We start from the raw sequence: 43,745 nt of genomic DNA, 5'->3' as shown, positions 1-43,745 counted from the left end.
ACAAGAGGCCTCAGGATAAAACAATCTGATGGAAAATACGTCAGATTCCTTTATTCCAAGACCTCTTTTATTATGCCTTAAAGATGAAAAATAAGTTTGTTATAGTGTGCTTGATAATACTCTGGGCTATCGTGTAAAATCCAAAATTGCAACTAATTTCCGGCGTTGGGCGACAGAACGACTGAAGGAGTATATGATTAAAGGTTTTACCATGGATGATGAGCGTTTGAAAGAAAACGGTGGTGGGAATTACTGGAAGGAATTGCTCGATCGTATTCGTGATATTCGTTCATCTGAAAAGGTCATGTATCGACAGAAATTATCTTAATGATGAAGAGTTAAAGATACTAAATAATATTGTATCGGGATATTTTGATTTCGCGGAGATTCAAGCTATGCGCCACAATCCCATGTATATGTCAGATTATGTGGAACACTTTGATAATGTTTTAAAAACAACAGGTGAAAAAGTGTTGCAAGGAGCGGGAACGATTAGTCATGCACAGGCAATTGAAAAAGCAACAGAAGAATATCGGAAATATCAGGTACAGAACTTGTCGCCAGTTGAAGAAGAATATTTGGAAAACATTAAAAATATTCACAGTACAGTGAAGAAAAAAGGTAAGAATTGAACTTAAAAGTATATTTATATAAATGATGGATAAAAAAGAGATTTTTAAGATATTGGTGGAAATATGAGTTTGGACAATGATGAACAAGTTGAAATAGTCGCTCTGCTTATGAGAAAAGCCCAATAAATCAAAGGTTTCTACAATTTTGGAAATAAAATAGATGTGTGTTTCTGTTTACACAGAGTGGATATGGGGGAATTGATATACTCAGGGGGCAGGCAGTTAGCAGTGAAGAAGTATCTTTTGGCGTAAGTCTATTATTTGGCGAAAGAGCAACAAAATTTAGGAGACAGGAAATTGTATGGAAGATAAAACAAAAATCTTAATAAGAGTATATGACTTGATGAGTGCATATAATCAAGGATTGCTTGGGGGTGAGAAAATGCCTGAACATGAAAATCCGGCATTAGATAGAGGTTCTAAAGAAAATTATTTGTACTTTACGCTCCCTATGGCTCTGAATTATCAGCGAAATTCTTATATTTTGTGGGAATGTGCGAATAAAATGTATAAGGATGCTCCTGAGGTATATGATTGCCAAAAAGTTATGGAAATGTCGGATGTTACACTGAAAGAATTGCTTACTGCATATAAAGTTGCATCGCAGCCAAATAAACAGCCTGTCATATGGAGAACACTTTGCAAAACATTTTATGAAGAGTTTGAGGGGGATATCAGAAATTTTTTCAAGAGGATGGATGACAGCGTAGCTGAAATTAAAGCATATATTCAGCAGCATAAGAAAATGTTTCCATACCTTGGTGGAAATAAAATTAATAATTATTGGCTTTATGTTATGGAACAGTATACGGACACAAAATTCCATGACCGGGAAAATATTACCGTAGCTCCGGATACTCATGTAATACAGGCGAGTACAAAAATTGGGTATCATTACATTGGAAGAGGCGGCACTGCCAAATGTACAGATGCTTGTTGCAGATAGATGGAAGGCAATACTTAAAGATACGGAATATGTACCAATCGATATACATACGCCTATGTGGTTGTGGAGCAGAGGAAAATTTAAGATTGAACTATAATTTAGAATAGAGTGTATTGGGGATTTCATGAGCAAATTAATTGCAAAAGAATATAAGCGATTTGAAGATATTAAGAATATGCGTGAAAATGGATTGGAATTTTGGAGTGCAAGAGAATTAACACTGGCGCTTGATTAGACACGATGGAGACCCCGGTACCCCAGACAGGTTTGAAACTATGAATTTAGATGGAATCAGAGTAATTCAGGGCGATGCCATGAATTACTCTGATGTAGGAAATTCACAAATCCGATACCTTTTACACACACATCTTCGCCAATTCCACAATCACATCCACGCACTTCTCCATGGCCTGCACACACACAAACTCAAAGTGCCCATGGCAGTTATGGTCGCCGGTGCCCAGGTTCGGGCAGGGAAGTCCCTTAAAGGAAAGCTGTGCGCCGTCTGTACCGCCCCGGATAGGAAGTACCTGGGGCCGGATATCCAGCTTCTCATAAACAGTCAGCACATTCTCAATGAGATTCATATGCGGCTCAATCTGCTGCTTCATATTAAAGTAAGAATCCTCAAGCTTCAGTTCCACAGTACCTTTTCCGTACTTCTCATTCATATAAGCTGCCGTCCGTTCCATAAATTGCTTTTTCTCCCGGAACAATTCCATATCGTGGTCACGGATAATGTATTCGGAAACAGTTTTTTCCACAGAACCTTCAATGCCGTCCAGGTGAATGAAACCTTCTCTGTCCTGGGTATACTCAGGCTTCTGGTTTTCAGGCATCATACGCTGAAATTCCATGGCCAGAAGAACGGCATTTATCATTTTGTTCTTGGCAGAGCCGGGATGAATACTGACGCCATGAAATGTAACAAAAGCGCTGGCTGCGTTGAAGTTTTCGTATTCCAGTTCGCCGCATTCGCCGCCGTCCATCGTATACGCAAAATCCGCACCGAATCTTTCTACATCAAAGTGGTCTGTTCCCTGGCCTATTTCCTCGTCCGGCGTGAAACCGATACGAATGGGACCGTGGGGAATTTCCGGGTGAGCCAGCAGGTATTCAGCGGCTGTGAGAATTTCGGCGATTCCCGCTTTATCGTCCCCGCCTAAGAGGGTCAGACCGTCCGTCACAATTAAATCCTGTCCCTGATACTGACTGAGATTGGAAAAATCCTTTGTACGCATAATAATATTTTTCTCAGTGTGAAGCACAATGTCCTTTCCGTCATAATTTTCAATAAGACGCGGAGAAATATTGGCGCCGGAGGCTGCGCTGGAGGTATCCATGTGGGCGATAAAGCCCAGAATTTTTCCCTGATAGTCGGGAATGGTGGAGGGAATGGTGCCGAAAACATAACCGTACTGGTCCAGGGACACCTCTGCAAGTCCCATTTCTTTCATTTCTGCTTCTAAATCTGCTGCAAAGGCCAGCTGGCTTTTGGTGCTTGGAAAAGTTTCTGAGGATGGGTCAGAAGTCGTGTCCACAGAAATGTATTTCAGAAAACGTTCTTTTACATTCATAGTGAAATCTCCTTAAAAAAATTCTTTCTGTAAATTATGCTAACACAAGGAAGGAAGGTTGTCCAGACGGAGAAATTCCGAAATAACAGTCTTTCTTATGCTATCTCTTGACTTTAGCAAAGGACATGCCTATAATAGACTGGTACTACCAGTGAAAAGAGGAAAGAAAGATGAAGTTTTTGAAACAATTCAGTGTTATTTTGCTGCTCTCCTTTTTAGGAGAGCTTTTGCGCAGGCTGATTCCCCTGCCGATACCTGCCAGCGTATACGGACTTGTGCTTATGCTGACAGCCCTGGGAACCGGAATTTTGAAGATTCACCAGGTGAAGGAAGCAGCGGGTTTTCTTATAGAAATTATGCCTGTCATGTTTATTCCGGCAGGCGTAGGTCTGTTGGAGGCCCAAGACGCTCTTTTGCCGGTGTGGATTCCGGTAGTGGTGATTACGGTTGTGACTACCGTGTTTGTTATGGCGGTTACAGGACAGGTGACTCAGGTTATGATTCGGAAAGGGAAGAAGTAAGATGAAAGAATTTTTGAGTAATTCCGTTTTTTTCGGTGCTGTGTTAAGTCTGGTGGCCTACGAAGCAGGGCTGCTCTTAAGAAGAAAATTTAAACTGGCTATTTTAAATCCTCTGCTGATTGCAACCATCTGTGTCATGGCAGTTCTGGTACTTTTTAAAGTAGATTATGACCAGTATAATGAGAGCGCCAAATATATCAGTTATCTTCTGACTCCGGCTACGGTGTGTTTGGCCGTTCCCCTTTACGAACAGATGTCACTTTTAAAGAAAAATTTTAAAGCGGTGGCAGCAGGCATTGTTTCCGGTGTTCTTGCCAGTCTGGTAAGTGTGCTGGTGCTGGCGAAGCTTTTCGGACTGAGCCATGAGCAGTATGTAACCCTGCTTCCCAAATCCATTACAACAGCCATTGGGATGGGAATTTCAGAGGAACTGGGAGGCATTGTAACCATTACCGTGGCAGTTATTATTATCACCGGCATTCTGGGAAATGTGATAGCTGAACTTGTGTGTAAAGTGTTTCACATTCAGGAACCCATAGCCAAGGGACTGGCTCTTGGAACTGCATCCCATGCCATAGGCACTGCGAAAGCTATGGAAATGGGTCCTGTGGAGGGAGCTATGAGCAGTCTTGCTATTGCAGTAGCGGGACTTTTGACAGTAATTGGTGCATCTGTATTTGCAGGATTTATGTAAGGAGGCAGTTTCATGGAAAAATTAGTGATTACCATTGCCAGACAGTATGGCAGTGGAGGCAAGAAAATCGGACAGGAACTGGCAAAGCGGCTGGGCATTCCTTTTTATGGTAAGGATGAATTAATGGAAATTGCCAAAGGAAAAGAAGATTACGAGGAAGTGCGTTCTTTCTATGAGGAACAGCCGGTCAACAGCCTGCTGTATGCCATTGCCATGAACCAGGGAGAAAGCCGGGCGGGAAGAATCCCTTTTCGCAGGATTCGGGAACTTTGCGGTCAGGAATCCTGTGTGTTGATTGGAAGATGTGGAAATTATATTTTTCAGGAAGAAGAAAATTGTGTCAGGCTGTTTATTTATGCGGATATGGAAGCAAAGCTGGAATGGGTCACCAGCCATGAAGGGATTTCCGTTCACAAGGCAAAAGCTAAAATACAAAAGGCAGAAGAGGAAAGAGCAGAGTTTCACAAATATTATACAGGTCAGGTCTGGGGCTGCATGAATCATTATGATTTGTGCATCAATGCAGGCGTACTGGGAACAGAGAGAACGGTGGAGCTGATATACAGTTATTTGAAAAGCAGAGGTTTGACAGATGAAAAATAAAGGAGATGAAAAAAAAACAGAAAAGACACAGGACACAGAAAAGGTATACCATCTGGTTATTGAACATATTAAAAACCTGGCAGAAAGCGGAGAGGTAGAGTTTGGAAGCAAAATTCCGTCAGAAAGGGAACTGATGTCCACTCTCGGACTAAGCAGAAATTCCGTCAGAGAAGCTTTGCGTTGTCTGGAAAATATGGGAATTATCGAAAGCAGGCACGGACAGGGAAACTTCCTGGTAAATCATGTGGGAAACAGCCTTGGCAGTGTGTTCTCCATTCTGTTGGTAACGCAGCAGAGCAATTATATAGAAATCAGCCAGCTTCGCCGTTTCGTTGAAATTGGAGCATATCTGCTGGCGTCCAGGCAGGCGAAAGAGGAGGAATTGGAACGTTTGGCCTATTTTTTGGAGGAACTGGAGTGTTGTTCCCCTGAGGAACGGCCCAAAAAGGATAAGAATTTTCACGATGAACTGATAAAAATTTCCGGAAATAATCTGTTGGGCATTTTAAATGACGCGCTGTCCGATATGTTTGAGCGGGTTATCAGTAAAGCTTCTGCCCGGGCTGGACAGGCAGAGTGGGAAAAGCTGAGAGATTGCCACAGACGGGTTTATGAAAACCTGCGGAAAAAAGACGTGCAGGAAGGCATTAAGGCTATTCGGGAGCATTATAATGTGCTGGATGAGGAAATCAAAAAGATGGAAGAAAAGCTGCTATGAAAAAACAATCACAACCCCCACACCTTTTGCAGAAGCCTTTTATTGTGTGTTTTCTTGCCATTCTCTGCAACGCCCTCTGGGGCAGCGCTTTTCCGGCGGTAAAGTCAGGATACCGTCTTTTTGCCATTACGGGAGATGACCCGGCTTCACAGATTCTGTTTGCAGGAATCCGGTTTTTCCTGGCGGGATTTCTGGCCCTGCTTTTCGGCAGTTTATTACAGAAGAAAGTGCTGCTTCCAAAGAAGGCCTCTATTCCGCTGGTGTTAAAACTGTCTGTTTTCCAGACGGTTTTGCAGTATATCTTTTTCTATCTGGGCCTGGCTCATACTTCCGGAGTAAAAGGTTCGATTATCATTGCGTCAAACACCTTTGTCGCTATTTTAGTTGCCAGCCTGTTGTTTCATCAGGAGAAGCTGACCGGGAGAAAAATTACGGCCTGTATCATAGGATTTGCAGGTGTAGTGTTGGTGAATTTAAACGGAGAAGACATTGGCATGAGTTTCCGGCTGGACGGAGAAGGATTTCTGCTGATTTCTGTGGTGGCCTACGCTTTTTCCTCCAGCTTGCTGAAAATTTATTCCAAAGAGGAAGACCCTGTGACTTTAAGCGGCTGGCAGTTCATGGCAGGAGGTCTGGTGATGGTGACAGGCGGTTTTTTTCTGGGCGGCCAAATTGCAAACGTGACGTTGCCGGGAATTGCCGTGCTGGTTTATCTGGCTTTGGTTTCTTCGGTTGCGTTTTCCCTCTGGGGAATTCTTCTGAAGTATCATCCAGTGTCTAAAATTGCTATTTTTGGTTTCACCAATCCGGTGTTTGGCGTGCTTTTATCCACTCTGATTCTTCGGGAAGAAAGCCAGACCAAAGGGTGGCAGATTCTCACTGCCCTGGTACTGGTCTGTGCGGGAATCTATCTGGTGAATCAGCCACCGAAAGAGTACACGCAGGAGAATCCGTAGAACATACAAGTGACAAGAAAACACAACAGAAATCCCATGCAGGTGGGCAGCAAAAAGGCCAGCGCTGTCCATTTCCAGCTGTGGGTTTCTTTTTTTATGGTAAGAAGTGTGGTTGCACAGGGCCAGTGAAGAACCGAAAAAATCAGCATGGATACGGCTGTAGAAAGCGTCCATCCCTGTTCCAGAAGAAGAGTGTGCAAAGTGGAAAGATTTTTAAAATCCACCAGGGAGGACTGGGAGGTGTAGGCCATAATGATAATGGGAATCACGATTTCATTTGCAGGTATTCCCAGAATAAAAGCCAGTAAAATGGTGCCGTCCAGACCCAAAAGCCGGGCAAAAGGGTCTAAACATGCAGATATTCGGGTCAGAAGCGTTTGGCCTCCTGCCATGGTATTTGCCATAAGCCAGATAAGTAGTCCGGCAGGAATGGCAGCGGTAACTGCTCTTGTGAGTACCAGCAGTGTCCGATGGACAACGGAGTGCAGCAGCACGGAACAAATCTGCGGTTTGCGGTAGGGCGGCAGTTCCAAAACGAAAGAAGAAGGAACTCCCTTTAAAACGGTTTTGGAAAGAAGCCAGGAAGAGAAAAAAGTCATCAGTACACCAAAGAGAATGACACAGGTCAGCAGCAGGGCAAGCCAGAGGGTATGAAGCAGCGGACATGTCGCTTTTTTGGTGGTAAAGAAAAGAACCAGAACCACCAAAATGGTGGGAAAGCGTCCATTGCAGGGAACAAAGCTGTTTGTCAAAATGGCAATGAGACGTTCTCTGGGAGAATCCACGATTCTGCAGCCGGTTACGCCTACAGCGTTGCAGCCAAAGCCCATAAGCATGGTAAGAGCCTGTTTGCCGCAGGCCTTGCAGCGGGAAAAACAGCAGTCCATATTAAAAGCAGCCCGGGGCAGGTAGCCGAAATCTTCCAAAAGCGTAAACAGAGGAAAAAACAAAGCCATTGGGGGCAGCATGACACTGACAACCCAGGCAGTTACCCGGTAGCAGCCCTGAATGAGCAGTTGACATAATTTTTCCGGGAGAAGGAGAGAAAACTGCTCATACAGCCAAGGCTCCAGACGGAACAGCAGATTGTGAAGCCGGGAAGAAATGTAATTGGCGCCCAGAAGCGTTATCCAGAAAATACACAGAAGAAGCAGCAGCATACAGAAAATGCCGGTGTATTTTCCCGTAAAGAGGTAATCTAAAGTACCATCAAAAGAGCGGGTATCCGGTTTTTCCAGTCGGACGGCTTTCTGGTACAGTTCTGAGGCCATCTCGGCCCGGGGTATGGGATCCTCGGAAAGCTTCTTAAGCATGGGAGGAACGATTGCTTTTTGAAACATACAGGCATCCAGAAATTGTTTTAAACGCCGAATCTCCCGTTTTCGGCGGGCCGTAATACCGATGACAGGAATGTGCAGTTCTTTTTCCAGTGTGCTGCAGGAAATATGTATGCCTTTTTTGGCTGCCTGATCCATGAGATTAATACATAAAATAACATTGGCAGTCACAGAAAGAATTTGCAGCACAAGGTTTAGATTGCGTTCCAGACATACGGCATCACAAATAACAAGCACCCCATCCGGTGCAGTTTCTCTGAGACAGGCACCAGCCAGGCGTTCTTCCTCAGAGCAGGCATGAAGAGAATAACAGCCGGGAAGGTCTGTGAAAGTATAGAGATGTTTTCCCACAGCACAGTGTCCGGTTGCCAGAGAAACGGTTTTTCCGGACCAGTTTCCAGTATGCTGGTGCATACCGGTAAGGCCATTGAAAATCGTACTTTTTCCCACATTGGGATTTCCTGCCAGAGCAATGGTACAAGAAGAGACTGGTTCTGAATGAAGATACAAAATAACCACCTCCATTTACATAGTTTGGGAAGGGTCAGCAGCATGAACCAAAATCATCTGGGCATCTTCGTTGCGTATGGCAATCACACTTCCCCGTATCTGATAAGCATGAGGATTGTTGAAAATACCTGTGTTGATACACTTTACAGGTGTACCCTGGCAGAAACCCAAATCCAGAAAGCGCCGGATGATTTCTGACTTTTCCATCTGATGTTCCGAAGGACAGGAAATTCCTTCTACTATGGCACACTGGTCTTTTTTTAGTTTACATAAAGGTATGGACAGCATGGAAAAACTCCTTTTCCGCAGAAGAATATAGTGTATTATATGAGAGAAAAAAGACAGCGTGACAAAAAATACGGAAACAAAAAAGAAAAAGCCCTTGACTTTCCTGGTCAATGGCTTTTTCTTCAATAGCGGGAACAGGATTTGAACCTGTGACCTTCGGGTTATGAGCCCGACGAGCTTCCAGACTGCTCCATCCCGCGTTAGTTGCTTTTGTATGAATCTAGTATAGACCCTATATTTCTCTTTGTCAAGCATTTGCCTTGTCCCTTTTTGTTTTCTGTGCTATCCTTTTAAAGACAAAACAGCAATTACAGAAACAAAGGAGGCTTTTTCCATGAAACAAACGAAACAAATGTCCGAAACGCACCTGCTGGGAATCTTGCTGGCTGTAGTAGGTGGATTTCTGGATGCCTATACCTATATCTGCCGCGGTCACGTTTTTGCCAATGCCCAGACGGGAAATATTGTGCTTCTGGGTGTTCATCTAACCAATCAGAACTGGGGCAAAGCTTTTTATTATGTGCTTCCCATACTGGCCTTTGTCCTGGGAATTTTCGTCTGTGAAATGATTCAATCCCTGTTTAAATGGAAAGAAAGCATACACTGGAGACAGCTGGTAGTCCTGGTAGAATTGTTCTGCCTGATTCTTGCAGGTTTTCTGCCGCTGGGGAAAACGGATACCCTGGTTAATGTTATGGTTTCCTTTGTCTGTGCTCTGCAGGTGGAAGCATTCCGCAAAATGAACGGCAATTCTTATGCCACCACCATGTGTACCGGAAATTTGCGAAGCGCTACGGAAAATCTCTACCGCTATTTAAAAAACAGAGACGCTCAATGTCTGAAAAACAGTCTGCAGTATTATAATGTGATTGTTTTCTTTATTATAGGCGCTGCCGTGGGAAGCTATCTCACACTGCATATGGGGGCAAATGCTGTATGGGTAAGCTGTATCGGACTTTTGGCAGTTTTTCTTGCCATGTTCCATCACAAGCAGGAGAAAACCATATGATGGCAGATACTTCCAGGTTGAAAGAGCAGAAAGACCATGGAACAGCCGTCTTTCCCTGCGGGCTTTACGAGGTGGAGGAAACCTGTTCCTGGAAGGGGGTAAAACACCATTGGCATGATGAAATCGAAATTCTTTATTTTGGAAAGGGAGAGTTTCTGCTTCGTATTAATATGGAGACTTTTCGGATTCAGGAAGAATGCTTTTACTTTATCAATCCCGGCGAACTGCATTCCATTGAGCCTTTGACACAGGGGCTGGAGTCTGCGGTCCTTTTTCATCCCAGGATTCTCAGCTTCGAACATTATGATATGGCACAGACCCGGCTGCTGCAGCCTTTGTCCAAAGGAGGTATCCGCCTTCCAAGATATCTGGCTGGGGCGTCGCCTGCTTTTGCCAGAGTGCGGCAGGAGTACATGGAGATTCTGCGCATTTTTCATGAGACTGGTTCTTTCCTTTCGGAAGAGGGGCAGACCGTTACGGATAATTTGTCCTCTCAGCTTTTTATTCGTGCCGGACTGCTGAATATGCTGGCTGTGTTTTCGTCGTATTCCCTGTTGACGGAACCGGAAAAGGAGGACGATTACCGGGTGGAAATTATTAAGTCCGCTTTGGATTTTATCCGTTCCCATTATCAGGAGAAAATCTATATCCGGGATTTGGCGCAGCAGGCCAACATGAACGAACAGTATTTTTGCCGCTTTTTCAAAAAAGCGCTGGGAAAGTCCCCGATATCTTACCTGAATGCATATCGGATTAAGCAGGCCATTATTCTTTTGCAGACCACGGACATGGCAGTTATGGAGATTTGTCTGGACTGCGGCTTTTACAATCTGGGGAATTTTCTTCGGGAATTCAAGAAGGACACCGGACTTACACCTCTTCAGTATCGAAAGCATTATGTGGATAAAAAGTCATAATATCGTAGTTTTGAATCAAATATTCGTAAGATTTTTGTGTCTCTGCACATTATAATAGAACTCATAAAGAACATACGCAAACGACGGAGGTATTGATTATGACAAAGAAATGGTGGCATGATAAAGTAGCGTATCAGATTTATCCAAAGAGCTTTTATGATTCCAATGGAGACGGAGTCGGAGACATTCCCGGAATCATCAGCAAGCTGGATTACTTAAAAGATTTAGGAGTGGATATTATATGGATTTCTCCCATGTATCCTTCTCCATTTGCAGACCAGGGATATGATATTTCGGATTATTATAATATCGACCCGGCTTTTGGCACACTGGAAGATATGGAATGCCTGATTGCAGAAGCAAAAAAACGAGATATGTATATTTTAATGGACCTTGTGGTAAATCACTGTTCCGATGAACACGAGTGGTTTGAAAAAGCCTGCGAAGACCCGGAAGGCAAGTACGGAAACTTTTTCTACATAGAAGACCGCAAAGAGGGAGAACGTCCCTGCAACTGGAGAAGCTATTTCGGCGGTTCCGTGTGGGAACCCCTGCCGGGACATGAGGATAAGCAGTATCTGCATGCATTCCACAAAAAACAGCCGGATTTGAATTGGGAGAATCCGGAGGTTCGGGAAGAAGTCTACAAAAATATTAACTGGTGGCTGGATAAGGGACTGGGGGGATTCCGCATTGACGCCATTATCAATATTAAGAAAAAACTGCCCTATCAGGACTATCCTTCTGACCGTGCTGATGGTTTAAGCGATATGTCCCTCATGTTGGCAGATGCAAAAGGGGTGGGGGAATTTCTGGGAGAAATGAACAGACGTACCTTTCAACCCCACGATTCTTTTGCCGTAGGAGAGGTATTTAACGAAAAAGAAGAAGAACTTCCTGATTTTATCGGAGACAATGGATATTTTTCCTCTATTTTTGATTTTGCCACAACTTCCTGGGGCAAGAATGATAAAGGCTGGTATGCCAATGAGCGTATTACTCCGGACGCGTACAAACAGTGTTATTTTCATTCCCAGAAAAAAATAGGAGACGTGGGCTTTTATTCTAATATTATTGAGAATCATGATGAACCCCGTGGGGTAAGCTATTATATTCCGGAAGGCGATTTGTGCGACGAAAGCAAGAAGATGCTGGCTGCGCTGTATTTCTTTATGAGAGGATTGCCTTTTATTTATCAGGGACAGGAAATCGGTATGGAGAACCTGGGTGTGATTCCCATTGAAAAAATAGACGACATCAGTGCCCTTGATCAGTATCAGGTATGTCTGGATGCAGGATATACCAAAGAGGAGGCCTTGAAAATCGTTTCCCTTTACAACCGGGACAATGCCAGAACTCCGGTGCAGTGGAACGATGAAAAAAATGCAGGATTTACCACAGGTATACCGTGGCTTATGGTCAATCCCAACTATACCAAAATTAACGTAGCTGCCCAGGAAACAGACGAAAACTCCGTGCTTGCCTTTTATAAAAAGATGACTGCTTTAAGAAAAACTCCGGAATATAAGGAAACTTTTGTGTACGGAGACGTGATTCCCTTTGAAGAGGAACGGCATAATCTTATGGCTTACCACAGAAAGGCAGACAAAGACGTGCTGGTTATTGGAAACTTTCAGAGAGAGAGACAGAGCGTGACCCTGCCTGAAGAAGTGGAGAACATACTGCTCAATAACTATCCGGACATAAAACTGGAGGGGAAAGAGCTGATTCTGGAAGGGTATCAGGCTGTCGTGTTGGAAATGAAACAGAATTAAGCGTGAAAATGTGGAAAAGTGTCCTGGAGAAATGATACTCCCGGGCACTTTTATGATATACTGATGGCAATGAACCCAAAAGGAGTCCTCTCATGTACGAAAAGAATACCATAAAACTCCTGTTCCGCCTCAGCAGAATCCCGGTGGCTGTGTACAACCAGACCTGGGATTTGCAGGAAAGTTTCCCTGCCGTTTTGGAGCAGCCGGAGTCTTTTGAACAGGAAAAATTTGATGAATTGAAAGAATGTCTGCACCAGGAATCCGTGTATTTTCTGCCCTATGATACCCATGTCCCCATTGCCCTGTGCGGCTGCAAAGGAGAGGAGGAATATTTTATCCTGGGGCCTTTTTCCTATGGGAAGACGGACAACTTTCAAGGCAGAAATTTTATCCGGAGCCGCAGGGTACGGGAATGTCCTCCCTGCCAGTTAGAGGATTTGTGTGCAATACTGGGATTTTTCATGGGAAAGGCCTTATCGGAAGAGGAGAGTATGCAGCTTCTGGACGGGAAAATGTTTCAGACCAAAGACAAAGAAAACCGCAATCTGATTGTCAACGAAGAACTGCGCCAACTGGATGCCTTTCAGAAAAACCACACTTATATAGAAGAGCAGGTTTTATATGACCACATCAAAGCCGGGGATGTGGAGTATCTGAAAAACAGGGAATTGTATCATACTCCATCCCATCCCGTACTCATAGAGGATTTGAAGAAAAATGAGGAGTATATGGCTGTTATCAGTATTTCTCTGGCAGCCAGAGCCGCCATTGAAGGAGGACTAAGCTCTGCGGAAGGCTTTATCAACAATGACATTTATCTGAAAAAACTGTCTGAATGTAAAACCATATTTGAAATGAATCGTCTGCGCCGGGAAAGTCAGCTTTATTTTGCACGTCTGGTAGCTGCTCACAAGAAGGAGAGCGCTGTCAATTTTCATGTGGAGGAGGCGAAAAAGAATATTCTCACAAAGCGGTTTGGCAGAATTTCCATTCAGGAACTGGCAGAAGCGTCTGGAATTTCCAAAGAATATTTGCAAAAGCTGTTTAAAAAACACGAAGGGATTTCCATTACCGAATACATTGCCAATGTAAAGACAGAGGCTGCCTGCAACCTGTTAAAATATTCTGACCGTCAAATTCAGGAGATTGCCGAGTATCTCCACTATGGAAGCGTCAGTCATTTCAGTGGGGCTTTTCGTAAAAGAATGCACCAGTCTCCCAAAGAATACAGAGAAAAAAACAGGCAGACTGATTTTTAAAAATATATCCGGTTCTGTGAAAGAAATATCCTGGTTTTTATAAACTTTTTTCCGGAAAAAGCCATACAATGTTCCTATAAGAATTGCGAAAGCAGGAGGGAAAATCATGAAGATTTATGTAAATCAAAAAGCTTCCCGCCAGGGAAACGGAAGTAAGGAAATGCCTTTTAAACACATCAACGATGCTGCAAAGGTGGCAGAAGCAGGAGACGAAGTGCTGGTGGCTCCGGGCATTTACCGGGAATACGTTAATCCTGTAAATGCAGGGCGGGAGGACGCCAGAATCGTGTACCGTTCTACAGAACCGCTGGGCGCGGTTATCACCGGTGCAGAGGAGGCAAAGGGCTGGAAACACTATGGAGGAAACACTTGGGTGCTTCGCATAGAGAACGGTGTGTTCGGAGCTTATAATCCCTACACAGAAATTGTGGAGGGGGACTGGTATTTCTCACCCAAAGACCCGCAGACCGGAAAATTTACGGATATGCACAGAGGCGCAGTATATTTAGATGACCGTATGCTGTACGAGACCGCAACTTTGGAAGACTGTCTAAAAGGAGAAGTGTTTCCGGCTTCCTGGGAACCGGAATATTCCATATACAAATGGTACACAGAGCAGGACGGCAGGGAAACCGTGATTTATGCCAACTTCCAGGGTAAAAATCCCAATGAGGAAAATGTGGAAATTAATGTGCGCCGCAACTGTTTCATGCCGGACAAAAAGGGCGTGGGATACATTACTTTAAGCGGATTTCAGGTTAGCAAGGCAGCGACGAACTGGGCGCCTCCGGCTGCCTATCAGGACGGTATGATTGGCGCGCACTGGAGCAAGGGCTGGATTATTGAGGACTGTGACATTTCCAACAGCAAGTGCTGCGGGATTTCTCTGGGAAATTATCATCAGACAGAGAAGGAGAATGACAATTATTTTACCCGCAAACATGTGAAAAGCCCTACCCAGATGGAACGGGATGCGGTATGTATTGCCCAGTATGACGGCTGGACCAAAGAAACTGTGGGTTCTCATATTGTGCGCCGCTGCCATATCCACGACTGCGGACAGGCGGGAATTGTAGGGCGTATGGGCTGTGTCTTTTCTATTATTGAAGACAACCACATTCATCATATTAACAACATGCAGCAGCTGACCGGGGCTGAAGTGGCAGGAATTAAATTCCATGCGGCAATTGATGTGATTTTCAGAAGAAATCACATTCACCACTGCACCATGGGGATTTGGACAGACTGGCAGGCCCAGGGAACCAGAATCACCCAGAATCTGCTTCATGACAACTTCCTGCCGGAATTTCTTCCTATGAAAGACAATGGCATGGGATTTGGCATGGATTTGTTTATCGAAGTGGGACATGGACCTATTTTGGTGGACAATAATTTCCTTTTGTCCAGAACAGCGCTGCGCTGGGCTACCCAGGGTGTGGCTTTGGTACACAATCTGATTTGCGGCTCCTTTTCAGCAGTGGGCGTTGGCACAGATATGACAGCCAACGGTAAGAATCAGCCCCGTTACACCCCTTATCACATCAAACACCGCACAGAGGTGGCAGGCTTTATGACCATTCTTCATGGGGACAACCGGATTTACAACAACATTTTTATACAAAACTGGACGCCCCAAGAGAGAATTCCGGCAGACATGGTACTTCCGGATACGGAAAAGCTGGATGTGGGAAGCTTTGTTTTTAATGGGTATCCCACATATGAGGAATGGATTGCCAAATTTAAGCTGGGTGAAAGAGCGGATATGGATACCATGCATGAACTGATGCACGCCCATTTTGACCACCTGCCTGTCTGGATTGATGGTAATGCATATTTTAATGGCGCAAAACCGTGGAACCGGGAGGAAAACAAGCTGGTGGATACCGAGCATGAGGTCTTTGTGAAGCTGACGGAAGAAAAGGGAAACTGTAAAGTGAAAACCAATGTTTATGAATTTCTGGAGGGGATGCAAGACGGTATTATCAACAGCGATATTCTGGGTGAGGCGTTTGAGCCGGAAGAACGATATGAAAATCCGGACGGAACCGACCTTATTCTGAATGAGGACTATTTCGGAAATCACAGAGGCTTATCTGCGCTTCCGGGACCGGCAGTCAGTGGAGAAAATCTGGAAGCATTTGTCTGGGAAAACAATCGAAGCAAAATCAAATAAAGAGAGACAAGAAAGGGTTTCTTCTCCGCAAGGAGGGAAGCCCTTTAAAAATTTGCAGAAACAGAAAGAAAAAGAATGACGGAACTGCAATCGGAATGTTATAATAAGATAAAGTGTTACAAAAACTGAATTCTATATGGGGAAGGAGTTGGCCTATGGGGAATCGAAAAAATGAATGCAGCCTCTGCGGCGGAAAGTTAAGAAACGGAATCTGTATGGAATGTGGTATGGATAACCGTAAGTGTGATGATATGTATACCGGTGTTCTGAATCGAGGGCAATATCAGACACGGGAATCTGCGGCAAAGGAACCTCAGGCACAGGGGCAGAGGGAGGAAAGACAAGAAGTTTTGCAGCAGCCCGAAACCTCTCCAGGAGAGAAACAGCCGTTAAAGCAGCAGGTTTACCCGCCTTCCGGAACGCGTACAGCAGCCGGACCGTATGCTTCTGCCGGGCCTTATGCGTCACTAAGGAGTAATAGTGCAGCCCGGAGAGGGAACAAGGGAAGAAGTGGTCTCATGGTGTTCTTTTTGGGAATGTTTATTCTTATCGTGATACTGTGTATAGTGGGAGTTTCTCAATCCCATGAGTCGGATTCCTATTTGGAAACAGATACACAGGGGGAGAACTACGATGATTTTATGGAGGAGTATGACCCTTACCAGTATATAGAAGACCAGATTTCGCCTATAGGAGATACCTGGGAGCAGGCGCTCCCGGCAGGGCTGTATGTGGTTGGCACAGACATTCCGGAAGGAGAGTATGTGATTACAGGGGAAGAGGGCAGTTCCTGTGCAATTCGTGATGTAAATCATGCAGTATATGCTTCGTATTCTTTCGGAACGGAGGAATATGATACAGACGCCGCCCAAGGACAAAAGCTGTTTGCCGGTACGCTTGTCAGCGTTACGGGAATGAATCCGGTGGCTTTTTCTACACAGAATGCCCAGACAGAGGACATGACAGAAAAAATGGCGAACCCTCTTACAGAGAGTGTGGAAATTGAGACAGGGACGGAGGTTGTTGTGGGACAGGATTTTCCGGCCGGTGTATATGATATAGAAAGCACAGGGGCGGAATTTGGACTTTTAGAGATGAAGCTGGATGAAGAAAAAGAGGGACTGTTCCTGGACAGTGTCCTTTTACTGGAAACAAACCCTACACAGGAAAATCCCAATTATTTTTCCTCCTATAAAAGCATGATATTGCCTGAAGGAACGAAGATTACCACAGATATCAGTGTAAGACTGGTTCCCAGTCCGGAAATTTCGGGGGAAGATTATATGGGAATTTACGAAAATACTACAGGATATGAGGGACAGGAATAAACATGAGCAAAAAAGAAAAGAAAAAACGGACAGCAGGGGACATAATACGCAATCTCATCTTAGTGATTGCCATAGGTGTGTTTGCGTTTTCCGCTTTCCAGCTTGGAAAAATCTTCCTGGAATACAAGGCAGGAACAGATGAATATAATAGAGTGCGGGAATATGTTACCGTAACAGAGCCGGAACCGGAGCAAGAGCAGGAGGAAACCCAGACCGAGCCGGAAGCAGAGGAAGCGAAGCCTGTGCCGCCCCAGGTGGATTTTGACAGCCTAAAAGCCATTAACCCGGATGTTATCGGCTGGATTCAGATAGAAGGCACTTCTATCAGTTACCCTATTATGAAGGGGACGGACAATGAGTATTATCTGAAACATACCTTTGAAGGGAATTATAATGCCGCCGGTTCCATTTTCATTGACTATACCAATAATAGCAATTTTGAAGACTGCAATACCATTATTTACGGACATAATATGAAAAACGGTTCCATGTTCGGACTTTTAAGAAAACATTTTAAAGACCAGGAATCCGTTCCGGGACGTTACATATGGATTTGCACACCGGATAAAAATTACAGATACGAAATTTTCAGCAGCCATGTGGTAGACGCGGCAGGAGAAGTATACACCCTGTTTTCCGCTCCGGATGAGCAGTTTGCGTCCTATCTGGAAAAGATGAAAAGCCAGTCCCTGGTGGATTTCCAGACAGAGGTGACGGCTGAGGATAAGGTGATTACTCTTTCCACCTGTACGGGAAATGACGCTACCCGCTTTGTGGTGCAGGCCAAGAGAGAGGGAACGTATTAAGCAGGAATGGTAAGGAGGCAGGCATATGGAAACAGTAGAAAAACTGAGAGAAATCATTGCACATACAGAGAATCTGGTGTTTTTCGGAGGGGCAGGCGTGTCCACGGAAAGCGGGATTCCCGACTTCAGAAGTGTAGACGGTCTGTATCACCAGCAGTGGGATTACCCGCCGGAAACCATTTTAAGTCATACTTTTTTTCAAAGGAATCCCGAAGAATTTTACCGCTTTTATCGGGCTAAAATGTTGTGTGATACCGCAAAGCCAAACGCGGCCCACAAGTATTTGGCACATTTGGAGAAGGAAGGCAAATTGAAAGCTGTGATTACCCAGAATATCGACAATCTGCACCAGATGGCAGGAAGCCGTAAAGTTCTGGAACTGCACGGCAGTGTTTACCGGAATCACTGCACGAAATGCGGCGCTTTTTATGATTTTTCATATGTGAAGCAGAGCAGCGGCATGCCCAGATGTGAAACCTGCGGCGGCATGATTAAGCCGGATGTGGTTTTATACGAAGAGGCACTGGACCCAAAGGTGCTGTCAGAAGCGGTTCATGCTATTTCCGAAGCAGATGTACTGATTATCGGCGGCACGTCTCTGTCTGTGTATCCGGCAGCTTCGCTGATAGATGATTTCCGGGGACGTTATCTGGTGGTTATCAATAAGGACAGAACCCCCAGAGACCGTATTGCGGATTTGGTTATCAATGCCCCTATTGGTGAAGTTTGCAGGTATCTGGAAGAGAAGAGGACAGAATAGAAAGTGAAACCAAAGGAGAAACAAAATCTTGAAAGACAGAAATTTTGATTATGAAGTGGGAGACATTGTAAAACTGAAAAAGCAGCATCCCTGCGGCAGTCAGGAGTGGGAAATTCTGAGAGTAGGAGCAGATTTCCGTCTGAAATGCATGGGCTGCGAACATCAGGTCATGCTGTCCCGCAGACTGGTGGAAAAAAACACCAGAGAATTGAAAAAAAAGGCTTGAAATCCCAGTCCTCTTATGGTAAAATCGGGAATTGTGATATATTATTATCCTTGTTCCCTGCTCATCAGGGAGCCAAAAGACCAAAAGGAGGTACAACAAGCATGAACAAATACGAATTAGCATTAGTCGTAAATGCAAAGATTGAAGATGACGCTCGTGCAGCAGTAGTGGAAAAAGCAAAAGGCTACATTGCCCGTTACAACGGAAACGTAACAGAAGTTGAAGAATGGGGCAAGAAAAGATTAGCTTACGAAATCCAGAAAATGCGCGAAGGATACTACTACTTCATCCAGTTCGAAGCTGATGCAGCATGCCCTGCAGAAATAGAACGTCATATCCGCATTATGGACAATGTGTTAAGATATTTAGTTGTTAAGAAAGAGGCTTAATTCTTTTGACGGCACGAATCGGCTCATTGAAAAACAGCCTTTTCTTTCCAGATTTATGAGGTGATAAGATGAATAAAGTAATTTTAATGGGTCGTTTGACAAGAGACCCTGAGGTAAGATATTCCGCAGGGGAAAATTCTATGGCGATTGCCAGATATACGCTGGCTGTTGACCGCCGTTTCAGGAGAGACGGAGAGGCAACCGCTGATTTTATCGGCTGTGTGGCTTTCGGAAGACAGGCAGAATTTGCAGAGAGATATTTCCGTCAGGGAATCCGTATTGTAGTGGCCGGACGTATTCAGACCGGCAGCTACACAAACAGAGACGGCAACAAGGTTTATACCACAGATGTAGTTGTGGAAGAGCAGGAGTTTGCTGAGAGCAAATCTGTAAGCGACAGTCATGTAGGACAGGCTTCTATGGGAGCACCTGCACAGGCTGCACCGTCTCCAAGCGCTGCATCAGCAGACGGATTTATGAACATTCCCGATGGAATTGACGAGGAACTGCCATTTAGCTAAGGCTGGCAGTAATATGGATAGGAGGTAAACAATCATGGCTTACGAAAAAGGTAATAGACCGGATTCTCCAATGAAGAGAAGAGGCGGACGCAGAAGAAAAAAAGTTTGCGTATTCTGCGGACAGGAAAATAACGAAATCAGCTACAAGGATGCAAACAAGCTGAAAAGATACGTATCTGAAAGAGGTAAAATTCTTCCTAGAAGAATCACAGGAAACTGTGCTAAACATCAGAGAGCGTTAACAGTAGAAATCAAGAGAGCAAGACATCTGGCAATTATGCCTTATGTTCAGGACTAATTGAGATGACAGGCGCACTGCTTCGGCGGTGCGCTTTTTTCTTGTGTAAAATCTTAAAAGATGATATAATACTGTTACCTATTAATCAAAAGATGGAATTCTTTTGGGATTTATCGGCAGGTGAAGAGATGAATGGAAAATTAAAAATTAAAGGCCAGCTGAAATTTTATATGCAGTGGCCCTTCATTCTGACCATAGTGCTGCTGGTCATGGATATACTGGTATTTACCGTGAATGTAAAAGCCGGGGCACTGGTGACAGGATTCCTTGCAGTCTATATGCTCATTGCGGTTTTCATGTATTTCCACAGCAGAGCTACGATTATGAGTGAGTTGATTTCCTTTGCGACTCAGTACGGGCAGGTACAGAAAACTTTGTTGAATGAATTTATTGTACCCTATGCCCTTTTGGATTATAAGGGAAAAATTTTATGGCTGAATGAAGAATTTGCAAAACTGACAGGGAAGAACAGGAGATACCGTAAGGCTATCAGCAGTCTGTTTCCGGAAATCACGCAGGAAAAACTTCCGAAAGAAGAGGATGCAGAAATTGCTTTTCAGTTTGAGAAAAGAGATTATAAGGCGGTTATGCGCCGGATTTCCATGAAAAAGCTGCTGGAGGAGTCTGGTCTGCTGGAAATTGAGGAAGGCAGTGATTTGATTGCCTGCTATTTCTTTGATGAGACAGAACTGAATCAGTACATTCGCCAGAAGGAAGACGAAAAGCTGGTAACAGGGCTTTTGTATCTGGATAATTATGAAGAAGCGCTGAACAGTGTAGAGGAAGTCAGACGTTCTCTTCTGGTAGCGCTTATTGAGCGAAAGCTGAACAAATATTTCAGCGATGTGGATGGACTCATTAAGAAGCTGGAGAAGGATAAATTCATTCTGGTTATGCGTCAGCGTTCTCTGGAAGAGTTAAAGCAAAAACGTTTTAACATTCTGGAAGAGGTGAAAACGGTTAATATCGGAAATGATATGGCCGTTACTATTAGTATCGGAATCGGTATCAATGCACCTACTTATGCCCAGAATTATGAATATTCCCGTATCGCTATTGATTTGGCATTGGGCCGCGGCGGTGACCAGGTGGTTATCAAAGATAGGGACCAGATGACATATTACGGCGGCAAATCCCAGCAAATGGGTAAAAATACCAGGGTAAAAGCCCGGGTGAAAGCCCATGCTCTCCGGGAATTTATGGTCAGCAAGGATAAGGTTGTAGTCATGGGACACAAGATTTCCGATGTGGACTCTATCGGTGCAGGTATCGGTATCTACAGGGCGGCAAAATCTCTGAACAAAAAAGCTCACATTGTGGTAAATCATCCCACCATGTCAGTGCGTCCGATTATGGAAAATTTCCTGAAAAATCCGGATTATGATGAGCATATGTTTATAGACAGCGATGAAGCAAAAGAAATTGTGGATAACAATACAGTCGTTGTGGTGGTAGATACCAATAAGCCGAGTTATACAGAATGCGAAGAACTTCTGCATAAGACCAAGACCATTGTGGTGCTTGACCACCACCGTCAGGGCAGCGAAGTGATTCAGAATGCAGTGCTGTCCTATATTGAGCCTTACGCGTCTTCGGCCTGTGAAATGGTAGCAGAGATTCTGCAGTATTTTTCTGATGATATCAGGATTTACAATATTGAAGCAGACGCGTTGTATTCAGGCATTATTATTGACACCAATAACTTTACGGCAAAGACCGGTGTGCGTACCTTTGAGGCTGCAGCGTTCCTGCGAAGATGCGGGGCTGATGTAACCAGAGTGCGCAAAATGTTCCGCGATGATGTGAAATCTTACAGGGCTAAGGCAGAAGCCATTCGCCATGTAGAGACGTATAAAACCTGTTTTGCCATTGCCGTATGCCCCAGTGAGGGTATTGATAGTCCCACCGTAGTGGCTTCCCAGGCGGCCAATGAACTGCTGAATGTGGACAGCATTAAGGCAACCTTCGTGCTGACGGATTATCAGGGCAAAATTTTTATCAGTGCCAGGGCTATTGATGAAGTCAATGTGCAGCTGATTATGGAGAAAATGGGTGGCGGCGGCCATATTAATATGGCAGGTGCCCAGCTTCCGGGTGTAACTGTGGAAGAAGCAATCCGGCAGTTAAAAGCAACACTTGACCAGATGATGAAAGAAGGAGACATAGAAGTATGAAAGTAATACTGATTGAAGACGTAAAATCTTTGGGCAAAAAAGGACAGATGGTAAATGTAAGCGACGGATACGCAAGAAACATGCTGTTTCCCAAAAAGTTAGGCGTAGAGGCAACCCCGAAGAATATCAATGATTTGAAGCTTCAGAAAGCACACGAAGACAAAGTGGCAAAAGAAAATCTGGAAGCGGCAAAACAGTTTAAGACAGAACTGGAAACCAAACAGGTGATGGTAAGCATTAAGGTGGGAGAAAACGGCAGAACCTTCGGTTCTGTTTCTACAAAGGAAATTTCCGAAGCAGCCAAAGCGCAGCTTGGTTATGACATTGACAAGAAGAAAATGCAGCTTGCAAATCCAATCCGGGAATTAGGCACCACACTGGTTCCGGTAAAACTGCATCCACAGGTGACTGCAGACTTGAAAGTTGTAGTAAAAGAAGCGTAAGAAGGGAGTTCCCGCCGAAATGGAAGAAGCACTGATTAAGAGAATCCTGCCCCACAGTATGGAGGCAGAACAGTCGGTCATCGGCTCTATGATTATGAGCAGAGACGCTATTGTAGAGGCGTCGGAGATGATTACAGGGGCGGATTTTTACCAGCAGCAGTATGGTATCGTGTTTGAGGCCATGGTGGAGCTTCATGACGAGGGAAAAGCAGTTGACCTTGTAACATTGCAGGAGAGACTGAAAGAAAAGGATTTGCCGCCGGAAATTTCCAGCATGGAATTTGTCCGGGATTTGCTGGCAGCAGTTCCCACCTCAGCCAATGTAAAATACTATGCCGAAATCGTAGCAGAGAAATCCATGCTACGGAAACTGATTAAGACCACAGAGGAAATCAGCAATGCCTGCTATCTGGGCAAAGAGAAGACTCAGGACATTCTGGAAGTGACGGAGAAAAAAATCTTTGACTTGGTGCAGAATAGGGGAAGTGAAGAGTTTGTGCCTATCCGCCAGGTGGTGTTAAACGCCATTGAAAAAATCGAGAAGGCTTCCAGAACCCAGGGCAGCGTTACCGGTATTCCCACAGGTTTTATCGATTTGGATTATAAGATGTCGGGATTTCAGCCTTCGGATTTGATTCTGGTGGCGGCCAGACCTTCTATGGGAAAAACGGCTTTTGTATTGAATATTGCCCAGTATATGGCCTTTCACAGCGATGTGACAACGGCTATATTCAGTCTGGAAATGTCAAAGGAGCAGTTGGTAAACCGTCTCCTGGCTCTGGAATCCAAGGTGGATTCCCAGAATATTCGAACCGGTAATCTGGAAGACGAGGAATGGGCGAAGCTGATTGAAGGCGCCAATATTATCGGAAAATCAAACCTGATTATTGATGATAAACCTGGTATTTCTATCTCGGAACTGCGTTCCAAGTGCAGAAAATATAAGATGGAACACAATCTGGGCATTATCTTTATCGACTACCTGCAGCTGATGACGGGGAGCGGAAGAAGCGAGTCCAGACAGCAGGAAATTTCAGAGATTTCCCGTTCTCTAAAGGCACTGGCAAGAGAACTGCATGTACCGGTGGTGGCTCTTTCCCAGTTGAGCCGTGCAGTAGAGCAGCGTCCCGACCACAGACCCATGCTTTCAGACTTGCGAGAGTCAGGGGCCATTGAGCAGGATGCGGACGTGGTTATGTTTATTTATCGTGATGATTATTATAATAAAGATTCCGAGAACAAAAACATTGCGGAAATCATCATTGCAAAACAGAGAAATGGTCCTATTGGTACCGTAAATCTGGTTTGGATGCCGAATTATACGAAATTTGTGAATATGAAAAAATAAGAGGCAGCCGCTTTCATGCGGCTGCCTCTTGGAATATCCGGTATCACTCGTCATAGATGCTGACAATTTCCCCTTCCAGAATCCGGTTCATATTTTTTACAGCGCAGAAGTTTCCGCACATACTGCAGGTATCTTCTTTTTCCGGTTTGGCCTCTGCCCGGTAGCGTCTGGCTTTTTCCGGGTCCATACTGAGCCGGAACATTTCTTCCCAGTCCAGCCTTTTTCGAGCCGTGCTCATGGCATAATCCCAGTCAGAAGCCCCATGGATTCCTTTGGCAATGTCCGCAGCATGGGCCGCTATTTTAGAAGCGATAATCCCTTCTTTTACGTCCTGTTCGTCCGGCAGACGCAGATGTTCTGCGGGAGTGACATAGCACAGGAAAGATGCACCGTGGGAAGCTGCTACAGCGCCGCCTATGGCAGCTGTAATGTGGTCATATCCCGGTGCAATGTCTGTCACCAGAGGACCCAGTACATAAAAAGGTGCACCCTGACATACGGTCTGCTGGATTTTCATATTGGCTTCAATCTGATTTAAAGGCATGTGCCCCGGCCCCTCGATAATGACCTGTACATTCTTTTCCCAGGCCCGTCGGGTTAACTCGCCCAGTGTCACCAGTTCTTCTATCTGGGAAATGTCCCCGGCATCTGCGATACAGCCGGGACGGCAGGCATCTCCCAAGCTTAAAGTCACATCGTATTTTTGACAGATATCCAGAATCCAGTCATAGTGTTCATAAAACGGATTTTCCAGTCCGGTCATTTCCATCCAGGCAAAGATAATAGAGCCCCCTCTGGAAACAATGTTGGTAAGCCGCTTGTTTTCTTTGAAACGGCAGGCAGTGCTTTTATTGATACCCACATGAATAGTCATAAAGTCCACGCCGTCTTTGGCATGCATTTCTACAATATCCAGCCATTCCTGTGTGGTGATGTCTTTTAATGGTTTATGGTAGTAAACCACAGCGTCATAAATCGGTACAGTTCCAATAATGGCAGGGCACTCCTGAGTCAGCTTCCGGCGGAACTTTCTGGTATCCCCGTAAGAACTTAAATCCATAATGGATTCTGCACCCATTTCCACGGCGCTTTGTACCTTCTGCAATTCCATATCAACGTCTTTCCAGTCCCTTGAAGTTCCCAGATTCACATTGATTTTCGTTTTCAGCATAGAGCCCACGCCGTTGGGATTTAGACATTTGTGCAGTTTGTTGGCCGGAATGACGGCTTTTCCCTCTGCCATGTACTGACGCAGTTCTTCGGGAGAGATACCTTCCTTTTCGGCAACAAGTTCCATTTCCTTTGTGATGATACCCTGCCTTGCGGCATGCATTTGTGTAGTGTAAGTCATAGGTTTTCTCCAATCTTTTATTTTTTAAACCAGAGAATCCGAACCTGCGGCACAGCCATTTTCCACAAAAAAGAAAAAGTCTGTGCCGAAAGGATGCACAGACATATAAAATCAGTATGTGTAAACTCCCTACGTTGGCATAATCCAAATCAGGTAATACAGGTCGAAGCCAAACTTCCTCTCAGCCCATGGGGCTCCCTGGTTATTTTTTATCAGTTTAGCACCGCTTTAAGTAGTTGTCAACAGTTTTTGTCGAACGTATTTTCTTGCAATTTAACAGGGGTTTGTTATAATAATTAGGAGAAACAAAGAAAGGGGTCAGTATATGCAGAAGGCCATTTATTCGGTTTCGGAGGCAGTTCACTTTCTGGGAATTCAATCCCATGTGCTCAGGTACTGGGAAGAAGAACTGTGCCTTCCGATTGGAAGAAACGAAATGGGACACAGATACTACACCCGATGGGATATTCAGGTTTTTCTGAGTATTAGAGAACTAAAGAAAAAAGGGTATGCACTGAAAGAAATAGGAGAACTGACAACCCTTTTTTATAAAAATCAGGCAGAGAAAAAACAACCTGAACATAGAACGGCGACCCTTTCCGTATCAAGGGAATTTATGGAAATTATCAGTAAACTTGTAACGGACAGGCTTCAGGAAAAAAATTCCGGGGAAGAGAGGTATAAAAGACTGGATGAGCGAATCCGCAGCTGCCAGCAGTACAGGCGGGAAGCGGCAGCGGCTGTGGAGAAGGAAGGGCAGAAAAAGAAACGGTTTTTTCAGAAAAAATAAAACGAAGAGGCAGGAATCACGAAAATTCCTGCCTCTTCGTATACGCTTCATGATACAAAACATCATAGATGTTTCTGTATTATGTAAATCTTAGCCTTCTACGATAGCTTCTGTAGGACAAACACCAGCGCATGTTCCGCAGTCAACGCATGTATCAGCGTCGATAACGTATTTGTCATCACCTTCGGAAATAGCTTCCACTGGACATTCACCAGCGCATGTTCCGCAGCTTACACATTCATCTGTAATAACGTATGCCATGATTGTACCCTCCTTATATATTCTGAACCTTGCGATTCAGTTCTTAGGGTTATTCTAATATATTTATTTCTATAATACAAGTCTTAATTTAGAAACATAGCAGGATTTTTTTGTGCATACAGGGGAAAAAAGGGAAGCGTAAAATGGAGAAAAACAGTTGAATATAATGAGAAAAGAGATTATAATAAGATAATAGAAAATTTTAAGGAGGAATTACCCATGAAAGTAACACCAGATATGACAATTGGTGAACTGCTTCGTTTAGATGAAAATATTGTGCCGATTCTTATGAGAGCAGGCATGCACTGCATCGGCTGTCCTTCCGCACAGGGAGAATCACTGGCAGAAGCAGCTATGGTTCACGGAATTGACGGAAATATGTTAGTTGCTCAGATTAACGATTTTCTGGAAAATAAATAAAAATGTGAAAAACCTCCGGGCAGAGATTCTGCTGCGGAGGTTTTTTGCTTGCATCTTAGATTTTTGTCAGCTGTGTCAGTGCATTTTGCGGAATCATGCAACCGCCGTGCTCCTCCAGATAAGCCTGCTTGGCCGGGGAGAAAGAGGTACCGCTTCCATATTCGGAAAGTATGTTGCATACTTTGTTGAAATCTTCCGGCAGGGTTTTCTCCTGACGCAGTATCAGTGAATAGGTACCGTCCTTTTCGTTTTTATACAAAGCGCTGAAACCTTGGAAAAAATTATTCAGTCCGTGAGCGGCTTCAATGACAGTATCCAGATTCCGGAATGTGTACTCGCGCATTAAATTTACGGAAACCGGAGTTTCCTCAGAAATCTCAGTCTTTTTTGTCTCTTTTGTAGTTTCTTCAGAATTTCTTTCTTTCTTTTTGCGTTCCATGGCTCTGGATTTTGCCTCATAAATTTTCTGGAAAATACCCAGAATATCGTCTGCACCTTCTACTTCCACCGGAGGGGCTTCCTCAGACGATGTTCCGGAATTGCCCAGAGGAGTAAATTTGGAAAAACGTGTATCCAGTTCTTCTGGGTCGTCTACCTTGGAAATAATTAAAATAATGCTGTCTGCAGATACGGGAATGGCCTCAATCATCAGAGGGGTATTGTCTGCTTCAAAGCCAAATTCCAGGTTAGCCTGCTGCATCATATCGCGAAAGAGACTTTTGGCATTTTCACTTCCGTAAGCCAGTTCGCTTAAACGAATATGCCGCTCTTCCAAATCAGCTCTGGTAAGTGTGCAGCGTATTTGATTTTCATTTATTTTTTCTATTTTCATAACATCACATCCTGTCTGGTTATTTATCTAAAGATGCTATTTTTCCTTTTATATTATATACTATGCACCGTCGGATTGTAAAGAAGAAATACTTGCTAATTTACCGTACAGATGCTATAATAGGGAACAGATAGAGAAGACTGCCCTGTAAATTTTACAGGAAGGAGTGAAACTCAGGTAGTCTTTTCATGTTCGGCAGATTTTATGATTCAAGAAATGCAGCATTCTGCTGCAGCAGGCGGATACATTCTGTATCACTGCAAATTTCCACTTATACCAGAACATACGGGGAGTCTTTCTTTATCTGTTTGTAACTGAATGAGGCGTTTTGTGCGGAAAAAAAGAAGAAGCAGGATAATAATATATCACAAACATTTGCATTCTGCGGGAGGAAAGTATGGATAAAAACGAAAGGAAGATTCTGCACCGGGAACTGGAGACTTATGAGGATATGGGGGTGACGTTGTATCTGAACGGAAGGTCTACCACACCGAAACGTATTGAGAAAGCATATAAGATGGCAGAAGAAGGCGGTTATATGCGGGATTACATTCAAGATGAAGATGGAAAGCTTCAGGCCGTTTCCTTTGATTTGGTAAAGGGCTGAATCACCATAATTGTGTATAAAAAAGAAAAAAATCTGAAAAAAACATGAAATCCTGGAAGAAATAGATGACGAAAGAAAAAAATATGCTATAATACACATAAAAAGAGAGTTTAAAAGGAGCTGGAAAATGGCAAAACGAAGGAAAAGAAGAAGACGCAGGAGAGGGATTCCTCCCGTGTTTATAGCATTATTTCTTATCGTAATTGTTGGTGCAGCAGGTATTATTACAAGTTATGTAAAGAAATATACACCGTCAGATACCAGAATGGATTTGGAACAGTACTATAAGCTGGAAGGTCAGGAGGAAGCTGCTTTGATTCTGCAGGATACGGTCAGTGACAGCAAAGGCCGGGTGGCAGACGGAAAAATCTATATCCCCTACAGCGTGGTAACGGATACGCTGGACGGAAGATTTTACTGGGATGAAGAGACACAGAAAATGCTGTATACCACACCCGATGCGGTGATGGAGATTCAGCCGGAAACTACGTTCAGTACAACCGCCGGGACAGAGCAGGAGGAAGGTTATGTTCTTGTAAAGGAATTTGACGGCAGTTATTACATTGCTCTGAACTTTCTGGAGAAATACATGCAGATAACAAGTCAGGTATATGAAAGTCCGGCAAGGGCTGTGATTTCTTATAAATGGCAGAGCATGCAGACTGTGGAAGCAAAAAAGGATACCGTGGTGCGTTATCAGGGGGGGATTAAAAGTCCGATTCTTTCAGAAGTGAAAGAGGGTGATTCCCTGCAGCTTCTGGAGGAAATGGAAAACTGGTCCAGAGTTATGACTGCGGACGGTTTGGATGGCTATGTGCAGAAAGAAGATTTAAAAGCAGCAGAAGAAACGGAACTGGTATATGAGGGCAGCTATGAAGAGAATTATACCAGTCTTACCAGAGATTATAAGATTAACCTGGCCTGGCATCAGGTAACATCCGAGGCAGCCAATTCTGCATTTGACCAGACGATGGAGGAGGTAAAGGGGGTGAATGTCGTTTCTCCCACCTGGTTTTCCGTTACGGGAGGCGAGGGTACCATTTCTTCCCTGGCCAGCGCTGAGTATGTGGACAAGGCTCATGCAAAAGGCATGGAGGTATGGGGACTGATTGATAATTTTGATGAAAATGTAAGCACACTGGAAACTCTGTCAAAGAGAAGCGCTCGGACTCATATTATCGAAATGCTTCTAAGTGAGGCAAAAAGAGTGGGAATGGATGGCATTAATGTGGATTTTGAAGCCCTGACAGAGGAAGAGGCACCGCATTTTATCCAGTTTATCCGGGAGCTGTCTGTCACCTGCAGGGCAAACAATCTGGTTTTGTCTATTGATGACCCGGTGCCGCAGTATACGGCTTTCTATAACCGAAAGGAACAGGGAATTGTGGCGGATTATGTGATTATCATGGGATATGATGAGCATACCACAGGTTCCGAAAGTGCCGGCTCAGTGGCTTCTCTGCCGTTTGTGGAGGAAGGAATTGTGCAGACGCTCAAAGAAGTTCCCAGGGAAAAGGTGATTAACGCTGTACCATTCTATACCAGATTATGGACAGAGAATAACAACGGTATGGTATCCAGTGAGGTCTTTGGCATGGACCAGGCGGACAAGTATGTCCAGGAAAAGGGGATGGAGGTCTACTGGAACAAAGACGTCTCCCAGAATTACGGAGAACTTGTTACAGCTGAGGGAACACAGAAAATCTGGCTGGAAGATGAAAAATCCCTGGAGGAGAAAATGAAGCTGGTTCAGCAGTATGAGCTGGCTGGTGTAGCTGCATGGAAACTGGGATTTGAACGGGCAGATGTCTGGGAAATCATCAGTAAATATTTACAGTAAGAAAAGAAAATACGAGGTGGAGTATCATGGCAGAATACGAAATGTTTAAGACAACCCTTATGGGCGGATATGACAAGGAAGAAGTGCAGGAACTGATTCAGAAGCTGAAAGACGAAATGGCAGAGATTCAGGTCAACTATAAGAAGCAGATTGCAGACCGGGATACAAAGATTGCAGAGCTTCAGAAACGAATTGAATTAAAAGAAGCTTATCAGGCCCGCATGGAGGAAGATATCAAGGAAAAATACCAGAAGTATATTGACAATTACGAAAGTATCGGAAAGCTGGTATTTGAAGCCCAGATAAAGGCGGAGGGCATGGAAAATGAAGCACGGGAAAAGTGTGAAAAAATGATAGCGGAAGCAGAAGAAGAAGCCAAACGCCGGGTGGAAGCTGTACAGTCAGAGATTGATGATAAACTTCTGGAAGGTAAGAAGAAATATGTGGCTGTACAGGAAGAAATGAACGGTATCGTAGAGCTGATTAATCAGGCTCAGAGAAGATTTATGTCTTCTTATAAGGAGGTACATCAGATTATCAGCAGTATGCCTACATCTCTGAGCGATATCGGGGAGGATACGGAACTGGAAATCCATAAAATCGAAATCCCGGAGGAAGAACATCCGGAAGCAGAAGTGGACGACGAACTGCATCTGGGAGATACCCAGGAACTGGACATCATGGATGCCATGGAGGATATTGCGGAACTGGAAGAGTTTGACGAAGAGGACGAGGAAGACGAAGACAGTAAGCTGGCGCTCCAGATTTCAAAACTGCTCAGCGAAGAGGATGAGGCCATGCTGGAAGAAGAACTGGATGGTCTTCTCAAAGAATAAAAGGTGGATAAAAGCGAGAATAGCAGAAAGGCTGCAGGATGCTCTTTTTAATAAAAAATGGAGCAGGCTGCAGCCTTTTGTTGTCTGTCAGTCTTCTTCAATAATCTGTAGTTCCAGATAGTCAAAGTCCAGGATTTCAATAAAATTATCCTGCGAAAACCGTACTTTTGAAAATTTCTGAAAGTCTTTGATGTTGGCATCCAGCCATATGGGGGATGGAAGATCAAACTCATGGCAGATGCAGTCCAGACAGTGAAATACCTTTTTTGTCCGGCTGTTTTTGGTATCATCACAGATCACCGTGCTTTTCTGAATGCGTGTGTCTTTATAAATATTTCCCATTAATCGGAACATGAAAAACGTCCTTTCTGTATTGTAATCGCTTCTATTTCGCATTGTGATATTTATTATAAGGAAGATGAGAAGGGCTGTAAAGCCTGTTTTCAAATCTTTTATGGACAGGTTGTATAGATTGTATATGGAATTTCTGAAAATCAGTCAAAATGACGGGATTGGTTAGGGGATTGTCCATGCTTACAAAGACTTAAAGTAATATTTGGGCATTTGACCTATGGAAAAAAAGCAGGGATAGAGGTATACTAAACACAGTTCAAACGAGAGCAATCGCATATGTTTAGGAGGATAATTAAAATGGCAAGTTTATCATTACAGCATATTAACAAGACTTACCCAAATGGCTTTGAAGCAGTAAAAGATTTCAATCTTGAAATTGCAGATAAAGAATTCATCATCTTCGTAGGACCTTCAGGTTGTGGTAAATCTACAACACTTCGTATGATTGCAGGTCTGGAAGAAATCACAGGCGGTACATTAAAGATTGGCGACAAAGTAGTAAACGATGTAGAACCAAAAGACAGAGATATTGCAATGGTATTCCAGAACTATGCTCTGTATCCACATATGACAGTTTATGACAACATGGCATTTGGTCTGAAACTGAGAAAAGTTCCAAAAGACCAGATTGACAAAATGGTAAAAGAAGCAGCTAAGATTCTTGACCTGGAAAAATTATTAGACCGTAAACCGAAAGCTCTTTCCGGTGGTCAGAGACAGCGTGTTGCTATGGGACGTGCTATCGTGCGTGAGCCTAAAGTATTCTTAATGGACGAACCTCTGTCAAACCTGGATGCAAAACTTCGTGTTCAGATGCGTACTGAGATTTCCAAATTACATGAAAGATTAGGTGCTACCATCATCTACGTTACACATGACCAGACAGAGGCTATGACACTGGGTACAAGAATCGTTGTTATGAAAGACGGTGTTGTACAGCAGGTAGATACACCGCAGACATTATACAATGCTCCATGTAACTTATTCGTTGCTGGATTCATCGGTTCTCCTCAGATGAACTTCTTAGATGCAGTTGTACATGTAAAAGGAAACGATGTTGAATTACAGATTGGCAGCACTACACTTCAGGTACCTGCTTCCAAGAAAAAAGCCCTTATCGAAGGCGGATATGATGGAAAAACTGTTGTTATGGGTATTCGTCCAGAGCATGTATATGACGATGAAGCTCGTATCCAGGCATTCCCGAACAGCACAATCGAAGGAAAAATTACTGTTTACGAATTACTTGGTGCTGAAGTTTATCTGTACTTTGATACAGAAGGATTCTCTATGACAGCAAGGGTAAATCCTCGTACAACAGCAAGAACAGGCGATACTGTTAAATTTGCATTAGACATGGAAAAAGTTCATGTATTTGACAAAGAAACAGAGCAGGTTATTACAAACTAAAAAATGTGAATGAGAATAGAATCCCGTCTGGAGTTTCCAGGCGGGATTTTTGAAAATCGGTGATATTTATTTTAGTCCAACAGCCGTGACCCGGAAAGCGTGGGATTAAAGTTTCCTTTCATACTCTTGATAGAGCGTGAAGTCAGCACATAATCTTCAGGAAGTTCACGAGGAGAAAATCCGGTCATTTCTTTGAAAGTTCTGTTAAAGTGTCGTATGGTATCAAACCCGCACAGAGTAGCGATTTCCGTAATGGACAGGTGTTTTGTGTTGTGCCGAAGCATGTCAATAGCTTTTTCAAGCCGTATGATATTCAGATATCTGGAAAAAGTCATTCCGGAAATGTTTTTAAAAAATTTAGAAAAATAAGGTTGAGACAGTCCCATAAAGCTGCTGGCGTCCGCAAAGGTGAGATAGCTGTATTTTTCTTCAATTTCACTGAGCAGGTTTTTATAATTTTCCATGGAAGTATGGAAGCGGTTTGCTTTTGGTTCCACAAGATTATGTGTCGACAGCGCTTCACAGCGGTAAATGTCCACTAAAAGACTGCGGATAAGGCTGGTGATTTTCAGTTCATAAAAGGGCTGTTTTTCCTTTAATTCATTTTTTACAGTCTGACAGAGCCCCGGAATCAAGGCAGCCATCCAGGAGTCCAGAAGAGGAGAGGCGAATTGTGCCCGTCGGGTAATCTCCTGAATGATAGAGCCGTCAAACATGAGAATGGACGTAATGCTTCCCGGTTCCCCTTTAATATAGTGGATTTCCCCGCTTTCAATGAGAGCCGCTTCTCTGCTGTGAAGGTCATAGGCAGTATGGTTGAGGGAAACCGTTACGCTTCCTTTTTCAATATAAATCAGTTCAAATTCCAGGTGCCAGTGAGGCAAATTGTGCAGGTTTTCATAGCGTCCTGTCCAGGCTCGTTCTTTTCCTTCCCGTTTTTCAAAATTAGCCAGCATATGCAGCCCTCCTTTTGGTATACTGAAACTTTTCTTATACTGTAACAAAAAAGATAATAAATGTCCATATTGCGGCAACAAAGTTCTTTCTTTTTTTGCGCTGGAGAGTATACTGAAACGTAGAAAAAGGAACGAAAAATTGCCGGATGGCAGAGTATAATAGGAGGAAAATTAATATGTTGGAAATGAAAAATTATCAGTTCTGGTTTTGTACAGGTTCACAGGATTTATATGGACAGGAATGTCTGGAGCACGTGGCAGAGCACTCCAAAATTATGGTAGACAGATTAAATGAATCAGGGGTACTTCCCTATGAAGTGGTATGGAAACCAACTCTTTTGACAAATGCTATGATTCGTCAGACCTTTAATGAGGCCAATGCAGAGGAGACCTGTGCAGGTGTGATTACCTGGATGCACACCTTTTCGCCTGCAAAATCCTGGATTTTGGGACTGCAGGAATACAGAAAACCGCTGCTGCATTTGCACACACAGTTTAACAGAGAAATTCCATATGATTCCATTGATATGGATTTCATGAACGAAAACCAGTCTGCTCACGGAGACAGAGAATACGGTCACATTGTTAGCCGCATGAGAATGGAGCGCAAGGTGATTGTAGGCTTCTGGGACGACAAAGAAGTGCAAAAGAGAATAGCTTCCTGGATGCGTACCGCAGTAGGGGTGATTGAAAGCAGCCATATCCGTGTTATGAGAATTGCGGATAACATGAGAAATGTAGCGGTTACAGAAGGTGATAAGGTAGAAGCGCAGATTAAGTTCGGCTGGGAAGTAGACGCTTATCCGGTCAATGAGATTGCAGACGCAGTAAATCAGGTTTCTAAGGGAGATACCGATGCCCTGGTGGAAGAATATTATGATAAATATGACATTCTTCTGGAAGGCAGAGATGCGGATGAATTCCGAAGACATGTGGCTGTACAGGCACAGATTGAAATTGGTTTTGAACGTTTCCTGGAAGAGAAAAACTATCAGGCTATTGTGACACATTTCGGTGATTTGGGCTGTCTGCAGCAGCTTCCGGGTCTGGCTATTCAGAGGCTTATGGAAAAAGGCTATGGCTTCGGCGGAGAAGGTGACTGGAAAACAGCGGCCATGGTTCGTCTGATGAAAATTATGACACAGGGCAAAAAAGACGCAAAAGGAACTTCCTTTATGGAAGATTACACATACAATCTGGTTCCGGGAAAAGAAGGAATTCTGGAGGCTCACATGCTGGAAGTGTGCCCGACGATTGCAGAAGGGCCAATCAGCATCAAATGCCAGCCGCTGTCCATGGGAGACCGGGAAGACCCGGCAAGACTGGTGTTTACATCCAAGACAGGAAAGGGTATTGCAACTTCTCTTATTGATTTAGGAGACAGATTCCGTCTGATTATCAATGAGGTAAACTGCAAAAAGGTGGAACAGCCAATGCCGAAGCTTCCGGTAGCTACGGCTTTCTGGACACCGGAACCAAGTCTGCAGACAGGTGCTGAGGCGTGGATTCTGGCAGGCGGTGCGCACCACACAGCATTCTCCTACGATTTAACCTCAGAGCAGATGGGAGACTGGGCAGCAGCCATGGGCATTGAGGCGGTTTACATTGACAAAGATACCACCATTTGCAATCTGAAAAATGAACTTCGCTGGAATGAGGCAGCCTATAGACTAAACCTTTAAAATTCCAATATACCTGAAGAATCAAGATAAGAGTCCTCCGGGGAAGCGGTATCTGACCGTTTACCCGGGGGACTTTTGCCATATACGGCTTGCCAATTAAAAAAAAATAATGTATTATTATTTTAGAAAATCCCGGGACGGACCCAAAGGAGAGAGGAATTATGATTTCAAGCCAGGTAATACAAAAAACATTAGATGAACTGAGAATGATTACAAGAATTGATTTGTGTGTCATGGATATAGATGGGAAAGTCAACTCTACCACGTTTGCTACAGAGGAAGAAGATTTCGGTGATGTGAGAGCTTTTGCAGAATCTATGGCAGACAGCCAGGTGATGAAGGGCTGCCATTTCTTTAAGATTTATGATAATCAGACAGTAGAATATATACTGGTTGCCAAAGGAGGCAATGAAGATGCCTACATGATTGGCCGTGTGGCAGTAGCGGAGATTCAGAACCTGATTGTGGCTTACAAAGAGCGTTTTGACAAATCCAACTTTATTCAGAACCTGATTCTGGACAACCTGCTTTTGGTAGATGTTTACAACAGAGCAAAAAAACTGCACATTCCTGTGGAATCTAAGAGAGTAGTCCTGCTGGTGGAAACCAGAAATGAAAAGGACCAGGATTCCATGGAAATTTTGAAAAATCTGTTCATTGCCAGAAACAATGACTTTATTACTGCTATTGATGAGAAGAACATTATCATTGTCCGCACTTTGGAAGAGAGCGACGGATACGAAGAAATCGAAAATATTGCAAGTATGATTGTGGATATGTTAAATGCAGAGGCCATGTCTCAGGTTCGTGTTTCTTATGGTAACATTATTCACGAAATCAAGGATGTATCACGCTCCTATAAAGAAGCGAAGATGGCTCTGGACGTAGGAAAAATCTTCTATGTGGAGAAAAATATTGTAGGCTATAACAATCTGGGAATCGGACGTTTGATTTATCAGCTTCCTATGCCTCTTTGTGAAATGTTCATGAAAGAAGTATTTGGGGGCAAACTTCCGGAATCTCTGGATGATGAGACGCTCAATACCATTAACAAATTCTTTGACAACAACCTGAATATTTCTGAGACTTCCAGACAGCTGTTTCTGCACAGAAATACACTGGTGTACAGACTGGAAAAAATTCAGAAGAGTACAGGACTGGATATCCGCGTTTTTGATGACGCGCTGACCTTTAAGATTGCGCTGATGGTATCCAGCTACATGGATTTCATGAAAAATCAGGATTAATTGATAAGTATAACATAAAACTGCTGCAGAAAACAGGGAACAGAAAGTGTTCAAAACCGGTTTTCTGCAGCAGTTTCTTATTTTTCAGGCAGAAATAGAAATCGGGTGCATCCTCGTGTATTATTGTATACAATTATTTTATTGCGATAAATTACTTGCTTTTTAAAGCGATAAAATTTATAATGGTAGAAAATACGTTAAGAACAGACGGAGGGAAAGCCATGATTCAATTATATAAAAACGGTGCCTGGCTGATAAACGGAACAGAGCTGGTGGAGGATTCCCCGGAAGCGAAAGCACAGATTCAGCAGAAGTATGACAAAGTTGTTCCCGGTAAGGAAGAGGCGGGAAAGAATACCATTGCCTATTCTATTTTACAGGCGCACAATACATCAGACAATATGGAAGACCTGAAAATCAAGTTTGACAAACTGACTTCTCATGATATTACCTTTGTGGGAATTATTCAGACGGCCAGAGCCTCAGGACTGGAAAGATTTCCAATTCCCTATGTGCTGACAAACTGCCACAATTCCCTGTGCGCAGTAGGCGGAACCATTAATGAAGATGATCATATGTTTGGCCTGACCTGTGCCAAACGTTATGGCGGTGTGTACGTACCTCCACATCAGGCTGTGATTCATCAGTTTGCCAGAGAAATGCTGGCAGAGGGAGGGAAGATGATTCTGGGCTCTGACAGCCATACCCGCTATGGGGCGCTGGGCACTATGGCAATGGGGGAAGGCGGACCGGAACTGGTAAAACAGCTTCTGGGAAGAACTTACGATATTAAACGTCCCGAAGTTGTGGGCGTGTATCTCACCGGGAAACCAGTGCCGGGGGTAGGACCTCAGGATGTTGCCCTGGCCATTATCGGCGCAGTGTTTGAGAGCGGTTATGTGAAAAATAAAGTGATGGAATTTGTAGGGCCCGGCGTGGAAAATTTAAGTGCAGATTACCGTATCGGTATTGATGTTATGACTACAGAAACCACTTGTTTGTCATCTATCTGGAAGACCGATGACAAGATAAAGGAATTTTACGAAATCCACGGCAGAGGCGGGGACTTTAGAGAACTGAACCCGAAAGAGGTGGCCTATTATGACGGACTGGTTTATGTGGATTTGAGCCAGATAAGACCTATGATTGCCATGCCGTTCCACCCAAGCAATACATATACCATTGAAGAATTGAATGCAAATCTTATGGATATTTTGGAGGATGTGGAGAAGAAGGCGCAAATCAGTCTGGACGGAAAGATACCATATACGCTGAAAGATAAAGTGAAAAACGGCAGACTGTGTGTAGAACAGGGAATTATTGCAGGCTGTGCAGGCGGAGGTTTTGAAAATATCTGTGACGCAGCGGATATTTTAAGAGGGGCCAGCATTGGTGCAGACGCTTTTACTTTAAGTGTTTACCCGGCAAGTACGCCGATTTATATGGAGCTTGCTAAAAATGGTGTGCTGGCCGACTTGCTGCAGACCGGAGCAGTAGTGAAGACAGCCTTCTGCGGTCCATGCTTCGGCGCAGGGGACACACCGGCAAATAATGCGCTGAGTATTCGACACTCTACCAGAAACTTCCCTAACCGGGAAGGCTCTAAGATTCAGAATGGACAGATTTCTTCTGTGGCTCTTATGGATGCCCGATCCATTGCAGCAACCGCAGCCAATAAGGGACGGCTTACCCCTGCAACGGAATATGCAGGAGAATACAGAAGACCGGTTTATCACTTTGACGGACAGATTTACGAAAATCGCGTTTTTGACAGTAAGGGAAAGGCAGATTCCAGTGTGGAAATCCAGTTTGGACCGAATATTAAGGACTGGCCGTCTATGCCGAAACTGACAGATAATCTGCTCTTAAAGACCGTAGCAGAGATTCATGACCCGGTAACCACTACGGATGAACTGATTCCTTCCGGGGAAACTTCTTCTTACCGCTCCAATCCGCTGAAACTGGCAGAATTTGCTCTGTCCAGAAAAGCGCCGGATTATGTGGGGCTGGCAAAAGAGATTCAGAAGGCGGAACTGGCCAGAGAGCAGGGCGAAAATCCAGTAAAGGCTGTGCCGGAACTGGAAGGCGTCTGGAGCAAAATCAAAGAAGCCTGCCCGGAGGCAGATGTGGAAAATACCGGAATCGGAAGCACGATTTTCGCTGTGAAACCGGGAGACGGTTCTGCCAGAGAACAGGCGGCTTCCTGCCAGAAAGTGCTGGGAGGATGGGCAAACATTGCCAATGAATACGCAACCAAGAGATACCGTTCCAATCTGATGAACTGGGGTATGCTGCCGTTCCTGATTCCGGAAGGCAAGCTGCCGTTCCGGAAAGGAGATTTCATTTTTGTTCCCGAAATCCGAAAAGCGGTGGAAGAGGGCAGCAGGGAAGTCCGTGCCCTGGCTGTAGGAGAAACAGTCACAGAGTTCACTCTGGGCCTGGGAGAAATGACGGAGGATGAGCGAGAGATTATTCTCCAGGGATGTTTGATTAATTATTATCGGGCGAAGTAAGGATAGTGTATTGTGTCACGCATACAGTACCCTGGTTGCGCAGTCTGGCATAAATTTTTCTGAAATCCGAAGGTGATATTTAAAAAAGCAATATTTGGGCAATAATGCGCATTTATAGTAATGACGAATTTGGAAAAACCAGTAAAATAAAGGTTAAGAAATACAAGAGACCGGAGGATGCAGTATGAAAAATCATAGAAAAGAAAGAGCCCAGGCGCGGGAAAAGGCAAAAAAACTGGTGGCTCAGATGACACTTATGGAAAAGGCAGCGCAGCTTCGTTATGATGCGGCACCAGTGGAAAGACTGGGAGTTCCCACCTACAATTACTGGAATGAGGCTTTGCACGGTGTGGCAAGAGCGGGAGTAGCAACCATGTTTCCCCAGGCCATTGGAATGGCAGCAGCCTTTGATGAGGAAGCTATGGAAAGAGTAGGGGATATCATTGCTACAGAAGGAAGAGCAAAATACAATGAATATTCCAAACACGATGACAGAGATATTTACAAAGGACTGACTTTCTGGTCACCTAACGTAAATATTTTCCGTGACCCAAGATGGGGCAGAGGACATGAGACATACGGAGAGGACCCGTATCTGACTTCACGTCTGGGCGTGCGGTTCGTGGAAGGTCTGCAGGGAGACGGGCCGGTGATGAAAGCCGCGGCTTGTGCGAAACATTACGCAGTGCACAGCGGACCAGAGGCCATCCGCCATGAATTTAATGCAGAGTGCAGCATGAAGGATATGTGGGAAACGTACCTTCCGGCTTTTGAGGCATTGGTAACCGAGGCGGATGTGGAGGCTGTTATGGGCGCTTATAACCGTACTAATGGAGAGCCATGCTGCGGACATCAATATCTCATGGAAGAGGTTTTGAGAGGAAAATGGAAATTTGATGGACATTTTACTTCCGACTGCTGGGCAATCAAAGATTTCCATGAATTTCATAAAGTGACGAAAAATGCCAGAGAATCTGCAGCGCTTGCTCTTAAACGGGGCTGTGATGTGAACTGTGGAAATACATATCTGCATCTTTTGGGGGCTGTGGAAGAAGGACTCATTACAGAAGAAGAAATTACCACATCGGCAGAACGTCTGATGACTACCAGATACCTGCTTGGCTTATTTGAAGGAAGCGAATATGATAAGATTCCTTATGAAGTGGTGGAATGTAAAGAGCATATAGAAGCGGCTCTGGATATGGCGAGAAAAGGCAGTGTACTTTTGAAAAATGACGGTGTGCTGCCTCTGGACAAGACCAAACTGCAGACCATTGGTGTTATCGGTCCAAATGCCAACAGCCGTGCGGCATTGATTGGAAATTACCATGGTACTTCTTCCAGATACATTACAGTTTTGGAAGGGATTCAGGATGAAGTGGGAGACGACGTGCGGGTGCTGTATTCCGAAGGGTGTCAGCTTGCAAAGGACAGAGCGGAAAATCTGGCATGGACACAGGACAGGATTTCGGAGGCAGTGATTACTGCAGAACACAGTGATGTGGTGATTCTCTGTGTAGGACTTGATGAAACTCTGGAAGGGGAAGAAGGAGATACTGGAAACAGCGATGCTTCCGGTGATAAGAAAGACCTTCATCTTCCGAAAGTGCAGGAAGAGCTCATTGAAAGAGTGACAGCTGTAGGAAAACCTACTATCCTAGTGCTTATGGCAGGGAGCGCTATTGATTTGAACTATGCAGAAGAAAACTGCAGCGGTATTCTTCTGGCCTGGTATCCGGGTGCCAGAGGCGGAAAAGCTGTGGCAGACCTGTTGTTTGGCAAGGTATCTCCGTCGGGAAAACTACCTGTTACTTTCTACAAGGATTTGGAAGGTATGCCGGAATTTACGGATTACTCTATGAAAAACCGTACTTACCGCTACATGGAAGGAGAGGCTTTATATCCCTTTGGATATGGGCTGACCTATGGAGCTGTACGGGTGAAGGAAGTGCAGGTTTTAAATGCTGTGACCGGAGAAAGCGATATAGAAGTGCAGGTAGCAGTGGAAAACAGGGGAGGCACAGACACAGAAGACGTGGTACAGATTTACATAAAAGATATGGAATCGCCACTGGCTGTGAGAAATTACAATCTGTGTGCTTTTCACAGGGTATTTTTGAAGGCTGGCGAAAGTCAGACTCTGACCTTGACCGTTCCGAACCGTGCTATGGAAGTGGTTGATGAACAGGGAAACCGCCGTATTGACAGCAAGAATTTCAAGCTGTTTGTGGGAGTTTCACAGCCGGATAAGAGAAGTGAAGAACTTACCGGAGAAAAAACAGTGGAAGTGACTGTGACACTAAAATAGGTCATAATATAAAAATATAAGAGAAAAAAGCTGAAGTAAATGTTTTATAGAGACATTTTATTTCAGCTTTTTTTGTGAGGTATTTATAAAATATATTTGAAAACTGCAAAGACAATGGTAAGAATTTTATAGAATCAGGATAGATTATTAAATGGTTTAAAAGAAAAGAGTTTGCTATCATGTAACTACAAAATAAATGAACAAAAAGGAGAAACGGTTATGAAAAGAAAATTAGCAGTGGCAACAGCGCTTACAATGTCAGCACTTATGGGACTGTCTCTGGGCGGTTGTGGCTCTACAGGTGGCGGTCAGACAGGCAATTCATCCTCCGATAAAAAAACAGATGATGACAAGACAATTACTTTTTGGAACGTAGGCACGGAAGGTGCAGATAAAGAAACTTATGAGATGGCAATTGAAATGTTCAACAAAAATAATAAAGATGGCTGGACAATCGAAAATGTTCCAACCCAGAATGATAAGTACAAAGAGAAGCTGGTAATTGCCATGAGTTCAGGAGAGTGTCCAGATATGTATACAAGTTGGTCTGGAGGTCCAATGAACGAATACATTAAATCTGGTTATGCACAACCATTGGATGATTTGTATGAAAAATATGGATTGAAGGATCGTTTTATGGAAGGCGCGTTGGAACAGGCCAGTTATGATGGAAAATTATATGCGATTCCAGTGAAAAACATTTCTGTGGCGGGTATTTATTATAATAAAGATTTATTTGAGAAATATAATATTGAAGTTCCAAAGACATTAGAAGACCTGGAGAAAGCATGCGATACTTTTTTGGAAAATGGAATTACTCCGTTTACACTGGCTAATTCTACAAAATGGACAGGTTCTATGTATTTTCAATGTCTAGCCGCAAGGAAAGGTGGATTGGAACCATTCCAGAAAGCGGCAGACGGTACTGGCTCTTTTGAAGATGAGTCCTTTGAATGGGCAGGAGAAAAAATACAGGAATGGGTTAATAAAGGTTATTTCCCAGATGGTTTTAATTCTATGAGTGAAGATGATGGGCAGTCAAGGCAATTATTTTATCAGGAAACGGCAGCTATGTATCTGATAGGTTCCTGGGCTACAGCAAATTTAAAGACGGATAGTGAAGATGGCGGCAGCGATTTTTATGATAAAGTTGGATGGTTTTCGTTCCCGGCTATCAGTGATTCCAATGCTGATTCTTCTATTTTGTGCGGGACTATGGGAGACCAGTTTATTTCCTTTAACTGTGAAGGTGAAAAATTGGATGCTGCATTTGAATTGGCGAGCTATCTTTCCAGTGAGGAAGTTGTAGATTTTATGGTAGACTCAAGTCTGATTCCTCCGGTTAAGGGAATTGAAGATAAAATCACAGATCCGGTTTCGAAATCTATTGTAGAAGCGGCAAATAATGCTTCAGCAGTACAGTTATGGTATGACCAGTATCTTGACCCAAGTGTGGCAAATGCACACTTAGATGGAAATCAGGAAGTATTCGGATTGACAATGACTCCGGCAGAGGCAAATAAAAAAATGCAGGATGCACAACAGGAATATCTGAACAAATAGTAGAAAAGGGGGATGATTCCCTCTTTTCTAACAGGAAAATTTTGAATTGAGGTGAAATTATGAAACAGGCCGCAAATGCGTTGGGAAAACGCAGACAGAAATCTACAAATCAGGCAGCGTTTGTTTTTCTTTTACCGGTTATGGTAATTATGTGTGTGTTCATTTTTTATCCAATTGTGGATTCATTTAGAATTAGTACACTGGAATGGAATGGAATTTCTGCGGAGAAAACATTCATAGGACTCGATAACTGGATAAAGTTAGTCCAAGATAAAAATTTTTGGATGGCATTTAGAAACAACATTATTATTATGGTTCTATCTATAGCGATTCAGATTCCTATAGGCTTAGCAGAGGCGACCTTTATCGAATTTGCAGGAAAAAAATCTACAATTTTTAAAGTACTTTGGTTTATCCCTATGCTTATGTCCTCCGTTGCTATTGGTTTTTTGTTTACATATGCACTTGCTTCTAATGGTGGAATTGTCAGTACAATTTCTCAATTATTTGGAGGCGGCAATATAGATTTACTGGGGAATCCAAAGACTGCACTAATCACTGTAATCT

41 protein-coding genes, 1 tRNA gene, 1 pseudogene and 1 riboswitch (1 of these 44 only partly in view) are annotated in these 43,745 nt (G+C 43.8%); of the genes and pseudogenes, 34 read left to right on the top strand and 9 right to left on the bottom strand.

The features are described 5' to 3' along the window. Nucleotides 1-118: 118 nt before the first annotated feature. Both rhuM and WBS51_RS09595 read left to right on the top strand, forming a co-directional pair. Nucleotides 119-632 (top strand): annotated as a pseudogene (gene rhuM / locus WBS51_RS09600) (RhuM family protein); the annotation flags it as partial. Between the two features lie 301 nt (nucleotides 633-933). Further along, nucleotides 934-1,578 (top strand): hypothetical protein, encoded by a 645-nt coding sequence (locus WBS51_RS09595; protein WP_294462459.1) that lies wholly within the window; start codon nucleotides 934-936, stop codon nucleotides 1,576-1,578. 356 nt (nucleotides 1,579-1,934) lie between these two features. Here the strand turns inward: WBS51_RS09595 and pepT are convergent, their stop codons facing one another. Further along, nucleotides 1,935-3,155 carry a peptidase T gene (gene pepT, locus WBS51_RS09590; RefSeq protein WP_294462463.1) on the bottom strand — a complete coding sequence of 407 codons (1,221 nt, stop codon included), beginning with the start codon at nucleotides 3,153-3,155 and terminating at the stop codon, nucleotides 1,935-1,937. A 170-nt stretch (nucleotides 3,156-3,325) separates the two neighbouring features. Between pepT and WBS51_RS09585 the strand changes: the two genes are divergently transcribed. From WBS51_RS09585 to WBS51_RS09565, 5 genes are read left to right on the top strand one after another with little or no spacing between them, the layout of a single operon-like run. Beyond that, the gene (locus WBS51_RS09585; protein ID WP_173750058.1) at nucleotides 3,326-3,676 is read left to right on the top strand and encodes a CidA/LrgA family protein; all 351 of its coding nucleotides are present in this window, start codon (nucleotides 3,326-3,328) and stop codon (nucleotides 3,674-3,676) included. Between the two features lies 1 nt (nucleotide 3,677). Continuing rightward, nucleotides 3,678-4,370: an LrgB family protein gene (locus WBS51_RS09580; protein ID WP_291682669.1), complete on the top strand. Its 693-nt coding sequence runs from the start codon at nucleotides 3,678-3,680 to the stop codon at nucleotides 4,368-4,370. Between the two features lie 12 nt (nucleotides 4,371-4,382). Beyond that, nucleotides 4,383-4,973 (top strand): cytidylate kinase-like family protein, encoded by a 591-nt coding sequence (locus tag WBS51_RS09575; RefSeq protein WP_173750056.1) that lies wholly within the window; start codon nucleotides 4,383-4,385, stop codon nucleotides 4,971-4,973. Further along, nucleotides 4,963-5,691 (top strand): FadR/GntR family transcriptional regulator, encoded by a 729-nt coding sequence (locus WBS51_RS09570; RefSeq protein WP_173750055.1) that lies wholly within the window; start codon nucleotides 4,963-4,965, stop codon nucleotides 5,689-5,691. The genes WBS51_RS09575 and WBS51_RS09570 overlap by 11 nt, the downstream gene beginning before the upstream one ends. Then, nucleotides 5,688-6,647, top strand: coding sequence for a DMT family transporter (locus WBS51_RS09565; protein WP_173750054.1), 960 nt, complete (start codon nucleotides 5,688-5,690; stop codon nucleotides 6,645-6,647). The genes WBS51_RS09570 and WBS51_RS09565 overlap by 4 nt, the downstream gene beginning before the upstream one ends. On the opposite strand, the gene feoB is transcribed toward WBS51_RS09565, so the two are convergent. The 3 genes from feoB to WBS51_RS09550 all read right to left on the bottom strand — a co-directional run bounded on the left by feoB (nucleotide 6,611) and on the right by WBS51_RS09550 (nucleotide 8,982). Next, entirely contained in the window at nucleotides 6,611-8,503 is a 1,893-nt protein-coding gene (feoB, locus tag WBS51_RS09560; protein WP_370779620.1) for a ferrous iron transporter B, read from the bottom strand. The two genes, WBS51_RS09565 and feoB, sit on opposite strands and share 37 nt — an antisense overlap. Before the next feature lie 6 nt (nucleotides 8,504-8,509). After that, a complete protein-coding gene (locus WBS51_RS09555; RefSeq protein ID WP_294462476.1) occupies nucleotides 8,510-8,782 on the bottom strand; it encodes a FeoA family protein in 273 nt (90 codons plus the stop codon). Between the two features lie 126 nt (nucleotides 8,783-8,908). Next, a tRNA-Met gene (locus tag WBS51_RS09550) sits at nucleotides 8,909-8,982 on the bottom strand. A gap of 134 nt (nucleotides 8,983-9,116) precedes the next feature. Between WBS51_RS09550 and WBS51_RS09545 the strand changes: the two genes are divergently transcribed. The 15 genes from WBS51_RS09545 (at nucleotide 9,117) to dnaB (ending at nucleotide 24,208) form a co-directional block, all read left to right on the top strand. Continuing rightward, nucleotides 9,117-9,791, top strand: a complete 675-nt coding sequence (locus WBS51_RS09545; RefSeq protein ID WP_173750051.1) for a YoaK family protein — start codon at nucleotides 9,117-9,119, stop codon at nucleotides 9,789-9,791. Beyond that, nucleotides 9,788-10,708, top strand: coding sequence for an AraC family transcriptional regulator (locus WBS51_RS09540; RefSeq protein WP_294462483.1), 921 nt, complete (start codon nucleotides 9,788-9,790; stop codon nucleotides 10,706-10,708). Before WBS51_RS09545 ends, WBS51_RS09540 begins: the two co-directional genes overlap by 4 nt. 98 nt (nucleotides 10,709-10,806) lie before the next feature. Continuing rightward, complete coding sequence (locus WBS51_RS09535; protein WP_294462485.1) at nucleotides 10,807-12,483, top strand: alpha-glucosidase; 1,677 nt, start codon at nucleotides 10,807-10,809, stop codon at nucleotides 12,481-12,483. Nucleotides 12,484-12,575: 92 nt separating this feature from the next. Continuing rightward, nucleotides 12,576-13,742: a helix-turn-helix transcriptional regulator gene (locus WBS51_RS09530; RefSeq protein WP_294462488.1), complete on the top strand. Its 1,167-nt coding sequence runs from the start codon at nucleotides 12,576-12,578 to the stop codon at nucleotides 13,740-13,742. Nucleotides 13,743-13,848: 106 nt separating this feature from the next. After that, nucleotides 13,849-15,915: a right-handed parallel beta-helix repeat-containing protein gene (locus tag WBS51_RS09525; protein WP_294462492.1), complete on the top strand. Its 2,067-nt coding sequence runs from the start codon at nucleotides 13,849-13,851 to the stop codon at nucleotides 15,913-15,915. 155 nt (nucleotides 15,916-16,070) lie between these two features. Next, nucleotides 16,071-17,243: a hypothetical protein gene (locus tag WBS51_RS09520; RefSeq protein WP_294462495.1), complete on the top strand. Its 1,173-nt coding sequence runs from the start codon at nucleotides 16,071-16,073 to the stop codon at nucleotides 17,241-17,243. Between the two features lie 2 nt (nucleotides 17,244-17,245). Further along, entirely contained in the window at nucleotides 17,246-18,049 is an 804-nt protein-coding gene (gene srtB, locus WBS51_RS09515) for a class B sortase (protein ID WP_173750045.1), read from the top strand. Between the two features lie 25 nt (nucleotides 18,050-18,074). Beyond that, nucleotides 18,075-18,809 carry an NAD-dependent protein deacylase gene (locus WBS51_RS09510; protein WP_294462498.1) on the top strand — a complete coding sequence of 245 codons (735 nt, stop codon included), beginning with the start codon at nucleotides 18,075-18,077 and terminating at the stop codon, nucleotides 18,807-18,809. 28 nt (nucleotides 18,810-18,837) lie between these two features. Continuing rightward, nucleotides 18,838-19,035 carry a DUF951 domain-containing protein gene (locus tag WBS51_RS09505; protein ID WP_173750043.1) on the top strand — a complete coding sequence of 66 codons (198 nt, stop codon included), beginning with the start codon at nucleotides 18,838-18,840 and terminating at the stop codon, nucleotides 19,033-19,035. A gap of 101 nt (nucleotides 19,036-19,136) precedes the next feature. Next, nucleotides 19,137-19,424, top strand: a complete 288-nt coding sequence (gene rpsF / locus WBS51_RS09500; RefSeq protein WP_173750042.1) for a 30S ribosomal protein S6 — start codon at nucleotides 19,137-19,139, stop codon at nucleotides 19,422-19,424. A gap of 68 nt (nucleotides 19,425-19,492) precedes the next feature. Beyond that, nucleotides 19,493-19,945, top strand: a complete 453-nt coding sequence (locus WBS51_RS09495; RefSeq protein WP_294462501.1) for a single-stranded DNA-binding protein — start codon at nucleotides 19,493-19,495, stop codon at nucleotides 19,943-19,945. 34 nt (nucleotides 19,946-19,979) lie between these two features. Further along, the gene (rpsR, locus tag WBS51_RS09490) at nucleotides 19,980-20,243 is read left to right on the top strand and encodes a 30S ribosomal protein S18 (protein WP_022268174.1); all 264 of its coding nucleotides are present in this window, start codon (nucleotides 19,980-19,982) and stop codon (nucleotides 20,241-20,243) included. A gap of 128 nt (nucleotides 20,244-20,371) precedes the next feature. Further along, complete coding sequence (locus WBS51_RS09485) at nucleotides 20,372-22,417, top strand: DHH family phosphoesterase (RefSeq protein ID WP_173750040.1); 2,046 nt, start codon at nucleotides 20,372-20,374, stop codon at nucleotides 22,415-22,417. Continuing rightward, nucleotides 22,414-22,860, top strand: a complete 447-nt coding sequence (gene rplI, locus WBS51_RS09480; RefSeq protein WP_173750039.1) for a 50S ribosomal protein L9 — start codon at nucleotides 22,414-22,416, stop codon at nucleotides 22,858-22,860. Before WBS51_RS09485 ends, rplI begins: the two co-directional genes overlap by 4 nt. 19 nt (nucleotides 22,861-22,879) lie before the next feature. Beyond that, the gene (gene dnaB, locus WBS51_RS09475) at nucleotides 22,880-24,208 is read left to right on the top strand and encodes a replicative DNA helicase (protein WP_173750038.1); all 1,329 of its coding nucleotides are present in this window, start codon (nucleotides 22,880-22,882) and stop codon (nucleotides 24,206-24,208) included. A gap of 43 nt (nucleotides 24,209-24,251) precedes the next feature. Here the strand turns inward: dnaB and thiC are convergent, their stop codons facing one another. Continuing rightward, nucleotides 24,252-25,559, bottom strand: coding sequence for a phosphomethylpyrimidine synthase ThiC (gene thiC / locus WBS51_RS09470; RefSeq protein WP_173750037.1), 1,308 nt, complete (start codon nucleotides 25,557-25,559; stop codon nucleotides 24,252-24,254). Between the two features lie 109 nt (nucleotides 25,560-25,668). Next, a riboswitch (TPP riboswitch) is annotated at nucleotides 25,669-25,770 on the bottom strand. A 114-nt stretch (nucleotides 25,771-25,884) separates the two neighbouring features. Here thiC and WBS51_RS09465 point away from each other — a divergent pair. Beyond that, a complete protein-coding gene (locus tag WBS51_RS09465) occupies nucleotides 25,885-26,349 on the top strand; it encodes a MerR family transcriptional regulator (protein WP_173750036.1) in 465 nt (154 codons plus the stop codon). A gap of 90 nt (nucleotides 26,350-26,439) precedes the next feature. Here WBS51_RS09465 and WBS51_RS09460 read toward each other — a convergent pair whose 3' ends face one another. Continuing rightward, nucleotides 26,440-26,610 carry a DUF362 domain-containing protein gene (locus WBS51_RS09460; RefSeq protein WP_009247091.1) on the bottom strand — a complete coding sequence of 57 codons (171 nt, stop codon included), beginning with the start codon at nucleotides 26,608-26,610 and terminating at the stop codon, nucleotides 26,440-26,442. A 219-nt stretch (nucleotides 26,611-26,829) separates the two neighbouring features. Between WBS51_RS09460 and WBS51_RS09455 the strand changes: the two genes are divergently transcribed. Further along, the gene (locus WBS51_RS09455) at nucleotides 26,830-27,030 is read left to right on the top strand and encodes a DUF1858 domain-containing protein (protein WP_173750035.1); all 201 of its coding nucleotides are present in this window, start codon (nucleotides 26,830-26,832) and stop codon (nucleotides 27,028-27,030) included. 55 nt (nucleotides 27,031-27,085) lie between these two features. Here the strand turns inward: WBS51_RS09455 and WBS51_RS09450 are convergent, their stop codons facing one another. Further along, nucleotides 27,086-27,862, bottom strand: coding sequence for an adaptor protein MecA (locus WBS51_RS09450; RefSeq protein ID WP_291682801.1), 777 nt, complete (start codon nucleotides 27,860-27,862; stop codon nucleotides 27,086-27,088). Nucleotides 27,863-28,259: 397 nt separating this feature from the next. Here WBS51_RS09450 and WBS51_RS09445 point away from each other — a divergent pair, with 397 nt between their 5' ends. The 3 genes from WBS51_RS09445 to WBS51_RS09435 all read left to right on the top strand — a co-directional run bounded on the left by WBS51_RS09445 (nucleotide 28,260) and on the right by WBS51_RS09435 (nucleotide 31,145). After that, entirely contained in the window at nucleotides 28,260-28,469 is a 210-nt protein-coding gene (locus WBS51_RS09445; protein ID WP_173750033.1) for a hypothetical protein, read from the top strand. Nucleotides 28,470-28,596: 127 nt separating this feature from the next. Further along, entirely contained in the window at nucleotides 28,597-30,309 is a 1,713-nt protein-coding gene (locus WBS51_RS09440) for a glycosyl hydrolase family 18 protein (RefSeq protein ID WP_173750032.1), read from the top strand. Between the two features lie 26 nt (nucleotides 30,310-30,335). Beyond that, nucleotides 30,336-31,145 (top strand): DUF3135 domain-containing protein, encoded by an 810-nt coding sequence (locus WBS51_RS09435; RefSeq protein WP_173750031.1) that lies wholly within the window; start codon nucleotides 30,336-30,338, stop codon nucleotides 31,143-31,145. Between the two features lie 87 nt (nucleotides 31,146-31,232). Here WBS51_RS09435 and WBS51_RS09430 read toward each other — a convergent pair whose 3' ends face one another. Continuing rightward, on the bottom strand, nucleotides 31,233-31,499 hold the full coding sequence (locus WBS51_RS09430; protein WP_173750030.1) for a hypothetical protein: 267 nt from the start codon (nucleotides 31,497-31,499) through the stop codon (nucleotides 31,233-31,235). Between the two features lie 297 nt (nucleotides 31,500-31,796). Here WBS51_RS09430 and WBS51_RS09425 point away from each other — a divergent pair, with 297 nt between their 5' ends. After that, nucleotides 31,797-32,909: an ABC transporter ATP-binding protein gene (locus WBS51_RS09425; protein WP_173750029.1), complete on the top strand. Its 1,113-nt coding sequence runs from the start codon at nucleotides 31,797-31,799 to the stop codon at nucleotides 32,907-32,909. 71 nt (nucleotides 32,910-32,980) lie between these two features. Here WBS51_RS09425 and WBS51_RS09420 read toward each other — a convergent pair whose 3' ends face one another. Beyond that, complete coding sequence (locus WBS51_RS09420) at nucleotides 32,981-33,865, bottom strand: helix-turn-helix transcriptional regulator (RefSeq protein WP_302228839.1); 885 nt, start codon at nucleotides 33,863-33,865, stop codon at nucleotides 32,981-32,983. A 176-nt stretch (nucleotides 33,866-34,041) separates the two neighbouring features. On the opposite strand from WBS51_RS09420, the gene araA reads away from it, so the two are divergent. The 6 genes from araA to WBS51_RS09390 form a co-directional block, all read left to right on the top strand. Then, nucleotides 34,042-35,547 carry an L-arabinose isomerase gene (araA, locus tag WBS51_RS09415; RefSeq protein WP_173750027.1) on the top strand — a complete coding sequence of 502 codons (1,506 nt, stop codon included), beginning with the start codon at nucleotides 34,042-34,044 and terminating at the stop codon, nucleotides 35,545-35,547. A gap of 161 nt (nucleotides 35,548-35,708) precedes the next feature. After that, nucleotides 35,709-36,794, top strand: coding sequence for a PucR family transcriptional regulator (locus tag WBS51_RS09410; RefSeq protein ID WP_173750026.1), 1,086 nt, complete (start codon nucleotides 35,709-35,711; stop codon nucleotides 36,792-36,794). Nucleotides 36,795-37,015: 221 nt separating this feature from the next. Beyond that, a complete protein-coding gene (locus WBS51_RS09405; RefSeq protein ID WP_173750068.1) occupies nucleotides 37,016-39,307 on the top strand; it encodes a hydratase in 2,292 nt (763 codons plus the stop codon). Between the two features lie 184 nt (nucleotides 39,308-39,491). Then, nucleotides 39,492-41,615 carry a glycoside hydrolase family 3 C-terminal domain-containing protein gene (locus tag WBS51_RS09400; RefSeq protein ID WP_294461013.1) on the top strand — a complete coding sequence of 708 codons (2,124 nt, stop codon included), beginning with the start codon at nucleotides 39,492-39,494 and terminating at the stop codon, nucleotides 41,613-41,615. Between the two features lie 219 nt (nucleotides 41,616-41,834). Then, nucleotides 41,835-43,178, top strand: coding sequence for an extracellular solute-binding protein (locus tag WBS51_RS09395; protein ID WP_294461015.1), 1,344 nt, complete (start codon nucleotides 41,835-41,837; stop codon nucleotides 43,176-43,178). 59 nt (nucleotides 43,179-43,237) lie between these two features. Next, a protein-coding gene (locus WBS51_RS09390) for a carbohydrate ABC transporter permease (RefSeq protein ID WP_294461017.1) crosses the window boundary here: on the top strand, nucleotides 43,238-43,745 show its 5' portion. Its footprint extends 395 nt past the window's final position; 508 of the gene's 903 nt are visible here — the first part of the coding sequence; its start codon is at nucleotides 43,238-43,240; its stop codon lies beyond the right edge, outside the window.

The organism is Blautia acetica (assembly GCF_038739805.1).
Lineage (GTDB): Bacteria > Bacillota > Clostridia > Lachnospirales > Lachnospiraceae > Blautia.
The sequence above is the reverse complement of the archived record's forward strand: the minus strand, read 5'-3'. Positions and strand labels throughout refer to the sequence as shown.

Excerpts from the sequence above, each read along its gene's own strand:
- WBS51_RS09435 (WP_173750031.1), top strand. The coding sequence starts at position 30,336 with ATGGCAGAATACGAAATGTTTAAGACAACCCTTATGGGCGGATATGAC.
- WBS51_RS09425 (WP_173750029.1), top strand. The coding sequence starts at position 31,797 with ATGGCAAGTTTATCATTACAGCATATTAACAAGACTTACCCAAATGGC.
- WBS51_RS09460 (WP_009247091.1), bottom strand. The coding sequence starts at position 26,610 with ATGGCATACGTTATTACAGATGAATGTGTAAGCTGCGGAACATGCGCT.
- WBS51_RS09405 (WP_173750068.1), top strand. The coding sequence starts at position 37,016 with ATGATTCAATTATATAAAAACGGTGCCTGGCTGATAAACGGAACAGAG.
- rpsF (WP_173750042.1), top strand. The coding sequence starts at position 19,137 with ATGAACAAATACGAATTAGCATTAGTCGTAAATGCAAAGATTGAAGAT.
- WBS51_RS09450 (WP_291682801.1), bottom strand. The coding sequence starts at position 27,862 with ATGAAAATAGAAAAAATAAATGAAAATCAAATACGCTGCACACTTACC.
- WBS51_RS09545 (WP_173750051.1), top strand. The coding sequence starts at position 9,117 with ATGAAACAAACGAAACAAATGTCCGAAACGCACCTGCTGGGAATCTTG.
- WBS51_RS09520 (WP_294462495.1), top strand. The coding sequence starts at position 16,071 with ATGGGGAATCGAAAAAATGAATGCAGCCTCTGCGGCGGAAAGTTAAGA.
- araA (WP_173750027.1), top strand. The coding sequence starts at position 34,042 with ATGTTGGAAATGAAAAATTATCAGTTCTGGTTTTGTACAGGTTCACAG.
- WBS51_RS09555 (WP_294462476.1), bottom strand. The coding sequence starts at position 8,782 with ATGCTGTCCATACCTTTATGTAAACTAAAAAAAGACCAGTGTGCCATA.
- srtB (WP_173750045.1), top strand. The coding sequence starts at position 17,246 with ATGAGCAAAAAAGAAAAGAAAAAACGGACAGCAGGGGACATAATACGC.
- WBS51_RS09585 (WP_173750058.1), top strand. The coding sequence starts at position 3,326 with ATGAAGTTTTTGAAACAATTCAGTGTTATTTTGCTGCTCTCCTTTTTA.
- WBS51_RS09510 (WP_294462498.1), top strand. The coding sequence starts at position 18,075 with ATGGAAACAGTAGAAAAACTGAGAGAAATCATTGCACATACAGAGAAT.
- WBS51_RS09420 (WP_302228839.1), bottom strand. The coding sequence starts at position 33,865 with ATGCTGGCTAATTTTGAAAAACGGGAAGGAAAAGAACGAGCCTGGACA.
- WBS51_RS09595 (WP_294462459.1), top strand. The coding sequence starts at position 934 with ATGGAAGATAAAACAAAAATCTTAATAAGAGTATATGACTTGATGAGT.
- WBS51_RS09535 (WP_294462485.1), top strand. The coding sequence starts at position 10,807 with ATGACAAAGAAATGGTGGCATGATAAAGTAGCGTATCAGATTTATCCA.
- WBS51_RS09495 (WP_294462501.1), top strand. The coding sequence starts at position 19,493 with ATGAATAAAGTAATTTTAATGGGTCGTTTGACAAGAGACCCTGAGGTA.
- WBS51_RS09525 (WP_294462492.1), top strand. The coding sequence starts at position 13,849 with ATGAAGATTTATGTAAATCAAAAAGCTTCCCGCCAGGGAAACGGAAGT.
- WBS51_RS09400 (WP_294461013.1), top strand. The coding sequence starts at position 39,492 with ATGAAAAATCATAGAAAAGAAAGAGCCCAGGCGCGGGAAAAGGCAAAA.
- WBS51_RS09395 (WP_294461015.1), top strand. The coding sequence starts at position 41,835 with ATGAAAAGAAAATTAGCAGTGGCAACAGCGCTTACAATGTCAGCACTT.
- WBS51_RS09575 (WP_173750056.1), top strand. The coding sequence starts at position 4,383 with ATGGAAAAATTAGTGATTACCATTGCCAGACAGTATGGCAGTGGAGGC.
- WBS51_RS09540 (WP_294462483.1), top strand. The coding sequence starts at position 9,788 with ATGATGGCAGATACTTCCAGGTTGAAAGAGCAGAAAGACCATGGAACA.
- WBS51_RS09570 (WP_173750055.1), top strand. The coding sequence starts at position 4,963 with ATGAAAAATAAAGGAGATGAAAAAAAAACAGAAAAGACACAGGACACA.
- dnaB (WP_173750038.1), top strand. The coding sequence starts at position 22,880 with ATGGAAGAAGCACTGATTAAGAGAATCCTGCCCCACAGTATGGAGGCA.
- WBS51_RS09530 (WP_294462488.1), top strand. The coding sequence starts at position 12,576 with ATGTACGAAAAGAATACCATAAAACTCCTGTTCCGCCTCAGCAGAATC.
- pepT (WP_294462463.1), bottom strand. The coding sequence starts at position 3,155 with ATGAATGTAAAAGAACGTTTTCTGAAATACATTTCTGTGGACACGACT.
- WBS51_RS09580 (WP_291682669.1), top strand. The coding sequence starts at position 3,678 with ATGAAAGAATTTTTGAGTAATTCCGTTTTTTTCGGTGCTGTGTTAAGT.
- WBS51_RS09455 (WP_173750035.1), top strand. The coding sequence starts at position 26,830 with ATGAAAGTAACACCAGATATGACAATTGGTGAACTGCTTCGTTTAGAT.
- WBS51_RS09485 (WP_173750040.1), top strand. The coding sequence starts at position 20,372 with ATGAATGGAAAATTAAAAATTAAAGGCCAGCTGAAATTTTATATGCAG.
- rpsR (WP_022268174.1), top strand. The coding sequence starts at position 19,980 with ATGGCTTACGAAAAAGGTAATAGACCGGATTCTCCAATGAAGAGAAGA.
- WBS51_RS09410 (WP_173750026.1), top strand. The coding sequence starts at position 35,709 with ATGATTTCAAGCCAGGTAATACAAAAAACATTAGATGAACTGAGAATG.
- rplI (WP_173750039.1), top strand. The coding sequence starts at position 22,414 with ATGAAAGTAATACTGATTGAAGACGTAAAATCTTTGGGCAAAAAAGGA.
- WBS51_RS09565 (WP_173750054.1), top strand. The coding sequence starts at position 5,688 with ATGAAAAAACAATCACAACCCCCACACCTTTTGCAGAAGCCTTTTATT.
- WBS51_RS09445 (WP_173750033.1), top strand. The coding sequence starts at position 28,260 with ATGGATAAAAACGAAAGGAAGATTCTGCACCGGGAACTGGAGACTTAT.
- thiC (WP_173750037.1), bottom strand. The coding sequence starts at position 25,559 with ATGACTTACACTACACAAATGCATGCCGCAAGGCAGGGTATCATCACA.
- WBS51_RS09440 (WP_173750032.1), top strand. The coding sequence starts at position 28,597 with ATGGCAAAACGAAGGAAAAGAAGAAGACGCAGGAGAGGGATTCCTCCC.
- WBS51_RS09430 (WP_173750030.1), bottom strand. The coding sequence starts at position 31,499 with ATGTTCCGATTAATGGGAAATATTTATAAAGACACACGCATTCAGAAA.
- WBS51_RS09465 (WP_173750036.1), top strand. The coding sequence starts at position 25,885 with ATGCAGAAGGCCATTTATTCGGTTTCGGAGGCAGTTCACTTTCTGGGA.